51 protein-coding genes (2 of these 51 cut by a window edge) are annotated in these 57,671 nt (G+C 61.5%); 10 read left to right on the forward strand and 41 right to left on the reverse strand.

Annotated features, from left to right (window positions below):
* From RJ527_08000 to RJ527_08130, 27 genes are all read right to left on the reverse strand, one after another.
* On the reverse strand, positions 1-1,462 hold the 5' portion of the coding sequence (locus tag RJ527_08000) for an HAD-IIIC family phosphatase (protein WND77675.1). The gene continues 179 nt to the left of window position 1, outside the view; 1,462 of the gene's 1,641 nt are visible here — the first part of the coding sequence; the start codon lies at positions 1,460-1,462; its stop codon lies off the left edge, out of view.
* The gene (locus RJ527_08005) at positions 1,459-2,568 is read right to left on the reverse strand and encodes an SDR family oxidoreductase (protein WND77676.1); all 1,110 of its coding nucleotides are present in this window, start codon (positions 2,566-2,568) and stop codon (positions 1,459-1,461) included. Before RJ527_08005 ends, RJ527_08000 begins: the two co-directional genes overlap by 4 nt.
* A complete protein-coding gene (locus RJ527_08010; protein WND77677.1) occupies positions 2,565-2,804 on the reverse strand; it encodes an acyl carrier protein in 240 nt (79 codons plus the stop codon). The genes RJ527_08005 and RJ527_08010 overlap by 4 nt, the downstream gene beginning before the upstream one ends.
* Positions 2,805-2,849: 45 nt before the next feature.
* Positions 2,850-3,434: an SIS domain-containing protein gene (locus RJ527_08015; GenBank protein ID WND77678.1), complete on the reverse strand. Its 585-nt coding sequence runs from the start codon at positions 3,432-3,434 to the stop codon at positions 2,850-2,852.
* 18 nt (positions 3,435-3,452) lie between these two features.
* Entirely contained in the window at positions 3,453-5,207 is a 1,755-nt protein-coding gene (locus tag RJ527_08020; protein ID WND77679.1) for an ABC transporter ATP-binding protein, read from the reverse strand.
* Positions 5,204-6,391 (reverse strand): UDP-4-amino-4,6-dideoxy-N-acetyl-beta-L-altrosamine transaminase, encoded by a 1,188-nt coding sequence (gene pseC / locus RJ527_08025; protein WND77680.1) that lies wholly within the window; start codon positions 6,389-6,391, stop codon positions 5,204-5,206. The genes RJ527_08020 and pseC overlap by 4 nt, the downstream gene beginning before the upstream one ends.
* Positions 6,388-7,386 carry a UDP-N-acetylglucosamine 4,6-dehydratase (inverting) gene (gene pseB / locus RJ527_08030; protein WND77681.1) on the reverse strand — a complete coding sequence of 333 codons (999 nt, stop codon included), beginning with the start codon at positions 7,384-7,386 and terminating at the stop codon, positions 6,388-6,390. Before pseB ends, pseC begins: the two co-directional genes overlap by 4 nt.
* 81 nt (positions 7,387-7,467) lie before the next feature.
* The gene (locus RJ527_08035; GenBank protein ID WND77682.1) at positions 7,468-8,691 is read right to left on the reverse strand and encodes a hypothetical protein; all 1,224 of its coding nucleotides are present in this window, start codon (positions 8,689-8,691) and stop codon (positions 7,468-7,470) included.
* Positions 8,692-8,731: 40 nt separating this feature from the next.
* Positions 8,732-9,673, reverse strand: coding sequence for a polysaccharide deacetylase family protein (locus tag RJ527_08040; protein WND77683.1), 942 nt, complete (start codon positions 9,671-9,673; stop codon positions 8,732-8,734).
* Between the two features lie 26 nt (positions 9,674-9,699).
* Positions 9,700-10,857: an N-acetyl sugar amidotransferase gene (locus RJ527_08045; protein WND77684.1), complete on the reverse strand. Its 1,158-nt coding sequence runs from the start codon at positions 10,855-10,857 to the stop codon at positions 9,700-9,702.
* 39 nt (positions 10,858-10,896) lie between these two features.
* Positions 10,897-11,514, reverse strand: a complete 618-nt coding sequence (gene hisH, locus RJ527_08050) for an imidazole glycerol phosphate synthase subunit HisH (GenBank protein ID WND77685.1) — start codon at positions 11,512-11,514, stop codon at positions 10,897-10,899.
* The gene (locus tag RJ527_08055) at positions 11,511-12,269 is read right to left on the reverse strand and encodes an imidazole glycerol phosphate synthase cyclase subunit (GenBank protein WND77686.1); all 759 of its coding nucleotides are present in this window, start codon (positions 12,267-12,269) and stop codon (positions 11,511-11,513) included. Before RJ527_08055 ends, hisH begins: the two co-directional genes overlap by 4 nt.
* 53 nt (positions 12,270-12,322) lie before the next feature.
* Positions 12,323-14,098, reverse strand: coding sequence for an HAD-IIIC family phosphatase (locus RJ527_08060; GenBank protein ID WND77687.1), 1,776 nt, complete (start codon positions 14,096-14,098; stop codon positions 12,323-12,325).
* A gap of 5 nt (positions 14,099-14,103) precedes the next feature.
* Entirely contained in the window at positions 14,104-15,198 is a 1,095-nt protein-coding gene (locus RJ527_08065) for a hypothetical protein (GenBank protein ID WND77688.1), read from the reverse strand.
* Positions 15,177-15,602 carry a MaoC family dehydratase gene (locus RJ527_08070; GenBank protein WND77689.1) on the reverse strand — a complete coding sequence of 142 codons (426 nt, stop codon included), beginning with the start codon at positions 15,600-15,602 and terminating at the stop codon, positions 15,177-15,179. Before RJ527_08070 ends, RJ527_08065 begins: the two co-directional genes overlap by 22 nt.
* A complete protein-coding gene (locus RJ527_08075) occupies positions 15,603-15,863 on the reverse strand; it encodes an acyl carrier protein (protein WND77690.1) in 261 nt (86 codons plus the stop codon).
* A gap of 18 nt (positions 15,864-15,881) precedes the next feature.
* Complete coding sequence (locus RJ527_08080; GenBank protein WND77691.1) at positions 15,882-16,796, reverse strand: methyltransferase domain-containing protein; 915 nt, start codon at positions 16,794-16,796, stop codon at positions 15,882-15,884.
* A gap of 28 nt (positions 16,797-16,824) precedes the next feature.
* The gene (locus tag RJ527_08085) at positions 16,825-17,883 is read right to left on the reverse strand and encodes a nucleotidyltransferase family protein (GenBank protein WND77692.1); all 1,059 of its coding nucleotides are present in this window, start codon (positions 17,881-17,883) and stop codon (positions 16,825-16,827) included.
* Complete coding sequence (locus tag RJ527_08090; protein WND77693.1) at positions 17,880-18,515, reverse strand: acetyltransferase; 636 nt, start codon at positions 18,513-18,515, stop codon at positions 17,880-17,882. The genes RJ527_08085 and RJ527_08090 overlap by 4 nt, the downstream gene beginning before the upstream one ends.
* Positions 18,512-20,761 carry an N-acetylneuraminate synthase gene (gene neuB, locus RJ527_08095; protein ID WND77694.1) on the reverse strand — a complete coding sequence of 750 codons (2,250 nt, stop codon included), beginning with the start codon at positions 20,759-20,761 and terminating at the stop codon, positions 18,512-18,514. The genes RJ527_08090 and neuB overlap by 4 nt, the downstream gene beginning before the upstream one ends.
* A 3-nt stretch (positions 20,762-20,764) precedes the next feature.
* On the reverse strand, positions 20,765-21,982 hold the full coding sequence (locus RJ527_08100; protein WND77695.1) for a LegC family aminotransferase: 1,218 nt from the start codon (positions 21,980-21,982) through the stop codon (positions 20,765-20,767).
* Positions 21,975-22,985, reverse strand: coding sequence for an NAD-dependent 4,6-dehydratase LegB (locus RJ527_08105; GenBank protein WND77696.1), 1,011 nt, complete (start codon positions 22,983-22,985; stop codon positions 21,975-21,977). Before RJ527_08105 ends, RJ527_08100 begins: the two co-directional genes overlap by 8 nt.
* A complete protein-coding gene (locus RJ527_08110; GenBank protein ID WND77697.1) occupies positions 22,982-23,743 on the reverse strand; it encodes an acylneuraminate cytidylyltransferase family protein in 762 nt (253 codons plus the stop codon). Before RJ527_08110 ends, RJ527_08105 begins: the two co-directional genes overlap by 4 nt.
* Positions 23,744-23,823: 80 nt before the next feature.
* Positions 23,824-24,315: a transcription termination/antitermination NusG family protein gene (locus RJ527_08115; GenBank protein WND77698.1), complete on the reverse strand. Its 492-nt coding sequence runs from the start codon at positions 24,313-24,315 to the stop codon at positions 23,824-23,826.
* Complete coding sequence (locus RJ527_08120) at positions 24,312-24,980, reverse strand: winged helix-turn-helix transcriptional regulator (protein ID WND77699.1); 669 nt, start codon at positions 24,978-24,980, stop codon at positions 24,312-24,314. Before RJ527_08120 ends, RJ527_08115 begins: the two co-directional genes overlap by 4 nt.
* A 110-nt stretch (positions 24,981-25,090) precedes the next feature.
* Positions 25,091-26,713, reverse strand: coding sequence for a radical SAM protein (locus RJ527_08125; GenBank protein WND77700.1), 1,623 nt, complete (start codon positions 26,711-26,713; stop codon positions 25,091-25,093).
* Entirely contained in the window at positions 26,674-27,066 is a 393-nt protein-coding gene (locus RJ527_08130; protein ID WND77701.1) for a hypothetical protein, read from the reverse strand. Before RJ527_08130 ends, RJ527_08125 begins: the two co-directional genes overlap by 40 nt.
* A gap of 108 nt (positions 27,067-27,174) precedes the next feature.
* On the opposite strand from RJ527_08130, the gene RJ527_08135 reads away from it, so the two are divergent.
* On the forward strand, positions 27,175-28,266 hold the full coding sequence (locus tag RJ527_08135) for a radical SAM protein (protein WND77702.1): 1,092 nt from the start codon (positions 27,175-27,177) through the stop codon (positions 28,264-28,266).
* Positions 28,263-29,276: a glycosyltransferase gene (locus RJ527_08140; GenBank protein WND77703.1), complete on the forward strand. Its 1,014-nt coding sequence runs from the start codon at positions 28,263-28,265 to the stop codon at positions 29,274-29,276. Before RJ527_08135 ends, RJ527_08140 begins: the two co-directional genes overlap by 4 nt.
* A gap of 20 nt (positions 29,277-29,296) precedes the next feature.
* Here the strand turns inward: RJ527_08140 and RJ527_08145 are convergent, their stop codons facing one another.
* On the reverse strand, positions 29,297-30,160 hold the full coding sequence (locus tag RJ527_08145) for a glycosyltransferase family 2 protein (protein ID WND77704.1): 864 nt from the start codon (positions 30,158-30,160) through the stop codon (positions 29,297-29,299).
* Between the two features lie 48 nt (positions 30,161-30,208).
* Complete coding sequence (gene asnB / locus RJ527_08150) at positions 30,209-32,092, reverse strand: asparagine synthase (glutamine-hydrolyzing) (GenBank protein WND77705.1); 1,884 nt, start codon at positions 32,090-32,092, stop codon at positions 30,209-30,211.
* Between the two features lie 251 nt (positions 32,093-32,343).
* Here asnB and RJ527_08155 point away from each other — a divergent pair, with 251 nt between their 5' ends.
* Both RJ527_08155 and RJ527_08160 read left to right on the forward strand, forming a co-directional pair.
* Positions 32,344-33,903, forward strand: a complete 1,560-nt coding sequence (locus RJ527_08155) for a hypothetical protein (protein WND77706.1) — start codon at positions 32,344-32,346, stop codon at positions 33,901-33,903.
* A gap of 180 nt (positions 33,904-34,083) precedes the next feature.
* On the forward strand, positions 34,084-35,100 hold the full coding sequence (locus tag RJ527_08160; GenBank protein WND77707.1) for a radical SAM protein: 1,017 nt from the start codon (positions 34,084-34,086) through the stop codon (positions 35,098-35,100).
* Here the strand turns inward: RJ527_08160 and RJ527_08165 are convergent.
* Together RJ527_08165 and RJ527_08170 are read right to left on the reverse strand one after the other, a co-directional pair.
* Positions 35,097-36,548, reverse strand: coding sequence for a hypothetical protein (locus RJ527_08165; protein ID WND77708.1), 1,452 nt, complete (start codon positions 36,546-36,548; stop codon positions 35,097-35,099). The genes RJ527_08160 and RJ527_08165 overlap by 4 nt on opposite strands.
* 38 nt (positions 36,549-36,586) lie before the next feature.
* Positions 36,587-37,996 (reverse strand): hypothetical protein, encoded by a 1,410-nt coding sequence (locus RJ527_08170; protein WND77709.1) that lies wholly within the window; start codon positions 37,994-37,996, stop codon positions 36,587-36,589.
* Between the two features lie 162 nt (positions 37,997-38,158).
* Between RJ527_08170 and RJ527_08175 the strand changes: the two genes are divergently transcribed.
* Positions 38,159-39,790 carry a glycosyltransferase family 39 protein gene (locus tag RJ527_08175; protein WND77710.1) on the forward strand — a complete coding sequence of 544 codons (1,632 nt, stop codon included), beginning with the start codon at positions 38,159-38,161 and terminating at the stop codon, positions 39,788-39,790.
* Positions 39,791-39,796: 6 nt separating this feature from the next.
* Here the strand turns inward: RJ527_08175 and RJ527_08180 are convergent, their stop codons facing one another.
* The 3 genes from RJ527_08180 to rsmB form a co-directional block, all read right to left on the reverse strand.
* Complete coding sequence (locus RJ527_08180; protein WND77711.1) at positions 39,797-41,038, reverse strand: O-antigen ligase family protein; 1,242 nt, start codon at positions 41,036-41,038, stop codon at positions 39,797-39,799.
* Positions 41,039-41,139: 101 nt separating this feature from the next.
* Complete coding sequence (locus tag RJ527_08185; protein ID WND77712.1) at positions 41,140-42,726, reverse strand: heparinase II/III family protein; 1,587 nt, start codon at positions 42,724-42,726, stop codon at positions 41,140-41,142.
* Between the two features lie 28 nt (positions 42,727-42,754).
* Positions 42,755-44,047 carry a 16S rRNA (cytosine(967)-C(5))-methyltransferase RsmB gene (rsmB, locus tag RJ527_08190; protein WND77713.1) on the reverse strand — a complete coding sequence of 431 codons (1,293 nt, stop codon included), beginning with the start codon at positions 44,045-44,047 and terminating at the stop codon, positions 42,755-42,757.
* A 90-nt stretch (positions 44,048-44,137) separates the two neighbouring features.
* Between rsmB and RJ527_08195 the strand changes: the two genes are divergently transcribed.
* Together RJ527_08195 and RJ527_08200 are read left to right on the forward strand one after the other, a co-directional pair.
* Positions 44,138-44,371 carry a DUF1674 domain-containing protein gene (locus RJ527_08195; GenBank protein WND77714.1) on the forward strand — a complete coding sequence of 78 codons (234 nt, stop codon included), beginning with the start codon at positions 44,138-44,140 and terminating at the stop codon, positions 44,369-44,371.
* A 150-nt stretch (positions 44,372-44,521) separates the two neighbouring features.
* The gene (locus RJ527_08200; GenBank protein ID WND77715.1) at positions 44,522-45,886 is read left to right on the forward strand and encodes a tetratricopeptide repeat protein; all 1,365 of its coding nucleotides are present in this window, start codon (positions 44,522-44,524) and stop codon (positions 45,884-45,886) included.
* A gap of 56 nt (positions 45,887-45,942) precedes the next feature.
* Here the strand turns inward: RJ527_08200 and RJ527_08205 are convergent, their stop codons facing one another.
* Positions 45,943-46,671 (reverse strand): transporter substrate-binding domain-containing protein, encoded by a 729-nt coding sequence (locus tag RJ527_08205; GenBank protein ID WND77716.1) that lies wholly within the window; start codon positions 46,669-46,671, stop codon positions 45,943-45,945.
* Positions 46,672-46,871: 200 nt separating this feature from the next.
* A complete protein-coding gene (locus tag RJ527_08210; GenBank protein WND77717.1) occupies positions 46,872-47,924 on the reverse strand; it encodes a hypothetical protein in 1,053 nt (350 codons plus the stop codon).
* A gap of 183 nt (positions 47,925-48,107) precedes the next feature.
* Here RJ527_08210 and RJ527_08215 point away from each other — a divergent pair, with 183 nt between their 5' ends.
* The 3 genes from RJ527_08215 to RJ527_08225 all read left to right on the forward strand — a co-directional run bounded on the left by RJ527_08215 (position 48,108) and on the right by RJ527_08225 (position 52,278).
* Entirely contained in the window at positions 48,108-49,520 is a 1,413-nt protein-coding gene (locus tag RJ527_08215) for a short-chain fatty acyl-CoA regulator family protein (protein ID WND77718.1), read from the forward strand.
* Between the two features lie 101 nt (positions 49,521-49,621).
* Positions 49,622-50,077 carry a (2Fe-2S)-binding protein gene (locus RJ527_08220; protein WND77719.1) on the forward strand — a complete coding sequence of 152 codons (456 nt, stop codon included), beginning with the start codon at positions 49,622-49,624 and terminating at the stop codon, positions 50,075-50,077.
* 14 nt (positions 50,078-50,091) lie between these two features.
* Positions 50,092-52,278: a molybdopterin cofactor-binding domain-containing protein gene (locus tag RJ527_08225; GenBank protein WND77720.1), complete on the forward strand. Its 2,187-nt coding sequence runs from the start codon at positions 50,092-50,094 to the stop codon at positions 52,276-52,278.
* 21 nt (positions 52,279-52,299) lie between these two features.
* On the opposite strand, the gene RJ527_08230 is transcribed toward RJ527_08225, so the two are convergent.
* The 5 genes from RJ527_08230 to RJ527_08250 all read right to left on the reverse strand — a co-directional run.
* Positions 52,300-52,809, reverse strand: a complete 510-nt coding sequence (locus tag RJ527_08230) for a gluconokinase (protein ID WND77721.1) — start codon at positions 52,807-52,809, stop codon at positions 52,300-52,302.
* A complete protein-coding gene (locus tag RJ527_08235; protein ID WND77722.1) occupies positions 52,806-54,206 on the reverse strand; it encodes an NAD(P)-binding domain-containing protein in 1,401 nt (466 codons plus the stop codon). The genes RJ527_08230 and RJ527_08235 overlap by 4 nt, the downstream gene beginning before the upstream one ends.
* 29 nt (positions 54,207-54,235) lie before the next feature.
* Complete coding sequence (locus RJ527_08240) at positions 54,236-55,057, reverse strand: SMP-30/gluconolactonase/LRE family protein (GenBank protein WND77723.1); 822 nt, start codon at positions 55,055-55,057, stop codon at positions 54,236-54,238.
* Between the two features lie 172 nt (positions 55,058-55,229).
* Positions 55,230-57,176 (reverse strand): acetate--CoA ligase, encoded by a 1,947-nt coding sequence (gene acs, locus RJ527_08245; GenBank protein WND77724.1) that lies wholly within the window; start codon positions 57,174-57,176, stop codon positions 55,230-55,232.
* Between the two features lie 316 nt (positions 57,177-57,492).
* Positions 57,493-57,671: the 3' portion of a Rieske (2Fe-2S) protein gene (locus tag RJ527_08250; GenBank protein ID WND77725.1), read on the reverse strand. 151 nt of this gene lie beyond the right edge of the window; the window shows 179 of its 330 coding nt (coding positions 152-330); its start codon lies off the right edge, out of view; the stop codon is at positions 57,493-57,495.

Below are 57,671 nucleotides of genomic sequence, written 5' to 3' on the forward strand. Positions count from 1 at the left end.
CGGGAAGGCTGTCGGACAGGGCCAATAGGAACGCGTATTCGACCCGACGCTGGAACACTCGGCAGGACATGACGAATGCCCGAACCTTGGAATGACCGTCAATGAGGAACGAGATAATTTCCCCATGCTCGCCCGAACTGTCAGTCAGCTTGGCAGTGAGCAGTCGTCCGCCTTCGTCCAAAATCCGCGCAATGTCGCTTTCGGCCCATCTCCGACCGTTGAGATTGAATTGGTTGGTCTTGTTGATCAACTGAACCGCACGCGACCATGATGCGGGGGTGCGGGAGTTTATCTCCATCTTCATGTGAAGGCTTCGGAGGAACTCATCTACCGACGTTGCGCTTTTCGCGCGTTCTGCAAGAGATGCTCGATTTCGATAGAACTCTTGCCGCCGTCGGTCTTCCTCGGTCAGGGTGTCGCGATGGAACAGGCCATTCAACCGAGAGAAAAATGCCGGCAGATCCTGGTCATCCGACGGAAACAGGACCGTGCTTACCTCGGGAAGCTCGCTTGCTACTTCCGCAAGTTCGACCGGGTTGTCATCGACAAAGACAAACGATTCCAACCCCAAATTCAAAGCTGCAGAAATTGACCTAACCGCAGCTGATTTGGCGCCATAGCCGGCTTCAATTGCGGCGAAATCGTCGGGATTGAGTTGCATTTCGCTGCGTTCAAGCGGGCTTCGCGCGAGGTCGGGATCATTGCGGCTTGCAACTGCCAGTATGATCCCGTCTTCGGAGAGCCGGCGCAGGAAAGATTGATAAATGAAATGGCGATAGGAACGACCTTCGGGATCGGCGGATACGCCATCCGGTCCATCTTCTCCAACGATCCCGTGCCAAAGGCAATTGTCGAGGTCGGTGACGAGTACCTTTTTTCCACCGCGTTCGGTGACCGCGCGTATCCGATCGAAGATCGCGCTTCCGGTCCGCGCCAGATGCGTGCCAGATATGGGCTCGCCGCTCGTGAGATAGGCGGCCATGGAAAAGAATGACGCGGGAAGAATGACGGCCTGCATGGCATCGGCGGCTACTCGGAGCCCGGAGCTCAGGCGCACCTGATCATGGGTGTTTCGGAAAACAGGCAATACCGGTGCGTCAACATAGACAATCATCTCCTTGCACCGATGCCGCAGCATTTGCATCGTCTGCGCCGCGTTGTCTAGAAGCAGGTCAAGTTCGGCGTCAACTTTGGGCACCCCGCCGCGCCAATCCAAGGCGCCGCACAAATCCCATGGCAGAATGAATGCGATCTCCTCCGTGTCGTCATGAACACTCGCCAAATGCTGATGCAGCGTTCCGTAGGGAATGGTGTCAATGGCAAGATTGACGCCGCTTCTTGCGAAGGCCGCTCGAGTAAAGAGGCAGATAGAATCCAGGGTACAGGATCCGATCATTCGCACCGTTGTCTTTTGTCGGCCGCTCACGGCCCTTAGGGCCTTTTGTGCCTCCAGATAGGTCACGGGATTGTGCATCCACTCATGTCCACGGTGGCGCCGGAAATGAAGCGGTTCGAACTTTCCATGACCCAGGTAATGGCGTCAGCGGCCTCGGCCATCGTCATAAGCCGTCCCCAGGGCGACTTGTCAATCAGGGCGACCTTCGCCGCCGCCGACAGCTGTTCACTCATGCCGCCCGATAGGGTATCGAACGTCACGCAAACGCAACGCCTGTCATGTGCGCTGAGTTCCATGCCGAGAATCTGGGCAAGAGTCGGCAGGCTTGCTTTGCCTAGGGAGTAGACCGGTGCCCGCCACATGTGTCTGCCCCGGTTGCCAACGGTGGATCCGACCAGGGCCAATGTCGCACCTGGGCGGCCTGTGTCTCTGAGAAGCGCAGCCATGCCGATCGCCTGGGCCAAAGGCTCAATCAGACCAGCCGAAAGCGCCTTGGACGAGTCCTCCAGTTCGATCAACGGCCGATTGTCGGGCCACGGCCAGCCGCAATGTACGGCTCCACTCACGCTGTTGGGGCCGAACTCGTTACAAACCTTCGTTCGGGCCTCTTCTGTTTGGATTGCATCGGACCGGGAGAGCGGGATCATCCGCTCGCCGAGCACATCATGCAACGCAGTCCCCAAGGCACCTGACGCACCGGAGACCAGAACGAAACCCTCTTCCGGAATTGCCCGGGTCGAACGCGCCTCTGATCGAGGGCGTACAGCATCTGCCGATGTCGGTTTGGACCCGTTGGAATGATAGCCGAAGGAATACTGTGCCTCGACATGCCGCCGACCGTCAGCTGCGTTGGAGATCTCAACAGAGACATCACCCCCTTGTTCGGTTTGCCGTTCAACCCGGCCCTCGACGCGAAGGGTAAGCGGCGGGACCATTGGAGCAACAAACTTCAAACGCATGCTGTGTAAGAGGCATTCCTTTCCAGGCAAGTGCATGCCCGCCATTCGCGACACCAAGCCTGCGGTGTATGCGCCGTGCAACACCCGATGCCTGTAGGGGGTCGCGGCCGCATAGGTTGGGTCCGTATGCAGTGGATTCCAGTCGCCGGACAGCGCGGCAAAGGAAGTAAGTACATCTTCCTCGACAAAAAGCTCGAAGACGTAGCTTGTCACGTCAGGATCTCGTCGATCAACAGGGCAACGGATTGGTAGGAAGTGAATCGCTCGCGTTGCGCGGTGTTGAGGTCGACGCCGAATTCTGACTCTACAGCGGCGACGAGTGAGACCGTTGCAAGGGAGTCCCACTTGCTACACCCGATTTGACGCAACTGCCCAACGTCCGTATCGTCAGGCTGGTCCAGTACGATCAGGAAGATTTGCTTCAGCTTCTCTTGGGTTTCTGAATTCATGCTATCTGATTCTCGCTTCCACTAAATCCTGGAGCGGGCTCCCCGCTACCATTTCGTGGCCCGAATCTGCAAATCAGGATGTGAGACAAGGCAATGCCAAACCACCGCCTGGAAGGCTTCAGTATGCGGCGTCACAAAGTCGGGATCGATTGTCGGCACAATGACCACCGTGTCTCCGACTTTTGCCGCATGTCCGCCATCGCGGCCGACGACGCCGAAAATTTTGGCGCCAACTGATTTGGCGTCGTCCAGTGCATGCAACAGGTTTACGCTGACGTTCTTTTCTTTGTTTCCACCACCTACGGAAAATACGAAGACCGCATCCTTTGCCGATATGCGGCTAATCTTCAGCCAGGCTGAGAACACCGACTCCCATCCTTCGTCGTTCGTGCGCGCGGTCAGTTCAGAGACGTTGTCGGTCGGCGCGTAGGCCTCGATGCCGCATAGCTTTCTGAAATCGTTGACTGCATGCGAGGCATTTGCCGCGCTGCCGCCGACGCCGAGTACGAACAGACGGCCGCCCTGATTTCGTAGCTGGGCAAGCCCCTTGACCATGTTTTCGATCGCGAGGCAGTCAATTTCATCGGCCAGTTGCTGAACCTGTTTCATGTATTTTTGGGAATGTGCCACCTTGACCCCTTCTATTCCTCAAAGTTTCTGCAATTCAACCAATCGAGCAAAGACACCGCCCTGCTGCATGAGTTGTTGGTAACTTCCTTGTTCGACTATTCTGCCTTGATCCAGGACGACAATGTTGTCGGCCCGGACGATGGTCGATAGCCGATGGGCGATCACCACGAACGTTGTCCGGCCGACGATCTCCTCTATCGCCGACTGAATCAATTTCTCGCTTTTTGTGTCCAGGGAACTGGTTGCTTCGTCCAAGATCAAAAGGGTCGGGTTGCGGACGAGGGCGCGGGCCAAGGAAATCCGTTGCGCCTGTCCGCCGGACAAGCGAAAGCCTTGATCCCCGACGATCGTGTCCAATCCCATTTCCAGTTCGGTGATGAACTCGTCGGCATTCGCGCGCCGGCAGGCTTCCAGAATGTCGGATTCAGTCGCATCTGGCTTCGCCCACGCGATATTCTCCCGAATACTGGCATTGAACAGGGAAGTCCGCTGCGGGACATAACCCACCTTGCGCCGGTATGCGACGGTGTCAATGTTTTGGATCGGTTCGCCGTCGATCAACACTTGTCCACTGGTGGGCTGTCTAAGCCCCATGACGATATCTGCGAGCGTCGACTTTCCGGCACCTGATTCGCCGACAAGCGCGGTCATCCTGCCTGCTGGAATCGTCAGATTGACATCATCTAGGACGCGCGTGTCGAGGTCATAGGAGAACGAGACGTGTTCTAATGAAACGTCGTTCTTGAGGGTGGAAAATGCTTTGCTACCGACATGAACATAAGATGATTCGGCACTTTCCCGGACGCCAATGACCTGTTCATAACTTGGATAAAGAGAAATCAGCTGCGACCGGCTTTGGTTGATATTGGCGACCGTTCCCGCCAGGCGATTGAATGCATAAAGGACCACCGCAATCTCGGCCAAGCTTACGCCAAAGTGTTGTCCGGAGAGGAAGGTAATGAAAACTACGAGAATACCAATTGGGGAATGTAGCGCGTAGACCGCGGATTGCAGAAACTGCAACCCGATCGACGCGGTCCGAAGATGTTCAAAGGCAGTTCTAAGTCGTCCCAACGCCTGATCCATATTGGCGAACCCAATGATCAGACGGGCGTTCTGCAGCATCTCTTGAAGCGCCGTCGCGAAATTGTTGTTCGAGATCGTGGTTTCCCTGCCGCATTCATAAACGCGATGTCGAAACCGCCGAAGCGGGATGAGTAGGGCCACTGCGGAGGCGATAGCGATTGCTGTCACTTGCCAGGAAATGAAAAATGGAATCCACAGTAATACGAAAGTCTGTGCGGCTGGCGCGATGAGTCGCGTCAACGCAGTGAATGCGTCTGTCACGCGTGCGGCTTCCTGGGTCAACGTATTGATAATGTCGCCCTGACGCTGACCTTCGATAAAGCCAATGTTTGAATGCAGAACGCGGTCTGCCGAGCCGAGAATCATATCATCGCGGACAATAAACTGCGCTCGAAGGATCAGATAATTGATGGCCACAAGTAGCAGGCTGTTGGCGATCGTCAAAGTGACAAAGATCGAAAGGTAAACGGTGACGCTGCCGTTCAGGCCGAAAAGCTCGACGAAGGATGCCACATACGGTGAGATGCGGTCGTTGCCCGCGCCTTGCGTCAATAGGCTGACGATTGGCGCAATGGACGCCAAGGTCGCCGTGTCAACGACGACCAAGATCATCGCAAGCATCACATTGCCTATGAAAAGTGTCGGATAGCGTTTGAACAGAGCCAGACCGAACTGGACGACGCTCATGCTAGAATTCCCGAAATCATGTCCACGACATATTCCGTGTCCTCGTCGGTCAAAGACGGGAACAAGGGAATGGAAAGCGTTTGCGAGTAATGATGTTCGGCGTTCGCAAGGCCGCCGTTGGGGATAGGTGCCGAGGCATGAAACGGCTGCCAGTGGACCGGAGTATAGTGGACCTGGGTGCCGATGCCTCCAGCCTTCAAGGCGGCCATGACCTGGGTGCGGGACTTTCCAATGGCGCTGAAGTCGACATGTATTTGGTAGAGATGCAGCCCCGAGCGCGCCCGCTGGTCCGCGCCGGATTGGGGGATCTCCAAGTTTTCTAATCGTGAAAAGCGCTCGTCATAGTAGGCCGCGATCTCGTGTCGTCGCACGATGAATTCGTCGAGCTTGTCGAGCTGCGTAATTCCCAGGGCGGCCTGCATGTCGGTCATGCGGTAGTTGAAGCCGAGTACTTGTTGCTGATAGCGCCACGGCGCGTCTTCCGCGTCGTCGCCGCGTGCTCTGGGGACATTGACGAAGCGCGCAGAGTCCCGTTCGATCCCGTGATTGCGGAACAACCGCAGGCGCCGCGCGAGTTCATCGTCGTTCGTGGTGACCGCGCCGCCCTCGCCCGTGGTCACCGGCTTGACAGGATGGAACGAGAAGACCGCCATGTCGGAATGGGCGCATCCGCCGACCGGGCTGCCGTCCTCGTAGGTGCCGCCTAGGGCATGGCAGGCATCTTCGATCACAATGCGGTCCCCGGCGACCGCCCGCAGTTCCGCCGACGCCGTCGCGAGTCCCGCGAAGTGGACGGGCATCACCGCCTTGACGTCGTCATATAGGGCCGTCAGGCGGCGGACGGTACTCGGTGTCATCGACAGACTGTCCGCATCGACGTCGGTGAGCCGTGCCGCCGCACCGCAGTAAATCGGCGCATTGGCGGTTGCTACGAAGGTTAGGGTTGGAACCAAGGCGGCGTCATCGGGCCCGAGGCCGGCGGCCAGACAGGCGATATGCAGGGCGGCGGTGCCGTTGGCGACGGCGATTGCGTGGCGCGCACCGACCCTCTCTGCCAAGGCCGCCTCGAATCGCTCGACCGCGGGGCCCTGGGTCAGGAAATCGCCCTTCAGGACGCCGACGACGGCGGCGATGTCGGCCTCGTCGACGGTCTGGCGACCGTAACCGAGAAAGCGCCGGGTCACGCGGGGGCGACCTCAGAAATCATGGTGGCCAGGTCGTCGGGAGTCATCCAGCGGTCGTTGTTGTCGCTGGTGTAGGCGAAACCTCTGTCCACCGGCGTGCCTTCACTGCCTTCGTATAGTTTGACCTTATCGGTTTCCCACATGTGGAAACTCGGATGAATGATGTAATAGGTGTCGAACTCGCGCGTCTGGCGGGCTTCGTCGGCGGGAATCATGATTTCATGAAGCTTCTCGCCGGGACGGATGCCGGTGATCTCTTGCTTGCAATCGGGGGCTATGGCCTGGGCCAGATCAATAATCCGCATGGAGGGGATCTTCGGGATGAAGGTTTCGCCGCCGTGCATCCGCCCGAGGCTGTCGATCACGAACTGCACTCCCTGTTCGACGGTCAGCCAGAAGCGGGTCATCTCCGGATCCGTTATCTGTAGCACGCCCGATGCCATCTGCTTGCGGAACACGGGAATGACGCTGCCGCGAGATCCAATCACGTTGCCGTAGCGCACGACCGAGAAGCGGCAGCCTGCCGTTCCCGAAATATGGTTCGCTGCAACGAACAGCTTGTCGGAACACAGCTTGCTGGCACCGTAGAGGTTGATCGGGTTGACGGCCTTGTCCGTCGACAGGGCGATGACCTTCTTCACACCGGCATTGATCGATGCGTTGATCACGTTCTCGGCGCCCATGACGTTGGTCATGATGCACTCGATGGGATTGTACTCGGCGGTGACGACCTGCTTCAGCGCGGCGGCGTGAATGACGATGTCGATGCCGTGCAGCGCGCGCTCGAGACGCTTGACGTCGCGCACGTCACCAATGAAGTAGCGAAGGTTCGGCGCGTTGAGCTCGTTCGCCATTTCGAACTGCTTCAGTTCATCGCGCGAGTAGACGACCAGCCGCTTGACGTTGTGGTTCGCGAGCATGTGCCGCACGAAGGCCTTGCCGAAGGAGCCGGTGCCGCCGGTGATGAGTATGGATTTGCTGTCAAGTGACGTCATGTGGATTCCTGATTCGTTTGAACTTGTCTAACTGCGGCCGGCAGCTGCCTCTGCGGTTTCGTTGCCCAAACACGGGTCGGATCAAGGCTGCCCCGTTTGTGCTTCAAAGCGGTCGATGACGTGGTCCCATACAGATTCCGTACATGCTCCCTCTGCAGCGACGAACAGCCGCATATACCGTTCGTACTTCTTTCGATCGACGAGGGGCACTTGGAAGGGCTTCCCGCCACCGTCTCTATAAGCTTCCATCTCGGTCGCGCCGTTACCGAGCCAGTTGGCGAAAAAATCGACGTATAAGCCGTCACGGCTCTTACGGATATGTTGGTTGGTCAGAAAAATTATTGGTTTGTTGCAGATTACCGCCATCGTCAGTGAGGTGCTGGCGTGGCCGATCACCAGATCGGCATTGCGTATGAGGGCCGCGGTGTTGTGTTTGATGGACTGCCGGTCCATGTAAGCTTCGCGGAAAGCTTCCGGTGTGTATGCGGACTTGGGGTGCAACGCGATGACGACCGGGAGTCCTGTGTCCCGCTCGATCCGGTCGAGCGTCCGCCGAATGTCAGCGTTGATTGCCTCCATCGCCTGCGGCCGCCCGCCTTCGATGGACCAATCGGGATGGTGGCCCATCGCCTCGTCCAGGAACACCGCATAGGGGTTGTTTGGGGTGAGGAATCCGTTAGCAAGCGATCGGGTCACCCAGAACAGTTCGAGGCTCCCGACGTCGATCGTCTCCGCGCGATGGAGCTTGGGGACAAACGGGAAAAAGGGGAGGCTATAGGTCCCGGCGCGCAGGAAAAATTTGGGACCCCGAAGTGCAAGATAGCGCGGGCCGACGGCGCGGTAGACGCGGAGTCTCTCACGGGTGAGGCGTAATGCCTTGATTGCCGCGCGCACACACGTCCGTACGGACTGCCCAACGTCCTTCAGAGAGTCCCAGCGAATCGGGAAGTTAGCCGGCGTTTTCGCGAGCCAAGCGGAAACGTAAGGCAGGTTCCGGGCGTCTAGCGCCTGGAAGATCCAGGCCGTCTCAGGCATGAGCGGCACCAACATCAAGATAAAATCGTCGGGAGCGAGGGTGTCAAGGAAGCTCTCGAGCTCGGCGCGCGATTCGGGAACGATCGCGTCGGGATGATTGCGAAAGTCGCCTTCTTCCGAGATGACGTTCTCGGGTTCGTAGAGGGCGCGCCAGCAACTGACATACCGGCCTTTATACCCTCGCTTCTGGAACGCTTCACCGCCGAAGCGGATGATGTCCCGTTCCGTAACGAGATGCCAACACAGAAGCACGAAATTGCGTTGAGTCATGATGGGTAGGATGACGAGCGTCCGGAGGCGGGTGTCCCCGTCAATTCCCCGAATCCTGAATTGCGTAGGCGTCACCTGCCTTCATCATGTTGAGGATATTCGTATGGTCCGCTCGGGGCACTTGCAATGGCCCGGCTGCCGGCCCGATGGTCATGTTCGAGCAAAATGCGAGTGTGACACCCAAATCCTTCAAAATCCCCAGGGTCTCAACCGAGTAAGAATTATTGGGGTGAGACGCGACCGTTATCGGCGCGTCGCATGCTTGCTCAAGAACGGATTTGTTCTCTTCATACTCCCGGCGCTGATCGTCGATACTCAGGTTAGCGAGCGCCGTGGGATGGTTGTGCGAATGCAGACCGATCACGTGGCCGTCGTCGCTTAGCATTTTTACCGCGTCCGCATCCATCCATAGGTGGCCCAGCAAGGAATGAACGTTGAGGTCGGAGGCGGCGATGAGCGTGTCCATGAAGGCGTAATAGCGTTCTTGTCCGAGTACACGGTCCCGGACATATCGGAACAAGCGGTCAGACCGGGAGTAGAAAGTGTAGATGTCCAGGTAGGTATCCGGATCGAAGCCTTCGATACCTTCCATATAGATGTCAGCGAACTCCGAACGGGAAAGCTCATCGAAGTAATAGTCATAGAACGCTTGCGTCGTAGGGAAGCAGACGGTGCGATAGTGCCGATAGACCTCAAGCCGAAGAGGTTTGCCCTCGAGCGGCAGGGAACAAATGAACCACATCGCCGTCAGCCCCAAGGCGTTCAGAACCGGCAGCGCGATATCATACTGACAGCGCAGGTTGTCGTCGAAGGTAATGCAAAACTCGTCGGCCTGAAGCGTTCCGCGCAGGTACTTCTCCCGCCACTCTCGAGCTCCTAGTAGCCTGTCTCGGCCCACATAGTCGATAATCGCGGCGAATTCCTCCCCGTTGATCGCGCCATCCCCGGCCGCGTGACCGTGACCGTGGAAGTGATGGAACATGAGGCCGTGGGGGAACACCGCTTGAATCAGTCCTGTGTCCAGATGGGATTGCGTAGGACCCAGTCGTTTCCAGACTTGGCCCAGATGTGGTCGGCGCGCCAACAGTCGATGACTTCCCAGAATTCTTCTTCAGTGATCCCGGCGTAGTCGAGGAAGACCTTGAAGTACTTTGCCGGAAACTCTCCATCGAATTTCTTGACAAGGGCGACGCCCTCTTCACGACTGATCTTGCCGTCGCGAATTTCATGGGCGCTATCGGATGTGCATCGGCCGATGCCAAACTTGATGTAGGCCAAGTAATAGTGGAACCCGTCAATCTGATCGTCGAGGCTCGCGTACTTGGAATAGGTTCCTTCGCTGCGTTCCGGGTTAGCGGTAAAGCCCGTGTGCTCTTTGGCGTGGTAATAGGCCTCCTGCGGATCCCAGAACTTATAGTAGCCAAAATACCGCCACTCGGTTCCGTTCTCCATGAGCTGATCATAGCTCGGCCCCTGATAGGCTTGAAGCATCTTCAGTGGGAGGCCGTGGGACTCCCAGAAATCCAGCGGCATCCCGGAGAAGGCGAATTTCATATCATCGGAAAATTCCCTCTTGGAAGTATTCACTTCCTTCATGTCGCCGCCGTACTCCAGTTCACCGTTCTCGCCGTAGAAAATGAGCTGCACGCCATACCGCACGGCCATCTGCCGGGGGAAATTCGTTTGTCCGTAAATGAATGGCTGGAATGGATCGCCCATATGTTTGAAGGCGAGATTCATCAACTTTCGGTTCACCACGCCATTGGCTGTCCCCATTATGTGATCGTAGCCGGATGCGATGAATGCCCTCAGGTTTTTCCAGCCGATATCCGTGTAGATGTTCGGAGACCATGTCACGCAGAGTGGATTCATGTTGTAGACGTGCTTCAGTTGATAGGCGACGTAGCTTCCGTCCTTGCCGCCGCTGCACGGCACGATGACATCATAGGAGCCGTCGGTGCGCCGGTGCTGATCCAACAGGTCGCGAAGCTCCCGATCGCGCTCTTTCCAGTCGATTGTTCGCTTGAAGTCGGCGTAAGTGCAGGCGCTGCAAACACCTTCTTCGTTGAACGTAATGCGCGGCCGTTGGTTCGATACCGTACAGCGTTTGCAGAACCTTATCTCTTGGGGAAGGTTGTACTTCGTCAGGACGTCCTGTTTTTCCATGTTCGACTTCTCTGGTCTGGTTATCGCCGAGGCGGCTGGTCAACTGTTCAAGGTCATGGCAAGCAGATTCAGTCCGGCCGGCCCGCTTTTTTCAGGATGGAATTGAAAGCCCATCACATTGTCTTTCCCGATGATCGAAGGGACGGACTCGCCATTAACGTCGATCGTCCCGAGAACGTGAGCGGGATCGGCGCATCGCACGGCGAACGAATGGACGAAATAAAAATACGGGTCGACACCGAGCTGAGCCAGGGACGCGTATCCGCTTCGCGCATCCACCTTCCGCCAACCGATGTTGGGGATCCGGGTGCCTGCGGCATCGGCGGGATCCTTCAGCCGCCGGACCTCGCCGGGGATCAGATCCAGGCCCTTATGATTCCCGAACTCGAAGCTTTGCGAGGCGAGCATCTGGGCGCCGAGGCAAATGCCGACGACTTGATCGCCCCGCGCGGCAACTTCTTGGAGGGCCGGCCCGAGCGACAGTTCATGGATGCGCTTCATGGCGCCCCCGAATGCGCCAACACCTGGAAGGATGACGCGGGATGATCTTGCGACCGCGTCCGGGTCTTCGGTAAGAAAATAGTCAAAGCCAAGCACTTCGAGCGCGCGGCCGATGCTGAACAGGTTTCCGCGTCCGTAGTCGATCACGCAAATCATGGACGGACGGAGCACCCTTCTTCGCGCAGAGTCTGTTTGATCGTGGCGATGTCGCATTTTCTGTAATGAAGGATCGATGCGCAGGCAAAGGCCCGTACGCCGGTGGCTCTAATCAGATCGACGAAATGGGCTGGCGTTCCCGCACCTCCGCAGGCGATCACCGGAACGGTGGTTGCCGCGGTCACCGCCTTAACGAGATCTAGATCGAAACCCGCCTCGGTTCCTTCCGCATCGACTGACGTGACGAGGATTTCGCCCGCGCCCCTTTCTTCAGCTTCCCGGGCCCATTCGAGGACATCGCGCCCCGTCTTCTCGCGTCCGTTGTCGGTCATCACTTCCCAATGGCCGGGCCCGCGCTTGATGGTCTCGACGGAGAGAACGATGCATTGGCTACCGAAAGTCTGAGCCGCCTCCGTCAAGAATTCGGGGCGATTCGTCGCTGCCGTATTGATCGCGACCTTGTCTGCGCCGCTTCTGAGGACCGCCTTGATGTCGCCCAGAGTTCTGATCCCGCCCCCCACGGTCATCGGCACGAAAATGTCCTGGGCGGCGCTTTGTACGATTGGCAGAATGCTGTTGCGTTCGTACAGAGAGGCGACGACATCCATGAAAAGCAACTCATCGACACCTTCGGTGTAGTACTTGTGGGCGAGTTCACCAGGCCTCCCGACGATCCGCAGGCCCTCGAGGTGAATACCTTTGATGACGTTTTCGCTCTTGATGTCGAGACGCGCGATGACCCGGACCTCAGACATTCGACGCGGTTCCCCTGCGGCCAGTACAGTCATGTGTCAATTTGAGCATTGCGTCACGCCACCTCGACATGTGGTGTGGCCGGGGGTTGTCCCGCCAGGGGAAGGTGGTAAACTCTGCGTCCGTCTGGGCTGGTTTGCGGCCCGCCGAACCCTAGCTTGGAATACAGGTCGGCAACTGGCTGGTTTCGTTTCAGGGGAACGAATACGCCCTTCAGTTCCTTGTATCCATATTCCGCGGCCGAGCGGAAAAGGTGGTTGATAATGCCGTGCTCGACCGTGCGTCCCATGGCGCGGCATGACAGCACCCATGTTTCGATGGCCAGGGCATCGCCTTCCGGCACGCCGAGCACAACGCTGATCAGGCCGTAATCGCCGAACTTGTCGTTAAGTTGATAGGTCCATCCGATCGCGCCGTCCATCGCAAGGATTTTCTCCACCGTGGACGCGCCGTGACGAACGCCTGTCAGGTTAAATTGATTGGTCTTCGCGATCAGGTCAAGGACCCGGTTCATGTTATTGGCATCAATGGCCTGTGGACGCAGTCGCAACCCTAAAGTGTCGTAGAATCCCGACAGGTCGGTTGCCTCCGTCTTTGCGCGAAGACGCTTGCTCTCGGTTCGATAGAACTGTTGACGGTTCTTGTCTTCCTCCGTCGACCCAGGGATCAAGAACCGGCCATCCGCGCAAAGCGCCGGGACAAGGTCGATCATGTCGGCGGGAAAATCGGGCACATGCACGTCAGGCATCATACTTTGGACTTCGGCCCGTTCGACAGGATTGTCGTCAATGAAGGCCGTGCCGGTCGGAGTCAGGTTCAGGTTTGCGAGCGATGCCTGTATGTTCTGCGACTTAGGGTTCCAGTTGATCATCATGTCGGCGAAGTGTTCACGCTGAAGAATCATCTCCGGCCGATTGTCAAAAACGTCCAACGCGTCCTGTAGGTTATTCTTCGACACTGCGACGATAAGTACGCCTTTTTCATGCAGGTCGAGGAGGAAGCGCTGAAGCTTCAGATGAGCAAGGCCTTTGCCTTCCGGGTCCAGGTCCACGCCTTGCCATCCGACCTCACCGACCACGCCGCCCCATAGCGTGTTGTCCAAATCGACGGCAACAAGCCTGACCGGGCGGGAAACGGCGGCTGCAATATGCTGCCCAAGGTAATCAGAAATCCTTGCGGTCTGATCGGGATGGGCGGTCAGCTTCTGCGTCACATAGAGACGCCCGGCGAACCAGTTGTCGGAACCGACCTTCCGAATCAACGGCTCCATATCGACCAGCACGCAGGTGCTGGCGAGGCGCTCTCGAAGCGTGTCGCAGAACTCGCGACGCCACGCGATCGACCATGCTCCGCTGTGTCTCTCTTCCTCGAGGGGCTCAGGCAGCGTAAGGACGATACGCGCTCGAAAAGTCTCGCGCGCCGTCTCGATGACATCTGAAAGCTGCGCTGAAACCTCCGCGGGACGGGTCTCCGTATCCCGCAGCGCGAGAAGCGTCGTGGTCAGGCTGATCAGGATAACATCGGGATGAAAGGCCCGTAGCGCCCCATCCGGATTCAAAAGATCCATTTCGATCTGATTGTATCCACCTTCGAAAATCTCGGCGTGGAATCCGTGTTGTCCCAGGGCCAGCATGAGGCCACCACAGAGGAACTGAGAGGAGTAATTGGCGAGAACCGCGACTTTGATCGGCTTGCCGCATTCTAGCCCCGCGCCGCTCTTGTCGAGGGCGCGCCATTTCCTGACGAGCGCGTTAAGCTTGCTCAGGGGTAGGCTGACGTCGAATGCATCCAGCAACTGCTTGCGGGTGCTTTCTTCCGCTTGATCGGCCATGGAGATCAATTCGGTCGGTCCTGGTCGCCGTCGGCCTTGGTGACGTATACGTCGCCGAGTTGCGTAGGGGCACCGTTCGCCATGCGGCACCAGACTTCTAGGTTCTGGTGATGGTGGGTGCGCTCAAAAGGTGACAAACGTGTCGCAAGGGGCAGGTCTGTCGCGGCGACCATGCCTGTCGCCGTAATGACCGAATGACTGAACGCAGCGGAACTGTAATGATCTGCGAACACGCACCCCGCGCTCTGCAAATGGGTAAGAGTTGCACTCAGCACGGCCAATCCATTCCTCGCCCCCTCTGCATCTTGCGGAAAGAAGAACTCTGTCAGGCGGCCGACGCGATGGCGTACGTCACCTCTGGTCTCTTCGATGCGATAGACGCAGATTGCGGGATGTATGGGGCTGCCGGCGCACTTGATCTCGTACCGGAAGATCGGATGATTGACATATCGCCAATGCAGATAGGCGGCGTCACGGACAGTACCGTAGGCCAGCCCCGGATACGCCGACCAGTCAGGCGCATATCCTTCCGGCAGGCCGTCACTGACATGCGCTTCCGGGCCGGAGGGGGCCGCACAGGAGGGCATGTCTGCGGCGGATACCAGATAGTCGCGCGTCTTGTCGGCGTCGAACACGGCGATGAACCTGGGAATGCGGTCGAAGATGCTGAACTTTAGAATTTTTGCGATCGGAACGTTCATCTTGCCTGCGCCCTGACCCAGGAGAATGTCGTACTTTTCCATGAGCCGGCGCATCATCAGCGCCCCCGCGCCGTGCCGGTGTTCAGGCGTGACCATCCAATTGGCCATCCAAGCGCCGGTAAGCCTGGAATTGGTGTCGCCCCAAAACACGTCCGTCGGCCGATATCCCAAAATGCCGACGAGACGATCTGCGGAATATGTGCAGACGACATGCGCAGTTTCGGGATGCTCTCTGCAACCGAATTGCCACGCGAACAATTGCCGGTCACGCATCACGTACTGAGGTCGGTAGTTGTCCGATAGAAAAGCGTCCATCACAGGCCACTCTGCCATGGGGAAGGTATCGGCAACGCGAACAGCCAGCATGAGAGAAACGGTCAGGACGTCCTGAAACTGCACGTGGTGCGGCCGCTCACGGCGATCTCGCCATCGGACTTGGCGGCTGTCAGCTTGAGGAGCACGGCGCCGACCGCAGGGCTGATCTGATCGACGGTGGCCTCGAAGGTGACGGTCTCACCGACTGGAACAGGTTGGTGATATTTCAGCGACAGGGCATTGATAACAGTATTCGGGCCAGGCAGCCGCTCGCCCAGAAGTCCGGAAAACAGGCTGGCAAGCAGATATCCGTGGACTATGGTGCCGTCGAACCCTTGGCTCTCGGCGAACCCGGCGTCGAAATGAACGGGTGCATGGTCATCCACAAGATCGCCGAACCGCGTAACGACGTCCTTGGAAAAGGTGAACTCGCGCCGTGCCGATTGGCCAACGCTGATATCGTCGAGATTGAGCACTTTCGTGTCCACTTATCCAACGCCTTTCGCTAGGAGGCAATCGACCAGATCGCCGACGTTCGCCATTGCTGCCAGTTCGTCGGTGGTGAATTGAATTCCGAAAGCGCCTTCGAGTTCGACCACGAGGGTAATGTGGTTGAGAGAGTCCCACGCTTCGACCTGGTGGGCGTCGAGCATGCGGCTCAACTCCAGGGTGCTGTCCTCAAGGACTTCTCTGAAAATCGGGGTGATGGCCGCGAAAATTCGCTGTTCGGCCTCAGACACGGATGCCATGGGGTATGCCGCTCCTTCTTACTTCGTCACGATGAACGCCGCGTTGCGCGGAACGCTGTTGGCTGGAGTCTTCGGCTCGTAGGCAGGGTCTTCGATCTCGTCCAGAATCGTGAAACCTGCCTTCAACAACTGGGCCGCCACTTCCCGTCGGTCGTTGTAGAGATAGATGTGATCCGCGTTTGGTGCTGTCAGCGCGGCGGAGATCAATCCAAACCCACCTTTCTGGAGCATCCCCGAGAGCGCGTTGAGGAAAGTTTGCGGATCTTCGAGGTGCTCGAGGACTTCGATATTCACGATGAACGGTGACGGGGGCACGTCAGATGCTTGCGTGATGTCGCCCAGAGTGACGTCGTAGCGGTCGCTGAACCCGAACGACGTCATCGTGTTCTGGGTGAATTTCTTGGAGAACGGGCTCATATCGAACCCTTTCCCCCGCATCCCAGGTTTCAGCGAAAGCATTTCCTTGGAGTAAAAGCCCGTCCCGATTCCGACGTCATAGAACATCTCGCCACCATGCGCGAGAATCCGAGGCGCAAATTTCTCACAAAAAAAGATGTGCTGCCTGTAATGATGTCGCCAAAGAAAATGAGAGAGGAGAATCCCGGGCAAATACAATTCAAGCATGTACTGCTCGTTTTGATAAACCTCCTGGGAGGCCTCCTCGTAGGTTTTTGCAGTATACCGCCGGGTCTTGTCAAAGGCGACCTGAAGCTTCATCGCTTCAAGTGCAAAACGGCCGTATCCCTCCACTGCCTTGTCGAATGCCTCGGGCTCGCGGGAGAAAAATATCGCCATCTCGCTGTCGAAGAAATCGACCCAGTCTTGACCAAACTCGTCGATTTGACGATCGATCGTCCCTTTGAAATAAGGAAAGCGGGAGCCGATGACGGTTCTCAGGCGCGAGACGTAGGACTGATCCGATACTTGGTTCATATCGTTAGGGGCGTGCTTTCATCTGAGTTCACGATTTGCCGGTCTTGGCGGCCTCGCGTTGGGCCCTTTCTAAATCTTCGATACGACCGACGTCCAGCCAATATTCGTGGATCGGAAAAGCGGCGCAGTCGCGGCCGCCGGCCATCCACGATTCGAACAACTGTGGCATGTCGATTGCTCTGCCGCGCGGGATATCCAGGAGCGCGTCAGGCTCCAGAACATAGATGCCCGCGTTCACGAAAAACTTGTGCACGGGTTTCTCGTTAATCGCCTTGATCCGGCCGTTATCGATATCGACAACGCCAAAATCGACGCGGAAGTCATAGGTCCGAACGCCCATGGTTCCGATCACGTCTTGTTCGATGTGGAACTCGAGGGCGCTATTGAAATCGATCTCGGTCACCAGATCGCCGTTCATGACGATCAGCGGCGTGTCGGGCACATCCTTGATCAGGCTTAGTGCACCGGCGGTTCCCATGGGCATGTCCTCTTCGAGGTAGCGGATCACGGACTCCCACTTTCCACCGTCGCCGAAGTGGTTGCGGATCTGTTCGCCCTTGTAGTTGATCGACAGGTAGAAATGCCGGAATCCTTGATTGACGAACTTCTCGACGATGCTCTCAAGGAGCGGTTTGCCGCCGACATCGATTAGGGGTTTCGGCGTGGTCTCGGTCAACGGGTGCAGACGCTTGCCGAGGCCTCCCGCCATCAGGACGACCCAATTGTCCCTCGCCCGCCCGCCTTTCACGAGATCGTCGATGACCACCAGATCAGTCACGCGTTGGCTGTCGTCGACGACTGGAACCTGATGCAGACGGCGTGCAAGCATGGTGGCCTTAAGGTCGTCCTTGTCATAGTTGACGGTGACGCTGAACGGTGCCCCGTTCATGGCGCGCTCGATCGGCTGATCCAGGGTGACGCCCTTGAGGATCGCACGCCGCACGTCGCCGTCTGTTACCGATCCGATCAGGCGCCCGTCGTCATCGAGTACAAGGGCGATCTGCAGAACGCCCCGTTCGATGCTCTCGATCGCGGCGAGGATCGTGTCGTGCGGTCTGACGATGGTGTCCCGCCAATTTCCCATCATTCGATCTCCCGTGCGGGATTGCCTGCAACCGTGCTGCCGCCGGCAACGTTGCGGATCACGACGGCGCCCGCCGCGCATACCGATGTCTCGCCCACGGCGATACCCTGCAATACCGTTGTGCCGACTCCGATATGCGCGCCATCACCCACCGTCACGTCGCCGGACAGTACGGCGCCTGGCGCGATATGGGCATGGTCGCCGACCGTTCCGTCGTGGTCGATCTGCGCGCCGGTGTTGACGATTACGTTCGAGCCCAGCCGGCAGCGGGTCTGGATGATCGCTCCCGCCATGACGACGGTGCCGGCTCCGAGGGTCACATCGCGCGCCACGATAGCCGCCGGGTGGATTACCGTGGCGAAGTCGTAGCCATGTGCCGCGAAGCGGTCAAAAATCTCACGGCGCAATGCCGTGTTCGCTGTGGATCCGATTCCGATCATCAACAAGACGTCCGACGGGGCGTGCGCGAAAACTGCGTCGTCCCCCCCGAACACCGGCGCGTCGAGAACGCACTGACCCTGCCGTGCCGGGTCGGCGTCGGCGAGGCCGACAATCTCCCATCCCGACGCGCGGGCCGCGTCCAACACCACTGCAGCATGGCCGCCGGCGCCGATGATGACGAGAGGACGGGTCACGAAATCATCTCGTCGGCGGCGAAGTCTCGCGCGGCACGGCGACCAATCCAATCGAAGTACTCAAGGGCGGGCACGCCCGTCTCGGGCCGTTTGACTGTCAGGTTCTCGGTGGTGAAGGTCTCGCCCTTGCCGATGGGCCGGGCCGCGACCAGACTTTTCCGCGCTACGGTCTTATTGGCGTTCTCGATTTCTAGGGGTCGCTTGAGGCCGTCACCGATCGCCTGTTCGACCGCGCGGATGGCCGCGGTCATGGCGGCGAAATCAGCGGGCTCCATGGACGCGGCATGATCCGGACCCATCATCGTGCGGTCCAGGGTGAGATGTTTTTCGATCACCCGAGCGCCCCGCGCCACGGCGGCGAGGGCGGCGGCCGGCCCGTCGCTGTGGTCCGAGAATCCGACGGCTAACCCGAACCGAGCAGACAGGGAATCCATGGCCCGAAGGTTAAGGTCGGCCGCTGGCGCTGGATACTCGGTCGTACACTGCAGCAGCGTCACCTTGTCGACCAGCGCTGCCTGCCCGGCCCGGCTGCGGAATGCGCGATCGAAGGCGGCCCGCTCAGGCCGGCCTCCGGGATTGGTGTAACCGAAGGCGAGCACGCCCAGCGCAGCCTCAATCTCGTCCATCCGCGCCATTCCGGTCGACAGGATGGCGCTGCGGCCGCGTTGCGCAACCTCGAGAAGCAGAGGCGCGTTCGTCAGGTCACCTGATCCGATCTTGATGGTTGTCAGAGCAAGACTGTCGGCAAGGAACCGTAGGGATGCCATGTCGAACGGCGTCGATAAGAATGCGATGCCTTTGGCCCGGCAGTGCGCCGCGAGGTCGTGCTGCGCCGCTTCATCCAGCTCCAGCGCGCGTAGCATGTCGCGCTGGCTTCCGTCCGATCCGGTGCGATCCGACTGGTAGGCCGCCTTTGCGGCTTCCGCAGTGACCAGATCGTCGGCCTTGAAGGATTGGAATTTGACCGCGTCGGCACCGGCGGCCGCCGCGGCATCGATCAGGGCCTTCGCCGTATCGGGCGATCCGTTGTGGTTGACGCCGGCTTCGGCAATGACCAGCACGGGCGCTTGCGTGATGGGGACGGCCGGCATGATGTCATGGAACGAATTGCGGTGCAGGCTGGTGAGATCCGTCGCAGCCAGAAGCTCCGCCATCCTTGCGCCGGCATGACCGTCGCCGAACGGATTTTCGTCCGAGAGCCCTTCAGGCTTGCCGAGCGCCAGGGCGCGGGTCAGGGCGGCGTCGATCGCGTCGGCGGCCGCGTCGCAATCGACGACGCTGGCCATGCGCAGGCGTCCCGCTTGACGCGGCCCGATATTGACGGTCGGGGTTCCAATCATCGGCGCTTCGATCACGCCGCTCGACGAGTTGCCGATCACGACGTCGGCGATCTTCATCAGGCTGAGATAGTGATGGCTGCCCAGCGAGACATGCAGCGAGGCTCGCCCACGGCTGCGCTCGACGAATGCCTGGACCGCGCGTGCGACCGCGTCGCGGCCGGGATCCGCGTTGACCCCGGTGAACACGACGGCGGCATCGGACCGCCGCTCCAGGGCCGCGATCAGGGCTTCGACGCCGGCAAGACCGCCGTCACCTGCCATGGTCACGGGATGATAGGTCGCGACCAGCAGGGGCGTGCCGAGCGGCCGTCCCAGGCGCGATTCCAGGGCGGCGCGGTCCAGGAAGGTAAGGGTCCTGAGATTGTCCGCCGCCAGCGCGCCGACCGTGTGGACATGCGCCGGGCACTCACCCATTTGAATTATTCGCTGCCGATAGGGCTCGGCGGCGGCGAAATGCAGTTGCGCCATCTTGGTGACGGCATGACGCAGGGCGTCGTCGAACGCGCCCTCGGTCACCTCGCCGCCGTGGATATGGGCGATCGGTATCCCTGTCAGCGTCGCCGCGGTGGCGGCGGAGAGGATTTCGTAGCGATCGCCGAGAAGGACCAGAGCATCCGCTGCCAGGTCGATGAGACAAGCGGTGAAGGCGGACAGCGCTGCCGCCATCGTGTCGGCGGCCGCTTGCGCGTCGTCGCCCGGTTGCAGAATTTCGATGCGCCGTGCGATCGAAAAGCCGTCGGCCTCGATGGTGTCGGCCGTGCGACCAAACGCGTCGGACAGATGGGTTCCCGTCACGACCAGTTGCAGCGACAGATCGTCGCGGGCCTCGATCGCGCGCAGCAGCGGCACGAGAAGGCCGTACTCGGCCCGTGTCGCCGTCAGTACGCAGATTTTGCGGCGGACCATGACTCAGTCCTTGTCGCCGCGCAGCAGGCGCGGGCCGCTCGGGATGTTGACGATCCGTTCGACGAATGCACGGGCAATCGGCAGGTCGCCCGCGCGGGGCGCGTCCTGATAGGCTGCTGTGTCGGGGATCAAGCGCCAGCAGGGCCGTGTCTGGATGTCTGCGTCGTTGGTCAGGGTGAGAAACCTGTCCCGCGTTGCGGCGTCTTCGAACATCAGCGCGTTGAGCCAGAAGTTGCTGGTGCAGCCGGTAGGTTCGGCGAATAAGGTGACGCCGCCGACTCCGTCAAACAAATACGAATAGCGCGCGGCTAGGTCGCGCTTGCGTGCGACGAAGGTGGGCAGCAGTTCCAATTGCGCGCAGCCCAACGCGGCGTTGATGTTCGGCATGCGGTAGTTGAATCCCACCGCATCGTGATCGAACCACCAGCGGTCGGCAACGCGTGCCGTCGTCGTCAGATGCTTGAGTCGCGCCGCCAGCGCCTCGTCGTTCGTCACGATCATGCCGCCGCCGCCCGTGGTCACCGTCTTGTTGCCGTTGAAGCTGATGACGCCGACCGTGCTCAGGCTGCCACAGCCGCGGTCGCCGCGCCGGCTGCCGAGCGCCTCGGCGGCGTCCTCGACGACAGGCAGAGCGAACTCATCGGCAAGGGCGCACAGCGCCGTCATGTCGGCCGGGTGACCGAACAGGTGGACGGGCAGCAACGCCGCGATGCGTCGTCTGCTCGCCTTGTGCACCACGCCGTCGGGGCCCTGCGTACATTCGTTCCTCAGCAGCCGGGCCAGCGCTTGCGGGTCGAGCCCGCCGGTTTCAGTCTCGATGTCGGCGAACAGGGGGACTGCTCCGCAGTAGCTGATTGCATTGGCGGTGGCGATGAAGGTGAGCGCTGGGCAGACAACCGCGTCGCCGGGTCCGACGCCGACCGCCAGCAGGGCTGCGTGCAGACCCGCTGTTCCGTTGACCACGGCGACGCCGTGCGCGGCGCCGCAGATGTCGGCGGTCAGGCATTCGATGCGTTCCACGTAGGTCCCTGCCGAGGACACCCAGCCGGTGTCCAGACAGTCCTTCACATAAGTCCATTCGTTTCCTTCGAAGGATGGTTCGTGCAGGGCGACGGTGCCATGGCACCCCAGGTCATCCCGCAGGAATGCCGTCAGGCGGCGGGCCGCTTCGGCGGCCGCGGCGCCCGGCCGCGCTGCTGCAGCGAGGGCGCCGTTAGACATTGTATCGGTCGGCCTTATAGCGCGTCAGATGGCCGGACATGCGGAACCATTCGATGGTTTCCGCGATGCCCCGCTTGAAGCCTTCCAAGCCACCGTACTTGGGCGTCCAACCGAGCACCTCGCGCGCCTTGGAGTTGTCGGCCCACAGGCGTTCCACTTCGCTCTTATCCGGACGCAGGCGCTGGTCGTCGGTTTCCGACTCGAGTGCCACGCCGGTGGCTGCGGCAATGACGTCGACCGCGTCGCCGATCGAGATTTCGAAATTGCTACCGATGTTGATCACCTCGCCCACGCCGCGGCCGGTCTCGGCCAGCATCACGAAGGCCCGGACTGTGTCGGCGACAAAAGAGAAGTCCCGCGTCGGATGTAGTGCACCGAGTTGAAGCCGCGTCTGACCGGCGAGGGCTTGAATGATGATCGTCGGCAGGACGGCACGGGCCGACTGCCGAGGCCCGTAGGTGTTGAATGGGCGGATCACCGCGACCGGCGTTTCAAAGGATCGATGGAACGCAAGCGCCATCTGGTCGGCGGCGATCTTCGTCGCCGAATAGGGTGATTGGCCCTGCAGTGGGTGATCCTCGGTGATGGGAACGAACCGGGCCGTCCCGTAGACCTCGCTTGTCGAGGTGTGAACCACGTGGGTCGCCCCCTTGTCGGCGGCGGCCTGCAACACGTTGAGGGTCCCCTGGATGTTGGTCTCCACGTAGGTCGCCGGTGAATGGTAGGAGTAGGGAATGGCGATCAACGCCGCAAGGTGCAGGACAACGTCTCGGCCCTTCATGGCCTCGCGAACCCCGTGGGCGTCGCGCACGTCGCCCGCGAACACGTCGACGCTTTCGCGCACGTCCGAAGCCGCGTGATCAAGCCAGCCCCAAGAGTTAAACGAGTTGTAATAGACGAACGCGCGCACATCGTGCCCACGCCGAACAAGGGCCTCGGTCAGGTGGGAGCCGATGAATCCGTCGGCACCGGTAACCAGAATGCGTTTCGGTGATGAAGTCATGGAATTTTTCTTTTCCGCGCTGCCGCCTGCCTTTCGGCCAACAGGCGGGCCGTCATCAAGTCCAGTTCGGTGTCGATATCGATGGATCGTTCGTCCGGCATTACGCAGGCGACGAGATTTTGGCTGTAGAATGCACGATGCTGGCGGAACCAATCCGTGCGGACGACATAGACCGCGCCGTTCGGCAGGTAGGTGGGCGCGATGTCCTGACGTCGGGTGAGCAGGCCGTCACCGGGAATCACGGGTGTGAGGCGTCCATCTGGTCCCAGGCGGCATGCCCATTCGACGGGCTTTGCGCTTTCGCAGACCGTCACGGCGCAATCTGCGCCGGTGTGGCAGGCTTCAATGCAGGCATCGATGTCCGCGCCCGTGCGCAACGGCGATGTGGCGGGCAGCAAAACGACGTAGTCGAAATTGCCGTCCAAATGGTCCAAGGCATGGATCATCGCGTCGGCGACCGGTGCCGTGTCCGTGGCCAGTTCGCTCGGGCGGCGGAACGGCACGTCGCAGCCTGCATCGTTGGCTGCGGCGATGATGGCGTCGTCGTCGGATGACAGGATGGTGTGGTCAAGATGGACCGACTCCAGTGCCGCCGAGACGCTCCAGGCAACCAGGGGCCGACCGGCCAGATCCGCAACGTTCTTGCCCGGCAGGCCCTTGGAGCCACCGCGGCCGACGATCACGCCGAGACAGGTTTTTCCATCGATCATCTGGGGCGTCTGGTTCGTTGCGGAATGCTGAAGGTTCCGCTCGGACATGCTACCGCAGTCCGGGTGAAGCGGTTCGCCCGGACTGCGGTAATGGTCGGGTGCGGCCAGCGGCTGCGGGGCCGCCGAAATCAGGCCGCCGTGACGGCGTGGCCGGGCAGGTGGGTGCGTACGACGCGGCCCATGAATTCCAGTAGAAGGACGACGCGGTGTTCGTCGTCGACGCATTCGAACAGGCCTTCGATCTCCGCGAACGGGCCGTCCGTGACGCAGATTTTCTGCCCTTTGGTGAAGGGCGGCGGTGCGACTTGGACGATGCCGTCCCGTTCCTGATCGTGGATTGCGTCAATGATCTCGTCTGGGATGGCGATCGGGTCGGGGCCATCACTGAGCAGGTAGCTGACGCCGATGGTGCCGTTGATTGACCGCCAGCGCTGCAGTGCCGGGTTCATGCGCACGAACAGATAACGCGGGAACAGCGGCGTCATGACGTCGTAGACGCGGCGCGCGTGCCGGCAGCGCTTGCGATAGCGCGGCAGGTAGGTGGTGAAGCCCTGCTTGGTTAGGTTCTGGACGGCGACCTGTTCCTTGCCGGCCTGGGTGTAGACGACGTACCACTTCATATGTCGTTCGCTCCCGCGAGAGGTTGTGTCGAGGCGCCCGTGACCCGCATGAACTTCGGCGTCAACACGCGACCTTCCGGCAGCACGGCGGAAAGTCCGTCGAAGACCAGCTGCGGATCGGCCAGATCGGCGATGATCACGGCGTTGGGGCGCCGGGACGACGGGATGTCGTCGAGTTTCTGATAGATCGGCAGGTCGCAAAACAGGGCTTCGTTGCGGCCGGGGTCGAGGATGCCGACGATCGCCACGCCGGTTCCCGCGGCCGCGAGGGTGGCGATCTCGGCGAGGTCCGTGGCGCCGACGACGACCACTCGGTTCCAACCCCGGGTCGCGCAATAGCGGAAGATATCGGCGTACTCCTGGCGCGCCGTGCGGTAGAACTGCAAGGAGTGGCTGAGATACTCGGCGGTCAACCGGCTCTTTTCCGCGAAGCCCTGCGGCGTCAGGTAGTAGGCGTAGCGCCTGGCGGGAACCTGGCGAATCTTCAGCAGGCCCTTCTTCACGCATCGCTTGAGGACGGCATTGGTCAGGCCCAGGGCGACGCCCAGGCGTTCGGCCAGACCGCGTTGCGAGATGGCTTCGTTCTCCGCGACCGCGTCCAGCAGATCCAGGGTCGTCTCCGCCATTTGGCTGCGGTTCTGGGCGTCAAATTTTCCGGTTGCCATGGGCCCCTCTGTTCATTCCTTGAACATACAATGTTCACAACATGAACGTCAAGTCGGCCAACGGTCGGCACGGTAGGCCCGTGCATCGAAAAAGATAATGATTTTAGAGGCTAAGAGGCAGCCGGCGGCCTTGCATTGTGATATGCTTGGCGGAAGATGTTGCCGCTGCGGTGCATGACAAGCGCGCGCAGGGCATTGACGCCTCGAAGATAGCGGTTCACGCCACCGTTCCACATCAGGGCCCGCAGGTTGCTCGCCCACACGCGGGGAGAACTGTAATATTCCATGAACGCCCGCTTGTACCAGTACTGCATACGTTCCTTGCCGATCAGCGGGTTGACGTAGATCGGATCGTCAAAGTCAATCGACAGGAATTCGCTCCAATCTTTGTGCTGCCGAATGCCGCCGTCCTTCTGGCAGGCAGCGTACAAATCGGTCGCCGGATAGGGCACAGGTAGGTAGAAAAGGCTCATCTGCGCGGCGAGTTGTTTCGCGTACTTGATGGTGTTGTGCACCATCTCTTCAGTTTCGCCGGGCAGACACAGGATGTACGAATTGGTCATCGTGATCTTGGCTTTGTGGGTCCATCCGACAGCTTCCGCCTGCCGTTCGGCGGTGATCCCCTTCTTGATGACCTGAAGCGACGATTCATTGGCGGATTCGATACCGTAAAGAATATTCCGGCAGCCCGCCTCGTGCATCAGGGCAAGTAGGTCCGGATCGACGCGATCGGTCCGCGTCGTGCATGACCAAAGGAGGTCGTTGAGGCCCTCTTTGATCATCATCTCGAAAACCTGGGTGATGTACTTGCGGTTGATGGTGAAGGTCGAGTCCTGGAAATAGACGCCGCGCGCGCCTTTTTCGTATTTCAGGATCTTCAGTTCCTCGATCACCCTTTCAGGTGACAGCAGCCGCAACTTCTTGCCCAGCGCCACATGTGCCTCGCAAAAACTGCAAGGATAGGGACAGCCGCGTTGCATGACCACCGGATAATTGGGCAAGCGGATGTACTGCGTCGGATGGGGGACGTACTGTGCCAGATCAAGGTCTCCGAACATTCCGACGGGCAGGTCGTCCAAATCGGGCAAAAGCGTGCGGTCGGGGTTTTTGACGACGGTCTTGGCGTCGGCGCGCCAAGTCAGGCCTTCGATATGCTCGAACGTTGTCATGCCTCGGCACAGGGCATCGATCAGTTCGACGATGGTCCCTTCACCCTCCCGCCGAATGCAGAAATCGCATTCAGGGGATTCCTCCATCGACAAGACGGAGTTTGCGGTGGCGTGAACGCCTCCATACGCGATTACGGCGTCAGGCAGGACCCCGCGGACAAGTCGAGCCGTGTTGAACACGTGGGTCGCCGTTGGTGTGAACAGCGGCATTCCGACAAAATTATACTGCTTGTCGCTCAGCTGCCCGCGCAAGTCGGACTCCGTCATGTCGCCGAACTGGGTGTCGATAAAGTCGACGTCGTGGCCCATGTGGCGCAGCCAACGGTAAATGGAAATCGTCCCCAGTGGGGGCAGATACCCCTGTTCTACCTTGACGCTGCCCCACGCCGCTTCCGGGGGGTAGAAAGGTTCTAACAGGAGGATCTTTGGTGACTGTTTCGGAAACCTCTTGTAACGCGCTACGCGAGACTCATGAAAGGACTGGCCGGAGGGCGCGCCGGTAATTTCTTCGAATGTCGGTATCTTTATAGGGCACGTCGTCGTTTCACTGGAAGGGACGTACATGAAATTTCGTCCTGACGCTGATCTGGTGACAAATAGAGGTGCACTTGTTCCAGGCTAACGGCCGACCCAACATACATTAGCACCTGAAACTTGGGCATAATCATTTTGGCCTGCCTCAACATATGGTTTCTACCTTGATTGTTCAAGGTTGCCGGCGCGTGACCAAAGGTGAAAAATCCCATTGCATTTAGGTCGGCGCGACGCCAGCTATACTCTTGCCACAGGGAGGCGGAGCGGGTCGAGGGCGCCGGACGGTCATATCCAAAGAGGTGAAATCCTTGGCCTTCATTGTGCTCTGTGTTATCAACCCGCCGAGGATCTTGACGTAAACGCGTGCCGACGTCGATGGCCATCCGTTGTCCCCCGATAGTCGAAGAGTGACATGACGTCGACGGCTCTCTTGTGGCGGATACCGGGCTTCCGTTGGGGTGCTCGTTACGGCTCTGGATGCGCGGGGAAACATGTACAAAAGCGCAGCGCTTCTTTCTAACGTCCATTTGACCCGTCGTAATCCGGTCAGCTTGGTGCATTTTGTAACCAATCGCTGCAATGCCCGGTGTTCGTTCTGCTTTATTGACTTCGACGATCCCGAAACGTTCCGGGGAGAATTGACGATTGAAGAGATCGATCAGTTTACGCGAACCCTGGGCCCCAGCCTGCAGAATGTGAACTTGACGGGCGGCGAGCCGTTCGCGCGGAAAGAATTGCTCGAAATCGCCCGGATTTATTTCAGGAACACCGATATTCGTTCGATTTTCATTACGTCGAACGGCAGCCTGCCGGACCGGATGGTGCCTTTCGCGCGGGCATTGTCGGAAGAATTTCCTGATCGGAAAGTCATTTTTTCGTTGTCGATCGATTCCTTTCCTGAGGAACATGACCGGATACGGAAGATCGACGGCTTATTCGATAAGTGCATGGAATCGTATCACGGTTTGGTCGCCCTTGGCGGTGCCGCAATGGTGAATATCGCCATTACGGTTTCCCATGAAAACCATGAGATCGTGATGCCGCTATACGAGTATTTGGTCGAGAAGCGGGCAGTCAAGGCGCTCACGGCAACGATTGTTAGGGACGAAGGCGTGTACCGAATCCCCAGGGATCGGAAAGAATCGATCGCGGATGCGTATGCGAACCTGACAACACGTATTCAGGCGGACCTCCGAAGCGGGTGCCTGGAAGGGTATGATGTCGACACCCTACAAGGGCGGTTGATGAATAAAAAGAATGTAATCGTCAACAAGTTGATCTCGGATACTTATGTTGAGCCTAGATATGTAAGTCCGTGCCACGCGGGTACGTTGTTCGGCGTAATCGAAGCGAACGGGCGAGTGCGGCCTTGCGAAGTGTTGAACGACGACCTCGGAAATCTTCGCGACCACAATTACGATTTTCAGAAGATATGGCAGAGCAGCGACGCAAAGGCGCTGGCGGCTTGGATTAAGAAAAGCAAGTGCAATTGCACATACGAATGCGCCTGGAGTTTTAATGTACTCGGTAACGCCCGCTACCAACCTGCCCTGATCGCGGCGGCCCTGGGTAAGTATTGGTGACCGGGGCGGAGTCTGTGGCAGGTCAGGAGCATCTTAAGGCGACGATCATTGTCCCTTGCGTCGAAGTCGATTCGTTGACGCGGCGATGCGTGCAGACGTGCTCCACCCTTTTTCCGGGAGTGGAAATCATCGTTCTGTCCGATGTCCCCGACACCCAACGTAACGTCGTCGATCTGCCGGGCGTCAAGGTCGAGGTCACAGGCAAGGTGACGATTGCAGCAAAGCGGAACGCGGCTGCCCGGTTGTCGGCCCTCCCGTTCTTAGCGTTGATCGACAGTGACGCTTATCCAGAGAAGGACTGGGCATCAAACGCCGTCGTGCATCTCGAGAGGGATGCGGGCATCTGGGCTGTCGGCGGCCCCAACCTTTCGCCGATGGACAGGCCCCCTGGCGAGCGCTTTGTGGGCGCTGCCCTTAAAAGCCCGCTAGTCAGCGGCAAGTGGACCTATCGAAAAAGGGTAGAGCCCGCGCGCCGCGTGGATGATCTGCCGTCCTGCAATCTCATCGTCCGCCGAGACCGTTATCTGGAACTGGGCGGCATGGACGAGGCGTTGATAACCGGGGAAGACATGGAATTCTGCGCCCGGCTACGGAGTGCGGGGGGAGAAATCCTCTACACGCCGGACGTCCTTGTGTTCCATAAGGCCCGTAATCTGATCAACTTTATCGCCCAACGTCTGACTTATGGAACCAGTGTGCCCAGCCTTGTCCGGCGCCGGCAAAATCTTGATTTCATCTTTTTGTGCTTGCCCGCCGCATTCGTATTGTTCATGGCGACCGGATTTCTTGGCGTATTCTGGCCGGTATACGGGCAGTTCTGGCTCGCCATTATGACGATTTACGCCATTGTCATTCTCGTCGAGGCGATCCGAAATGCCGGAAAGGCCCAGGACATACCGGGAGTGGCCATTGCCCTTTTTCTGGGAAATGTCGTGCCTGGGATCGGCACGCTTTGCCGCTTGATCGGGCTTTTCCGAGACCCGTCCAACATATACCGGAATGACAGATAGCGTAAGGCCGGTGACCGCATTCAAGATTTGGCCATGATCTGGCGCAACAGGTCAGCGAGCAGGCCCAAACCGAAAACAAGTATTCCCGCGATCAGCGCGCCAACCCCCATCATGAAACCGGTTAAAAGCTTGAACGTCACGCCAATGCCGACGCTGACGCCGGCAATTACGAAACAAAAAATGGTCATCAGCGTGAAAATCTTGAGCGGATCGTAATAAAGAATCGCTTGAACGATGTATTGCATCGTGCGTAGGGAATCCCGCCAGAGCCGTACTTTCGTCGTCCCCATCCGCTCATGATAATCAATCGGCAAGTAGTCGACGAATTTGGACGTCATCATGTAGGCCAGCGTCAAAGAAGTCGTGAAGCTGAAGGTGTCACAGAGCTGACCGAAGAACGGCATCGCCGTCTTGCGGGAAAACACCCTTAGCCCGGAATTAATGTCAGGAATACTTCGCCCGGCACACCATTCAACGAGGAAACGAAGCAAGATCCGCATTGGCCACTTGATGGCTGAGCCCCGATAATGTGTCCCGCGCCGCGCGCCGACGACCATGTCGAAGCCCCCGTTGAAATGTTCCAGGAGAGCTGGAATCTCCTCGATCGGGTAGGTGCCGTCCGCGTCGGTAATGACGATGGTGTCATTCGTCGCGTGGGTGATTCCAATTTTAAGCGAGCGACCGTAGCCGACGTTGTGAGGATTTCTGATGACGCGGGCGCCCGCCGAATGTGCAAGGTCTCCGGTTCGGTCGGAGGAACCATCATCGACAACGATTATTTCGATCGGCGCTACGTTCTTGTTCTGCAATGTATCGCGAACACGTCTGACCGTGTCGGCAATAGCGCCTTCCTCATTGAAGGCCGGGATTATGATTGAGACCAAATCGGGCTCCCTTCTTGCCGTGACGATGATGTAGCTTCGGCGTTAGGCCTAAGGATTCGTCACGATTTTCGTCGGTGCCGCAGGCTGCGACGCCGGAAATAGAGTGTCATTTCGGGTTTGATCGAGCCAAATGCTGAAGTTCGTCATGCCCATCAGTTTCAACCCATTGTCCTCTCGCTTGGAATCATGATCGGACCACAGTTTGTCGACGGCACTTGGTTTAAACCAGTCATCGAGAACTCTGTCGCGGGTGGCCTCCTCTGCGAGTCGGCGCAACGGACCTCGCAGCCAGTGCGAAACGGGCGCCCCAAATCCCCTTTTCTTGCGGCGAAGGACCGCGGCTGGTATGCGGCCACGTTGGCTTTTCTTCAGCAGGTATTTCTTCGTCATGTACTTAAGCTTGAGTTCGGTCGGAAGCGAGGCGGCAAACTCGACGACACGATAATCCAACAGCGGCGTGCGCGCTTCCAGTGAATGTGCCATCGTCGTTCTGTCGAGCTTCAAAAGAATATCATCTGCCAGCCATGTTTTGATGTCGACATACATTGCCCGGTCAAGAAGGTCGCAATCCGCGACAGCGGCGGCATGGTTCAGGAACGATCCCAGTCCATCCTCCAAAGTGTCAGGGAGCCGCTCCCGTCGAAGCAGCCTTCTCTTTCCTTCAGGTTCAAATATCGTCCGCCAAAAATAATGTGCCGTATCGGGCTCCAGCGTCACGCCGCGCAGGAACTTCCGGAGCTTGTAGTCGAAGCTTACCTTATTGAAGGAAACGGGAAGATAGCGATCAATAATGCCGGATGCATACTTGATGGCGAAATCCGGAAACTTACCCACGCATGCACGGATGCGGTCGGCTCCATAGGTTTCGTAGCCGCAAAAAAGTTCGTCGCCACCATCTCCAGACAGGGCAACCGTCACCTGCTCGCGTGCAAACTCAGCAAGGCGGTAGGTGGGAAAGAACGAAGAATCCGCAAATGGTGAATCTGCAAAATACACCATACGTGGAAGCATTTCCGCCAGGTCCAAGTCCGCTGTCTGCTCGTGATGAGGGATGTTCAGATGCGCCGCCATGGCGCGCGCATCTTCTGACTCGTCATAGGATTTTTCTTTGAAACCGATACTGAATGCATGAGGGCAATCGTCTAAGCATCTGAGCCGTATCGACGCTGCGATTGCGGCCGAGTCGATTCCGCCGCTGAGAAAAACCCCGACCGGAACATCGCTGACCAACCGGCAGGCCACCGCGTCATCGATGAGTGCCTGCAACTCTTCTGCCGCGTGGTTTTCCGATTTAAAGACCCGCTTATTCCGAAACGCCTGCGCAAGGTTCCAATAAGACACTGGAACAGGCTCGGCTGATCCGTCAGTGAGAATAAAGGTGCCGGGATCCAGGGAATTGACCCCGGAAAAAATAGGGGTCCCGCCCAAGACATAGTTTAAAGACAAATACTGTCCGACGGCGGCTGGATTCAGGTTCAGGGGTATCGAGGGATGGGCGCGAAGAGATTTGATTTCTGAGGCAAACACGATATCGCCGGACGTTGTTCTCGACCAGAACAAGGGCTTTTTCCCGAGGCGATCACGTGCGAGGAAAAGCGTCCTCTCCTGCGAATCCCAGATTGCGAGCGCAAACATCCCATTGAAGCGATTTACGCAGTCGGGGCCCCACACTTTGTAGGCTTCAACAACTACTTCTGTGTCGCTCCGTGTTTTGAAACGGATGCCTTTTGCCTCTAGTTCCCCGCGTAAGGTCTTAAAGTTATAAGTCTCTCCATTGTACACAATCCAATGCCGCCCGGTTGAGTCGGCCATCGGTTGATTGGCTTGAGCGCCGGTGTCAATTACCGCCAGGCGCCGGTGGCCGAGCGCGGCGCCGCCTGATCGGACGACGTTCCCGGCGTCTGGACCACGATGCTTCAAGCGGTCGGTCATCGAGGACACGATCGCGGGGTCGGGAGGACGGCCCCAAGATATCCAGCCGCAAATTCCACACATGGCGCTTTCATACCCTTTGGTTAATTGTGTATAGACTTGTGCCGGTATCTAGCGCTTTTCGCAAGCGCGGGACTACCTTGTCGGCATCGGCCTAATTGATTGGCAAATCAATGGATAACTTGACGCAAACAGCTGCGGAACTGGCGTCTGCCTACAGGCGCCTGGATCAATCCTGGGGAGCCAAGGCCTTGGCCGCTTCGTTGTGTCTGATCGCTCTTGCCCGCATTTTCCACGCACAATCCTTGATGACGTTGAGAAGATGCGGTGATGAGTACGGGTATATCTTCTATCGCTTCGACGACTTGAGATCCGCCCTGTCCGGGATTCGCGCGCCTGGGTTCCCCCTTGTGGTCGAACTCTATGAGGCCGTCTTTCCGCACTTTGGATACTGGCCGACATTTCAAGTCACGCTATGGTCCTTGTCCGTCATTTGGCTGTATTTCAGCCTGACAAATTATGGCCTCCGACCGCTGTACGGCTTTGTCCTCTGCGCGCCAATGTTTTTGTCGGGGCCTGCGATCATGGCTGCGCCTTACTTATGTTCCGATGGGACGGCGGCAACGTTGGCTGTCGCGACGACGGCTGCATTGTTCACGGCTCGACGCCGCGGCGACCCGTTCTCCATTACCGTCATGGGCTTGTTGGCCTTGATGGTCGTGCTCACTAGGCCGTCATTTCTGCCGATCTTGCCTTGTCTCGCAGTCGCTTGGATGGTGATGCGGCCGGCCTCCCTGGACAAAAGGGGAATCGCGGCCGTTTGTATTGCCCTTACGCTGCCCCTCGGCCTGTTCATTGGGGCCAGGTATATGCTGACAGGTCATATCGGATTGTCGGGCATGGGCCAGCTCTTGTTATCCGGTCATGCGACGGCATATCTCAAGAACGACCATCTGCCCGGCTTTGATCCGGAGGTCCGGGCGATTGCGAAGACGATTCTGGACAGACGGGCGCGTCTTCAAGAGCCGTGCAATCTGGCCGCCGACGAGAATATAAAATCGCGTCCGGCAGACGATTGGATGGAGAGCGTCCGCCTGGAGCATTTCTGTTATGGCCCGTGGTACCACACTGCAACCCTGGCGGCGTATGAGTTCGGCACAGGGCTGCTGCCCCGTGCAGACACGGGCGGAATTTACGAGCCGTGGCCGTCTTCCGGATCAAGCGTGCGTCACCCGCCGCCGCCGACTGCAATGATTGGTGATCCAGCGCCGTGGTCTTGGGGTGGAGATAGATGGCTCCATGACAAAATTTTTTCTCCCGAGACCGGCCGGTCAGCGGTGTTCTTTGACCGAATCCTCGGCCGGTACAACAACGCGGTTTTGGCGCATGAACGAGGGCTGTATGTCCGGTGGCTCGCCGGCGAATCAGTGATTGCGGCCGAGGAGACCATGTCCTATCTGCTCAACAACCGCTCATTTCGCTGGGGGGCCGGACTGCTAACGCTGTTGCTGGTGACCGGCGTCGTGGTTTTAGTGGCTTCGCCAAGCCGCATGCCAATATATCGCAGAGCGCTTTTTGGTCCCCTGAACGATGGGGAGCGGGTCATCGTGATTCTCGGCATCGGACTGCCTGCGGCGGTCGTTGGTTTAACGCTCGCGATTGTATACATATATGATCGTTACTTAGACGCGCCCGCTGTCTTTCTTCCCGGTGTTGTATGGCTGATCAATCTTCGTCTGGTCGATGCCCTTGTGTCGGCTGTGCACCCTCAAGCCAGGCCGTCGCGCCACGAGGATTCGGCGATACTTTAAGACGGAGGCGTCCTGAGTTCCGGGCAGGCGTGCTCGACACGCGGATTGTGGAACGTTTCTCCGGTTGTCCGGTGTTGGGGAAATCAGAAATCTCTTGTAGGGTCGTGTGCCGCCCCATATATGCCCATCTCCATTGCTCTGTTCCTGAAAGAATAACGTAGGGGCTGAAGAATTTAAGCCATGTTGAAGCAGCTAGCACGCAAGGTTCTCCCTTACGACACCTATTTGGCCCTATCACGGGCCAAGCATTTCGTGGTGGCGCCGTTCGAGCACGAGCAGCTCATGAAGAAGCGGCGAAACGGCGAACGCTTCCTCTCGACGCGGGTCGATACCGTTACGGCGTGCAACCACCGGTGCCAGTATTGCTATACCCTTGATCTGACAGGGCATCGAACGCAACTGATGTCCCTCGACGACTTCAAGAAGGCGGCGGCAAATTTGTTCCCGTACTCCCATACGGTCGCTCTGTCTTGTGCCTGGGAGCCGACCATGAACAAGAACCTCGCAGAATTCATCCGTGTCGCGGCGAGCTACGACATCCCGTTCCTCCATTTCGTTTCGAACGGCGCTTTCCTGACGGAAGAGATGATGGAAGCGATGGTCGATTGCGGTCTGAACAGAATGGCCGTCTCGATCGATGCCGCGCTCCCGGAGACCTATGAAAAAATTAGGGAAGTCAACGATCTGGCGCGTGTTCTGGAGAACCTTCGCAAGCTGAAGAATTTGAAGGAGGCGCGTGGAGTTTCCAAGCCTCTCGTCAACATCAATTGGACGGCGTTCGAGGAGAACGCCGACGAGGCCGTTATCTTCGCCCGCGAATACGGTGATCTGTTCGACACGTTCTGGTTCTGGCACCTGTTGCCGCGTATGCGGAACACGGTCAATCCGTTCCATCGGATGGACAAGGACCGGTTCTTCGGCGTCGTCCGCCAGCTTCGGGAAATTCTTGGTGATCGGCTGGTTTCGAATGAGTTCAACAATGACCGGTCCAACAAGCCATTAGGGGTGTGCAACCGCTCTCTCGACAACATCCGCGTCGAACCGGATGGAACGGTCGAAGTCACTTGCTCCAAGAATCGGCTGGATGGCAACATCTTAACGGAAGATTTTTTGGAGATTTACGAGCGCAACGAACCTCTGTTCGATGATCTCTATAAGAAAAACACCGACTTCTGCCGCAACGACTGCGGACGCTAGTGTTTCGATTTTGTAACGAATTTCGGCTGTGCGCAGGGCGCGGCGGGCTGTTCGAAAACAATCAGATATGAATCTTCATGTATGCGGACGAGCTCTCTGGCGTGGGTCGACGTGTGGTCCCGCTGCAGGCGGTTATGTTCCAATCCTAGGTGTGCACGCTTACTGACGACGATATAGCGCGCCTTCGCGGCCTGATTGGGATGCGGGTACAAAAGGTACGGCAGATCGCCGAAGTCTTTCATCGCCTGGAAGAACACCGAAGTGCCGCACCGCAGGTCGATCGCGGCGCGTGCCGCGGCAAGGGACGCGGCCGGGACCGAATAGCCGTAGCGTTCGATCAGAACCTTGGACTTTCCCCAGACGTTGATTGGACTGGTAATCGCCAGCGCCGCCAAGTGCACCGCGAACAAGGCTGTCAGCGCCCGGCCCCAGATGCCGGCGGGCAGCCGGCGGCGAATCCAGGCGACGCCGTATGTCGCCGCCAGGGCCCCTGCGAACACCAGGGACATACCGTACCAGTTGACGATCTTCTTGTCGGCGACCAGGAGCACGATCGTTTCCGGCAACACGGTGATCAGCGCGCCGGGGGCGAATATCGCCGGCCATAGACCGAGCAGGTAGGCAGCCCAATCCCTGTCGATGGCCGAGATATTGAACTTGAGGATTTCCGACGTGCCGACCGCGTGCCCGGCCTTGCTGAAGTGGAAATTGTCGACCCCGGCCAGCATCGGGGCCCCCTTGATGCCGATCCAGAAAACCAGGGCCGCGATCAGCAGGGCGGCGAGTGCGCGCCAGCGCCCGTCGAAGTATCCGTTGCCCAGAGTCCAATGGCCGACCACCGCGCCCAAAACATAAAGTGCTGCGTTCTCGCGCACGTTGAGAAAGAACAACAACAGCACGAGGGCCAGTTTCCACCTTCCCATCACAGCCGCCCAGGCGAGGGGTGCACCGAACACGAGCAGCAGGCTGGTGGCGTGGAACCCTTCGATGGAATCCATTACCGCCAGCATCATGTAGGGGCTGAACAGGCAGATGATCACCGTGAACAGGCGGTCGAATGCGCTTAGCCCGAGATGGCGGCCGATTTTGACAAGGAACAGGCAGGCCCAGACCGGTGCCAGAGCCTGGATCACGAGAAGGGAATGGGGGCCGAACAGACGCACGACGGGCCATAGAACGAGGGTCGTCGGCTGCCAATGGTCGAACGCCAGGGACGGCAGGCCACGGCCTGCCGCGTACCGTGCATTGTACAGCCATTTGTCCCAGAAATTGGTGTTGTAGAGGGCGTTGGCGTAATTGTAGAGGTCGTCCGTCGCCAGGCCGTGGTGGGCCAGACGGAATTTGACGATCAGCATGAACACGGCCCATCCCGCCATGATCAGGATGGTGATGCGGCCGACGTGCCGTTCAATCGCGGCGATCGATGTCTGGTCGTTCTGGGCCGCCACGCAGGTCCTCCTTGGCCTGATCCTTTTGGTGACGAGGCCTAGCCTTTGGCCGCCGCATCAAGCGTCAATACGCAAGGCACTCTCGGATTTTCGAAAACCGCTAGATGGGTGTCTTCGTAAATCAGCTTAAGCTCCCCCTTCGTCGCGTTCACCCATTTCGTCAGCCCGGATGGCATGCTGGGCATGGCGACGATGTATTTCGACTGCGCCGCCTGACGGGGATACTGAAGGTAAGGTAGATCCCCGAACCCGTACATGGCCTGCAACTCGACCGCCACCCGGCAGCGGGTGTCGATGGCGGCCCGTGCCTGGGTGCGGGATTCAAGCGGCACGTGGTGACCGATGCGGGTGACCAGCTTGCGCGTCTGGCCCCAGACTTCCTTGGGGCCGGCCACCGCGATGGCGATCATGTGCAGGGTCAGCAGCACCGTCAGCGCCTTGCCCAAACCTTTCCGGTCAGCGTAGGCGCGAACCTTCGGCACTCCCTGGGCGACGGCCAGCGCACCGGCGAACACCAAGGTCATGCCGTACCAATGCGAGGCTTTCTTCTGGGCCAGGATAAGAATGACGGACTCAGGCACGATGGTCAGCAGCGCGCCCGGCGCCGCCAGCCCCGGCCACAGCCAGAGGAACAGGTTGTGCCAGTCCGTGTCCATATTCTTCAGGGCGAGAACGATCCGGCTTGGTGTCGACAGAACTTCATGGGCGTGGTTGGCATGCTCATGGACGACGCCCATCAGCCAGGGTGCGACGATCAACCCGCCGATAAAGGTTATCGCCGCGATCGTCACCGCCGCGGCGAGGCCGCGGCGGGTGGCGAAATAGGGGTTGGTGAAGAGAAGCCAGCCGGCGGCGGCGCCGACGACATAAAGCGCCGCGTTTTCGCGGATGTTGAGGAAGAAGATCAGCAGTACAAAAGCGAGCGGCCAGCGTCCGGTCGCGGCGGCCCAGGCCATCGGGGCGCCGAAATACAGTAACAGACAGGTGCCGTGGAAGCCGTACATGCTGTCCATCACCGCAGCCATCAGGTTCGGATGGAACAGGCAGACGACGGCCACGAACAGGCGTTCGAAGGCCGACAGGCCGAACCGTTCGGCAATCTTCAGAAGGAACACCGCCGCCCAAAGAGGTGCCAGCGCCTGGACCACCAATAGCCCCTCGGCCCCGGCCAGATGGACAACCGGCCAGAGCACCAGCAAGGTCGGCTGCCAATGGTTGAACAGCAGCGACGGAAGGCCGCGCAGTAGTTCATAGCGGGCGGAAAACAGCCATTTATCCTGAAAATTGGTGTTGTAGAGCGCGTTGACGTAATTGAACAGATCGTCCGTCGCCAGCCCGTAATGCAGCAGGCGGAACTTCATGCCGATCATGTAGGCACCCCAACCGGCGAAGATCACGGCGAGGATTATGGGGAGGCGTCGCTCCAGCGTGGTTTCGAACCGCAACACCTGATTTCCCCCGAAATTGGACCGCGACGTTTTGCCCCCGGCGGGCATCTGGCCCGACAGGGCGGAATAGTCGGCAACGGTAGGACTGTCAAGGGGCGGGGCCGGGATGGCAGGGGCGCAATTTGCCGTTGGTTTGTATCGGCCGATCGGTTAACAGGGGCGATGATCACGCGCGGGTTCCCCTTTGTCCTGATCTTGACCATCCTGTGGGCGGTGATGGTTGCGGTTGCGATTGCGGTGCGGCCGCTTTTGCCCGTGGATGAAACCCGCTATCTCGCCGTCGCCTGGGAGATGTGGCAGCGCGGCGATTTCCTGGTCCCTTATCTGAATGGTGAGCCCTACAGCCACAAGCCGCCGCTGCTGTTCTGGGGCATGCATGCCGGTTGGGCCCTGTTCGGGGTCAATGACTGGTGGCCAAGGCTGGTGGCGCCCTTGTTCGGGCTTGCGGCTCTGTTGGGGACCTGGCGGCTGGGGCGTCTGTTGTGGCCGGATCGGGCCGAGGCCGGCGCCGTGGCCGCGGCATTGGCCCTGGGGGCCCTGTTCTGGACCCTGTTCGCCTCCATGACCATGTTCGACATGCTGCATGCCTGTTTTACGGTCGTGGGCATGATCGGTCTGGTTCGGGCCGCCCGTGGGCGGCCAGTGACGGGATTTTCGGTATTCACGCTGGCGATCGGCCTGGGCGTTCTGGGCAAGGGGCCGGCGATTTTGGTCCACCTGCTGCCCGCGGCCTTGGCCGCGCCGCTGTGGGCGCCGGCGCTCGGCTGGTCCGCCGGCTGGCGGCGATGGTATGCCGGCGTCGGGGCGGCCGTGATGGCCGGCGCCGCGATCGGGCTGGCCTGGGCGCTTCCGGCGGCGGCGGCGGGCGGCGACGCCTACCGCGACGCCATTCTGTGGGGCCAGTCGGCCGGGCGGATGGTCGATTCCTTTGCCCATGGCCGCCCGTTCTGGTGGTTCGCGGCGATCCTGCCGGTGATGGTGCTGCCGTGGCTGATCTGGCCGGCCGCGTGGCGCGCCGTCCGCGCCGAACTGCCGGCCATGCGGGCCGACGGCGGCGCGCGCCTGGCCATGATCTGGTTTGCCGCAGCCTTCCTGGTCTTCTCGGCGATCAGCGGCAAGCAGCCGCATTATCTTTTGCCCGAGTTTCCCGCCCTGGCCTTGCTGGCGGCACGGGCCCTCTGCGGTGCATCGGTCGGGGCGGCCGGGTTCTGGCGTCCGATCGACCGGTGGGGCCCGGCGGTATTGTTTCTATTGCTGACGGGCGTGATCGCCGGGGCTTTCCATTTCGACCTGAAGCCGTCCTGGGCGACCTCCGTCGGCGATGCGCAGCTCTGGCCTCTCGCGGTGGTTGCGATAATGGCGGTTGTGTTCCTTGTCCTGACTCGAGGCGGCGCGGCGGCCCGGACCATGGGTGTCGCGGCGTTATCCGTGGCCATGGTTGTCGGCATCCACCTGACCTTGAAGCCGCTGATGATGGAATCGCACGACTTCCGGCCCTTCGCGAAAGCCCTCAAGGCTTACGAAGACAAGGGCCATGACTTTGTCACCTTTGGTAAATACCACGGCCAGTTCCACTTTCTCGGCCGCTTGACGCGCCCGTTCGGGGTTGTCGATGGTCCGGCGGAACTGGAAGACTGGCTGGCGGCGCACCCCAAGGGGATGATTATCGCGCTTCATGAGGACCTGCCGGATGGTGCGCCCCCCGTCGCGCAAACGCGGTTTCGCTCGCGCCTGATCGGGGTCTGGGCGAGCGACCTTTACCCGCCGCGCCGGGAGCGGTTGAAACAGCGTTGACGGATTTCAGGTTCGGGGCCGCGTGCCGGCGCTGGTCATCGCCATCAGCAGAAAATACCCGATCAGCCACCAGGACGACCAGATCGAGAAATTGAACAAAGACGATCCCCAGAAGACGGCGGTCAGGCCGAGCTGGGCCAACGCTGCCGGGTCCGCCCATAAAAGATAGCGGCGAAAGCTGCGGGCGGCTGACCAGGCGATGGCGAAGAGGACCGGGATGAATCCGATCAGCCCGGTTTCCCCCAGAACTTCAAGAATCCAATTGTGCGGATGGGACGGCAGGGCCTCGGCCTGATAACCGGGCAGAATCTCACCGGCGCCTGCGACGCGGTTGATGACATTGATCCCATATCCGGTCCAGGGTGCCTCGGCGATCTTTCCCGCGGTGAAGTGCCATATCTGCTGACGATGGGTATCGACCAGTTGCGGCGGCATCCAGTCCCAAACGGCGGTCGACGACGGCTCGTCCGGCAGTTCATAGACCAGGAACAGAACGGCGGCCGTCGTGGCCACGGCCCAAACCCCCCAGGCGGCAAGCCACTTTCGGTTCTTGCGCGCGGCCACGGCGAAGCTGACCACCAAAAGCATGGTCAGCAGCCCGCCAAGGGCCGATTTGTTGACCGTGGTGATGACGAGGGAAACCAGGAGAAGTGCCGCGCCAAGGGCGGCCCACCGCCAGCCGCCGGTTTCCCGCGCGGCCACCCAGGCCAGGATCGGTGCCGCGCAGGCGCCCAGCGCGGCATAGGCCTTCGGCGCGTGGAAGGCCCAGGTCGATGGCATATGTCCGACCTCGTCGCGGACCCACTTCAGAGATTCCGGGTAACCAAGTTGTGCCAGGATTACGATCCCGGCACCGATAAGGGAGAACAGAACAAGGGTTCGGGTTGTTTGCCGAAGCGCCCGCGCATCCCCGGCCAGGAACGCCCAAAACAGAACGCACCCGCCGATATAGGCGAGCGTCCGCGCCCAGGCTTCGAAAGACCGGAGGGGGTCGAGCGAGCCCGGAATGCTGACCGCCATGGCGGCGAAGGCGACGACGACGGCGATCCCAAAGCGCGATCTTGCGACGCCACCGGCCCGCGCGAAAATGCCGCGGTCCTGCCAGGCGATGATCAGCACGCCAACCAGCGCCGCCGCCGCCAGCCCTTGCAGCACCGCCCGGCCGGAGACCATGGCCGGGACGGTCAGGCCGATCGCGATCGCGGTCGCGTCGCGCAGCCAGGTCGAATTCGCATGATCGTCGGGCATGGTGTTGAAGGGTCCGCTGAATTCCGAGTGGGGGCGGGGGTGTAAGGCCTGACCGCTGATAGCAGAAGGCCCCGCGCCGGTCCACTTGCCAGGACGCGCGGCTAGGTTCCCTCGCGCAGGAACGACCAGCGCACGGCCGTCTCCCGGCCTCGGTGTTCGCCGCGCAGCACGATCTGGCCGCAGCGCCGGGGCCGGGTGGGATCGCCCAGGTAGACGCTTTCCTCCAGCGCGGGCTTGGCGCCGGAACAACGGAACCGCCAACCCTTGCCGCCGGGCAGCTTCAGCAGCACGGCGTTGCCGCCCTCCAGCATCGACGCCCCCGTTTCCGGGTGCAGATGAAAGCGCAGGGTGAAGGCGCCGGCGCCGCCGACCAGGGTGTCCTTGCCCCGGAAATCGTCGCCCGCCCCCGACAGGTACAGGTCGCGGTTATGGACGATGCCGAATGCCCGGCGATAGCCGTCGTGCGCCGACTGGACCAGCGAGCTGCCTTCCCGCTCGTTGCGGCGGAACGCCATGCCGACCTCGGCCGTGCGGGACCCGTCCGTGGGCAGGGCGTCCGTGTCGTTGACGGCAAGCGTCGAATGGGCGGCGGTCGAGCGCAGCACCCGCGCCCATTCCGTGGTTTCGTCGGGATGGGCGCCGCAGTTGACGACCAGGCGATGGCGGCCCGCCGACATTTCGAAACTGAGGGCGCCGGCATGGATCCCGCCGTAACAGCCCGTATCGGCGACCACCGTGGTGGTGCCCGCGTGCAGGCGCTCATACCCCCAATCGGGCAGGCTGGTGGGGGCCGCGCCGCGCATGCCCGCGGCATTCAGGACCGCCGCCACCGCGGGGGCGGCGCCGTTGCCGCCGCCGTTGAAGGCGGCCAGCCCCCCGTCGCCCAGCACCGTCGCCTTGACCGCCGGGGCGACCCGGGCCAGGGCGTCGGTCAGGAAATCCGGTACCGGCCGCCGCCCGGCCTTGAGCGCCCGCGCCGCCGCGACCAGCCGGCCGAGGGCGCGCAGGGCCGTTTCCGGGGCGCGCGCCCGGTGGCCGCCGTCGGCCAGGATGTCGCGGGCGACGGCGGCCCGCAGGCGGTCCAGGCCGGTGTCGAGCAGGGCGTCCAGGCCCGGCAGGCCGACGGCCCCCGCGATCAGGGCGGCCCCGGCCGTGAACGGGCCTTCGTCAAGTCCGGGGTTTTCGTTTCCGGAACGGTTGGGGCGGGCAAGGTGGCGCAACTGGGCCGCCATGGCGGCCGCCATCTCCGCACGCAGGCCGGTGTCGGCCCCTTCCGTTACGAAGTCGATATAATTAAGCCAGGCGAGGACGCGGGCCCCCGTCACGTCGGGCGCCCAGGTCACCGGATCCCAACGGTCGTGATGGCGCAGCCAGTCGCGGATCAGGGCCTGGGCCGCCTCGCGGGCGCCGGGCGCGCTCAGGGCCGCCAGGTCGCGCAGCCAGGAAAACCCGTAAAGCTCGGCCACGGCATGGCGGCTTTTCAGGTCGGCGGCGAAGGGGTAGGGGCCCAAGGTGCGCTTGCGCGCGGCCAGCATCATCTCGCCGTTCAGGATGCCGGCGCCCTGCACCGGGTCGCCGGGCAGGGGATCGGTGGCGATGGCGTGGATTTGGGCTGGCCCGTGGCGGCGCAACATCCTGTTGTAGATGTCGCTGCGGTAAAACACGTCGCGGGCGAACTGGAATACCATCCGCCGATGAATAGCACCGAACGGGGCGCTAGGCGATACGCCGCAGGGCGGCCGCGAAAAACCCGTCCATGCCGCCGATTTCGGCCGCCATGGACGGCAGGGTGCGCAGCCAGCCTTCGGCGGAAATCATCTCGGGTGTGATGCCCGATTCGCCGGCCGCCGCCGGCGCGGTCGCGAAGCCGGGATGCCGCGCCAGGAACGCGCGGATCCGTTCCGGCCCTTCCTCGGGCTGTAGGGAACAGGTCGCGAAAACCAACAGGCCGCCGGGGCGGACCCAATCGGCCGCGCGGGTCAGCAGCCGGTCTTGCAGGTCGGCCAGCTTGGCCGTGTCCTCGGGCCGCTTCAGGTGAGGCAGGTCCGGGTGGCGGCGGATCGTTCCCGTGGCCGAACAAGGGGCGTCCAGCAAAATCGCGTCGAAGGGGGCGGGGGCGGTCCAGGAAAGGGCGTCGGCGGCCACGGTTTCCGCCCCAAGTCCCAGGCGCTCCAGATTGCGGGCGAGGGTTTCCAGGCGTTTTTCCGAACGGTCGAGGGCGGTCACCCGCGCGCCTGCCGCCGCCAGTTGCGCCGTCTTGCCGCCGGGCGCGGCGCAGAGGTCGAGAACGCTCAGGCCCGCGACGTCGCCCAACAGCCGCGCGGGCAGCGCCGCCGCCCGGTCCTGCACCCACCACGCACCCTCGGCGAATCCGGGCAACTCGGGCACGGGGGCCGCTTCGGTCAGGCGCAGGCTGCGGTCCGACAATACCGCGCCGCCCAGCCGTTCGGCCCAGCCCGCGGCATCGTCCTTGACCGTGATGTCGAGGGGGGCCGGGGTCAGGTGGCTTTCCGCGATGGCGCGGCAGGTTTCGGCGCCGTAGGCCGCCTCCCAGGCCCGCCACAGCCAGTCCGGGGTGTTGAGGCGCGCCGCGTCCTGCGCCGCCAGGGCCGCCGCGCCCTCGCGCTGAAGGCGGCGCAGCACCGCGTTGACCAGCTTGGCCAGGCGCCCCTGGCCGCGCGCGCGGGCCAGGTCCACGGCGGTGTCCACGGCGGCATGGTCGGCCGTGCCCGTGAACAGCAGTTGCGCGGCTCCCAGGCGCAGGATGTCCTGGGCCGTGCGGGCATTGGCCGGCAGGGGTTTTTCCAGGCAGGCGGATATCAGGGCGTCGATCTGGCCCAGGCGGCGCAAGGTCGTGGCGACAAGATTATGGGCAAAGCCGCGGCCGCGCGGGTCGAGCGCCGCGAAGGCGCCGCCCGTCATCTGCTGGTCGAGGGCCTGCTTGCGGCGGATCACGCCCTGCAACAGGTCGAGGGCCGCCGCGCGGGCATCCGGGCTGTCATGGTTCATGCCCCGGTCATGCCAGGGTGGCGCGAGGCGGGCAAGGGGTTTCAAGCGTCGGCCTTGGCGGGCGCGCGCGGATTCCGCTAGACTGCGGCCATGACCGACGACAATGACAGCAAGCGCGCGCAGCGCCTGGAACGGGCGCGGGCCTTCCTTGCGGCCGGGCGCACGCAGATCGACCCCCGCCCGCAACCGGCGCCCCAGGCCGCCCCTCAGGCGCCCGTCGCCGAGGGCCCGCCCCAGACGGGCGCGGACGCCGCCAAGGCCGCGCGGCCCGACCCGACCCGCTTCGGCGACTGGGAAAAAAACGGCCGCTGCATCGATTTTTGATCCGCTTCCGAACCGTCCGCGTTCGGGCCCGGTGGCGGGGGCTTGCTCTTGGCGCGCCGGTGGGACATTCTATGCCCTGATCGGGCGAGGACGGAGACGCGGGCGCCGGTGATCGCCGAAAGTCCGCGCCGCAATACAAAGAATTCAGAAATGGGTCTTCTCAAGGCACTGTTCGGGCTGGGCGGGACCAGCGCCAAAAAGAAATCCCGCCGCAAGGGGAAACGGGTCGGCGGCGGCTTCGTGCCGACCGAAATGTCGGGCTCGGCGGCCAGCATCGTGCTGACCGATATCGACGGCGCCGGCGGCGACAAGATCACCGAAAACCTGGCCGACATCTTCGGCGCCATTTCCGACGTCGCCGTCTACCGGCGCACCCAGGCGATCAAACTCAACCCCAAGGCCCCCCTGTTCAACGCCTTGCAGGAAGGGGTCCGCACGGGCGCGGAATGGTTGCGCGAGGAAGAGGCGGATCTGTTGGTCTGGGGCGGCACGGTCGATCTCGGCACGGCGGTCGAACTGCGCTTTCTGCCCGTGGGCGCCGCCGAAGGGGCGGTCAGCACGTTCGGGCCGCTCGACCATCTGACCCTGCCGATCCCCATGCCGCGCGACCTGTACAAGCTGATCCTGGTGTCGGCCATGGGGGCGCTTTTGCCCGTGCACCGGGGGGCGCGCAAGAAACTGGCGGCCGTGCTCGAGGGCGAGATGAAGGATATGGAGAAGGTCTGGGACAGCCCGCCGCATCTGGAGCCGCCGCACCTGGCGTCCTGCCTGACCTGCTACGGCAACGTCTGTCTGTCCCTGTGGCGGGTCGGGGCCAAGAAGTATCTGGCCAAGGGGCTCAAGGCCTATCAGGAAGCGGTCAAGACCATCGACAAGTCGGAAGACCTTTTGCAATGGGCCCTGGCGCAGAACCATTTCGCCGACGGCCTGCAGATGAAATCGACCCAGGACGCGGACCCGGACGCCCTGGCCGCCGCCGCGGCGGCCTACCGCGAGGTCGCCGACGCGCTTGGCCGCGACAACTATCCCAACGAATACGCGCTCGCGCTCATCAACATGGCCATGGTGCTGTACAAGATCGGCAACAAGGAAACCACGCCGGCGCGGCTCAAGGAATCGGCCCAGGCCTTTGAAAGTGCCTTGGCCGCCTTCGACGTGGAATTGAACCCCGGGCGCTGGGCCGAGGCCATGAACGGCTACGGCACGGTCATGCTGGCGCTCGCCGAACGGGCCCAGGGCCCGGAACTGGCGGCCAAGGCGGTCGACGCCTTCAAGCAGGCGCTCGACATCCGCAAGAAGGAACTGGTGCCGTTGTTGTGGGCGCAGACGGCCAACAACCTGGGGGCCGCCTGCTTTGCGCTCGCCAAGCGGCAGCCGTCGCCGCAGCTGGTCGCCGACGCGCAGAAATACTTTTCCGGGGCGTCGGAAATCTACCGCGCCGCCGGCAACCAGAAGCGCGTGATCGTCATCGAAAAGAACCTTCAGCGCGTCAAGCAGATGGCGCGCGGGGCTTAAGGGCCCGGACAGGGCAGGCGCGGCGGGAGGACGAAGCCCCCCGCCTTCATCCCACATCAGTCGTCGGTCGCGACCGCCAGCTTGCCGGTCACGCCGTGCTTGTCGATCAGGTTCTGCACCAGACCGCTTGAAATCGCCTCGGCGATGAAGGCCTGGACCACGGCCTTCAGCGCCGGCTTGCCGTGGCGCGTACCGATGGCCTGCTTGACCGAGGTGTAGCGACCCGGCAGCAGGCGCGTGCCCGGCATGTCCTTGGCGTTGTCGCGCAGCGCCGGGACCAGTCCGGCCAGGGCGTCCAGCTTCTCCCGCTTGAACAGCTCGAAGGCGCCCGGCAGGCCCTGGGCACGGACGAGTTCGGCGTGCTTCAGGGTGCGCGAGAGGTACAGGTCATAGGCGGCCCGTTCCGACACGGCGATCTTCACGCCCGGCGCGTCCACGTCCTCGACCTTCTGAAACGGCGAGGCGTCGGGCACCAGATAGGTCGCCTCGATCTGCACATAGGCGTTGCAGAAATCGATGACCTCGGCCCGCTTGGGCTCGATGGCGATCAGGCCGATGTCCCATTCGCCGCGTTCCGCCGCGTCGGCGACCTCGCCCGGTGTGGCGAAGGTATCGTACTGCACCTGGACGCCCAGCTTTTCGGCGATGCCGGCCGCCATGTCGGGGGCGATGCCTTCCGGGTCGCCGGTGGATTTCTTGCCGGTGACCAGCAGGATGTTGCCCAGGTTGATTCCGACGCGCAGGACCTTGGGGTCCAACAGATCGGCGATGGCGTCTTTCGTCATGTTCCGTCCCTTTAAGTCTTTTGATTTATGGCGATGGGCCCGGCGTCGGCGCCGGGCGGTCCCGGACGATGCGCGATCCGGCCCCGGAAATCAATAAATGCCAAAATCAATGTCGCCGGGTTCGGGCGGATGCAAAAGAAAGGGGCGGAACCCGAAGGTTCCGCCCTGCAAGGTGGAAGGAAACAAATAAGTTGCGGCGCTCAGGCCGATTGCCGCTGATTCCGGGCCAGCCGCGCATCCACCGTGGCGACGATCTCGTCGATGTCCGGGTTGCTCATGCCGAGCGAGCGGCCGATCAGCTGAACCAGTCTGTCGACCCGCTCGATGACCGGCGCGCCGGCGGCCACGGCGCGGGCCACGGACGACGGCTTCAACAGGTTTTCCGCCGCGTTGGCGTATTTCTCGAACGGCACGGCGTCGGCCGGATCGGCGCCCAGATTGCGCGCGATGGCGTCGACGTGCTGGTAGATCATGCGGGATTTGCCCAGGTTTTCGTGCACGGCGTCGCGGATCGGGCGGACGTCGTCCCGCGTCACGCAGCGGTAGTTGCCCGTCAGCAGCATGGACCATTTCGCAAGCGGCACGAAAATCGAGTCGAAGGCCTTGAGCTTGACCGGCACGTCCGAGCGTCCGGCGCGCACGGCGGCGATGTCGGCGTCCAGACGGTCGAGCAGCTTGTTGGCGTCGCGGTCGCCGAAGCGCGCGGCCTTGAAATTGGTCGGCAGGCCGACGTGCAGCACGTTCGCACCTTCTTCCGGCGGGCGGAAGGCCTGGGGGTCGGGGCTGCAAAGCGTCATCAAATCGGGCTCGAAACGGTCCCAGACCCGGGGGTTGGTATAGGCGGTTTCCAGTTTGCCGGCGTCCAGGCTTGGAATGCGCTTGAGGAACGGCAGCGGCGGCATGTTCATGATCGACAGGCACGGGATGCCGGCGTCGGCGATGCGGATCAGGAGCGTGCGCAGGGAATGGGCGGAATACTGCGGTTCCTGCATGGCCAGGCCGACCAGGTCATAGGCCCCGGCGGCGACGTTTTCCGGCGTCTGGGCGTCCAGGCGCCCGGGCAGGTCCTTGGAACGGAAGGTGCGGTGCGCGTCCTCGCCCTTCAGGCGGATGCGCACGTCCGTGCCTTTTTCATTGATCAGCTTGGCCGTTTCCTCGCGGCAGACCAGGGTCACGTTGTGGCCGGCCATCAACAGTTTGGTGCCCAGCAGGGAGCCGTAGGAAGCGCCAAGAATGAGAATGTTATGTGCCATGTGGGGTCTCCTCAGATGTCTTTGCTTTCCACCGTCGCCCCTGCAAGAGGACGATGTCTCGGGCGGGACCCTACGCCTGGTATACCACGGAATCACGTTTTATCGGGTTTATGTGTTATTTGTATTGGCAACATTATTAGTTAAATGTAAATTTGTTAATATCGACCCAAAGGAAACACGGTCATGCGCATGCGCAAAACCCTGGTCGGGCCGCGGCTGCGCCAACTGCGCCGCGAGCACCGCCAGACCCAGGCGGAGATGGCGGCGGCGCTGGGCGTCTCGACCGCCTATGTGAACCTGCTGGAAAACAACCAGCGGTCGCTGTCGGTGACCATGCTGATGTCCCTGTCCGACGCCTACGGCGTCGACTGGCGGGATTTGATCAAGGACGAAGGCTCGACCCTCCTGGCCGACCTGCGCAACATGTTGCAGGACCCGCTGTTCGGCGGCGATCAGCCCGACCTTCAGGAACTGCGCGCCGCCATCGACCACGCGCCCCGGTTGGTCGATCATTTCCTGCATCTCTACCGCAACCACCGCAACGCGCTGGAAAACATGATGCGCCTCGGCAGCGAAGGCATGCCCGCCGACCTGTTGTCCTCGACGCCGGAACGCATCATCCACGATTTCTTCCGCGACCATTCCAACCACTTCCCCGACCTGGAGGCGGCGGCGGAACGCCTGCGCGCCGCCACCCCCTGCGAGGTCGACGACGTCTACATGGTGCTCAAGGGCCGTCTCATGCGGGTGCACGGGATCGAGGTGCGCACCGCCGCCATCGAAGACATGGGTCAGGCGTTGCGCATCCACGACGAGGCGACGTCGATCGTTCATCTGTCGGAAGCCCTGGATCATCAGAACCGGGTGTTTCAGCTGGCCCATGTGCTTTGTCTGGTTGAACTGCCGGGGATTTTGCAAAAACTCACCGCCGGCAGCGCCCTCAGCTCCGAGACCGCCGTGGCGCGTTGCCATGTCGAGCTTGCCAACTATTTCGCCGCCGCCTTCCTCATGCCCTATGGTCCGTTCTTCGAGGCGGCGGAGGAAACCCGCTATGACGTCGACCGCCTGGCCGCCGCCTTCGGCGTGTCGTTCGAACAGGTCTGCCACCGCCTGACCACCCTGCAACGCGACGGCGCCAAGGGAGTGCCGTTCTTTTTCCTGCGCGTCGACAAGGCGGGCAACGTGACCAAGCGGTTCAATTCGACCTCGTTCAACATCGCCGATTACGGCGGCGCCTGTCCGGTGTGGAACATCCATACCTCGTTCCGCACCCCGGGCGTCATCGTGCCGCAGTTCGTGGAACTGCCCGATGGGGAGCGTTTCTTCACCATGTCGCGCACGACGGAGCGCCCCGTGTTCTCGCGCGACACCCAGGACCGGCGCCTGGCCCTGTCGCTCGGCTGCGAGCTGAAACACGCCCACCGCCTGGCCTATGCCGCCCCCTTCAACTTCCGGGATGACGAGCTGTTCGCGCCCATCGGCATCAACTGCCACCTCTGTCCGCGCAAGAACTGCTCGCAGCGCGCCCATCAGCCGCTGTTGATGGACCTGCCCATCGACACCAACCGCCGCGGCAACACGCGCTACGAAAGCTGACCGCCGGTCACCTGTGGCGTCATCACAATGTGATTAGACATTTCGCCCGGGCGGACGGAACATCAGGGCAATCTCATTCTCGAATTGCGGAGGATCGTCCCATGGCGACCATCAACGTCAACGGCAAGACCGTCACGGTCGACGCCGACGGCGCCACGCCCCTGTTGTGGGTGCTGCGCGAATACCTGGACCTGACCGGCGCGAAATACGGCTGCGGCATCGCCGCCTGCGGTGCGTGCACCGTGCATGTGAACGGCGAGGCCGTGCGGTCCTGCGCCCTGCCGCTGGAAGCCGTCGCCGCGACGGACAAGATCGTCACCATCGAGGGCCTGTCGCCCGACGGCGGCCATCCGGTGCAGAAGGCCTGGTTGGACTTGGACGTGCCGCAATGCGGCTACTGTCAGACCGGCATGATCATGGCGGCGGCGGCCTTGCTGGCCAAGAACCCGAAACCCACGGACGCCGACATCGACGCGGAAATCTCCAACATCTGCCGCTGCGGCACCTATCAGCGCGTGCGCGCCGGCATCCATCAGGCCGCCGGCCGGAAAGCCTAGGGGGAGGCACGGACATGACGACATCGACGAACCTTTCCCGCCGCACCTTCCTGGCGGGCGCCGGGGCCGCCGGCCTGGTCCTGGGCTTCCGCGTGCCGATCCGCACGGGCGGCGGCGCGGCGCTGGCCGGGGCCGGACAGAGCGACGAAATCACCGCCTGGGTGGTGGTCAAGCCCGACGAGACCGTGGTCATCCGCATCGCGCGCTCGGAAATGGGGCAGGGCACCCTGACCGGCCTGGCCCAACTGGTGGCCGAGGAACTGGATTGCGACTGGGCCCGCGTCACCACGGAATATCCGACGCCGGGCACCAACCTGGCCCGCGGCAAGATCTGGAAAAGCTTCTCAACGGGCGGCAGCCGGGGCATTCGCGGTTCCCACGATTACGTGCGCGAGGGCGGGGCGGCCGCGCGCCAGATGCTGGTCTCCGCCGCCGCCCAGGCCTGGGGCGTCGCACCCGGGGACTGCACGACGGCCAGGGGCGTCATCACCCACGGCGCGAGCGGGAGGACGACGACCTATGGTGCGGTCGCCGAGGCCGCCGCGAAACTGCCCGTGCCGCAGACGGTCGCGCTCAAGGACCCCAAGGACTGGACCATCGCGGGCAAGCCGCTGAAGCGCCTGGACACCGCCGACAAGCTGACCGGCAAGCAGATCTACGGCACCGATCTGAAACTGCCCGGCATGCTCAACGCCGCGATCCGCCAATACCCCCTGTTCGGGGCCAAGCTGACATCCTTCGACGCGTCCAAGGTCATGGGCATGCCGGGGGTCAGGAAGGTGGTGGCCGTCGGCGACGACGCCGTCGCGGTGATCGCCGACAAATGGTGGCAGGCCAAGACGGCGATCGACGCCCTGCCCATCACCTGGGACGAAGGTCCCCACGCCAAGGTCGACAGCGCCGACATCCGGGCCATGGTGGCCGAGGGCCTGGATGCCAAGGACGCTTTCGTCGCCAACAAGGTGGGGGATGCCGACCGCGCCATCGCCGGGTCGGTCAAGCAGGTGCAGGCGACCTATTCCTATCCGTTCCAGCATCACGCGACCATGGAGCCCATGAACGCCACCGCCAAATGGACGGCGGAGCGCTGCGAGGTCTGGTGCCCGACCCAGAACGGGGAATCGGCGCTCGACGTCACGGCCGAGGCGGCGGGCCTGCCGGCGGATAAATGCGACGTGCACAAGCTTCTGTTGGGTGGCGGCTTCGGGCGGCGGGGCGCCGGTCCGGTGCACGACTATGTGCGCCAGGCGGTCCTCATCGCCAGGCAGATGCCGGGCACGCCGGTGAAACTTTTGTGGACCCGGGAAGAGGACATGACCCACGGCGCCTACCATCCGGTCACGCAATGCCGCCTGACGGCGGGGCTCGACGACCAGGGTGAAATCACCGGCCTGCGCGTGCGCATCTCGGGCCAATCCATCCTGGCCGGCATCATGCCGGGCCGGCTCAAAGGCGGGATGGATCCGGTCACCTTCCAGTGCTTCGCACCCAAGGGCGACCATGCCATCAGCTACGGCTTCCCCAATCTGCTGGTCGACCACGCCATGCGCAATCCGCACCTGCGGCCCGGGTTCTGGCGCGGCGTCAACGCCAACCAGAACGTCATCTACCTGGAAAGCTTCATGGACGAACTGGCCCATATCGCGGGCCAGGACCCGCTCGCGTTCCGGCTCAAATACATGAAGGACCATCCGAAAAGTCAGGCGGTCCTGAAGGCCGTCGCGGAAAAGGCGGGCTGGGGCACGCCGGCGGCCAAGGGCGTGTTCCGCGGTCTCGCCCATTGCACGGCCTTCGCCAGCCATGTCGCCGCCTGCGCCGAGGTCTCGGTCTCGGCCGACGGCACGGTGAAGATCCACCGCATCGTCGCGGCCACGGATTCCGGCCATGCCGTCAACCCGCAGCAGATCGCGGCCCAGGTCGAAGGCTCCTTCGTCTATGGGCTCTCGGCCATGCTGATGGGCGAATGCACGGTGAAGGACGGCCGGGTGGAGCAGCGGAACTTCGACACCTACGAGGTCATGCGCATGAAGGACATGCCCAAGGTCGAGGCCCTGGTCATGCCGTCGGGCGGGTTCTGGGGCGGGGTCGGGGAGCCGACCATCGCCGTCGCGGCCCCGGCCGTGCTCAACGCCATCTTCGCCGCAACGGGCAAACGTATCCGCGATTTCCCGCTGAAGCACGCGGGCCTGCGCATGGCGTAGGGCCACGTGCCGAACTGGCGATCAGTCCGTTGTTGCCGAGGGACCATACAGGGAAATCAAGATGTCCCGGACCAGGGTTTCGGGCGGCTGTTCGGCGTTCAGCGTTAACGCGTCGTGTGGTTCTTCCAAGGCCGCGAACTGGCTGTCTAGAAGACTTGCCGGCATGAAATGCCCGCGCCGCGCTTCTAGGCGCCGTGCGATGAGATGCCGATCCCCCTTCAAGTAGACCAGCGAGAATGGTGCAGGGCCAAGTGCCTCGCGATAGGCGCGCTTAAGCGCCGAACATGCCACGATCATGGGATCTGCTGGTGGTTGGGCGAGCAGCAGTTCCGAGATCGATGCAAGCCACTGCTTTCGGTCATCGTCGGATAGAGGTGAGCCTGCCGCCATCTTGGCGATGTTGCCTGGCGGATGCAGATCGTCGGCATCCACGAACCGGCCGCCCAGTTCGCTCGCCAGCAGACGTCCTATTGTCGTCTTTCCGGCTCCGGACACGCCCATCACGACAATACGGCCATTGGGGGGCTTCAAGGTTCTGTTCCCTGCCATGGTCCATGACCTTCACTGCCGTCCAGCCGACGAAAACCATGTGCTCCGAACCTGTCCCGTAGAACCTGAATGAACCTGGTCGACAGGGGCCGGTCGCCAAACCCGTCCAGATAGGTGAGACTGGCGTTCAGGCTTGGTAAAGGCAAACCCGCCGTGATTCCGATCACGTTGAGACGGCGCAGTGCTTCCAGCCCTTGCGCGGCGACGGATTCCAGGTGCTCGATTCGTGGGTTGCCGGCCAGGGGAGGATGATTGTTCAACGTGGTCGCCAACGCCTCGGTCATACGGCCCTGAAGAATGCTTCCGGCCCGCCAGACCCGGGCAATTCGGCAAAGTGACAGGGGCGCGCCAAATCGATTTCCGGTCTCCGACAGCAGTGCGAATCCCTGTTGGAAGGATGCGGCGGAGGCCGCACTGATCGCAGGAGCGACCAGTGCGCTAACTTCAGCCGCTTCCGGAAACGCATCCGTCGCAGGTGTCTGTTTCGGCGCGGTGCGGCGACGGAACGCCGCGTTGGCCGAAAAGGCCCTGAACCCGACCGCCGCCGCGATCGAGGGGACAGCGACACCCGCCTCAGACGCGGCGGTCACCGACCACGCGCCGGTACCGTTCTGCACCGCCCGGTCGTCAACCGAATCGATCAAAAGCCCGTCTCCATGCGGGTCCGGACAGGCCGCAGATTCGGCTGCAATCTGCGTGAGGAAGCCACCTGCAGGCGTCTCATTCAACTCCGCGAATATCTCGCCGGCTCGCGCGCCGGGCAGCCCGCATGCCGAGGTTAGCAGGAGATGGACATCGGCGAGCGCCTGCATTACGGCGTATTCTATACCGTTGTGCACCAGCTTTACGAAATGGCCGGCAGCCCCGGTGCCGAAATGATCGGCGCATGGTTCATCGTCGAACCGCGCCGAAACCCGCTCCAGAAGCGGCCTTACGCGATCCCATGCCTCAAAGGGGCCTCCCGCCATGATGGCGGGTCCGGACCGTGCTCCGGAAGGCCCGCCGGAAACTCCGATGTTCATGAGCGTTAAGTTCCGCTCGCTCAACTGACGCTGCCTTCGCTCGGTGTCCTGGGGATGAGAGTTGCCGGCGTCGATGACGACGTCGCGCGGCGAAAGATGAGGGGTCAGCGCCGCCAGGCAGGAATCGACGGCGGGGCCGCTACGGACCATCAATAGAATTATTCTGCCGGGCTGCAGGCTGTGCACAAGGTCATGCGCGTCATCCGCCAGCGCGATGCCGAGCGCCGATACTTGGGATAGGCTGCGAATTTGGGCGGAAGGCTCCCATGCGCAGACGTGGACGCCTTGAGATTTCATATTGGCGGCCAAACCCCGACCCATGGGGCCCAATCCGATTAGTCCGATTTCGTCATGCATGATGGTCTCTGCCTATTTCGGACGCGATCCTAACCGTTGAACCGATAACCGGGAAGGCCGGCTACGCCGGGCGTCGATCGGAAAAGCGAACCTGAAAGCGGAGCCTGGGCGAGCGCCTCGGCATTGAGGCCGATGCGTGCCGACGTGATGTAAAGATCTCGAAAGTCGGGACCGCCAAAGGCACAACGAGTCGGTCTCGGTACCGGCATGTGAAGGACCCGGTCAATGACGCCGTCGGGTAGGAATCGGGTGACTCGCCAGCCGTCCCAATGGGCGACCCACAGGCCGCCACTCGCATCTACGGTTAGGCCGTCAGGAAAGCCATCATCTTTGGAAAACGTCGCGAACCGTTTGGGATTGGTCGCGCTTCCTGTCGTCACATTGTAGTCGAACGCCAAGATCGCGCGTCCGAAGCTGTCGGAAAAGTAAAGCCGATCCCCGGCGGGGCTGAACGCTGGACCATTGCAAACCACGAAACCGCCAAACAAACGCCGTATCCCGCCGCCGGGTTCCAACGCGTAGACGTGGCCGGTGGCCTCGACCTCACCGTCATCCATGGAACCAGCAATGAACCGGCCGGCGGGGTCACAGGTACCGTCGTTGAAGCGATTTTCCGGAAGATGGCGTTCCGGGTCGCCGATCAAAGTGAGCCTGCCGGTATCGGGGTCGAGATAGGTGAATCCGGTGCTGCATGCGGCCACGAGGCTGCCGTCGCCGCGCAGCGCGATGGCGCCGACCTCTGTCGGAAGATCAACAGACCGGCGATGGTCGGTGGCAGGCGAGAAGAAGTGAAGTTTGCGGCCCTTGATGTCCAGCCAGATCAGGTGGAGACGGCGTTCGTCCCAAATCACCCCTTCGCCAAGCTCTGCTTGCCCTTCCCAGACAGGAACTACCACGGATTGTGACCAGTGCTTCGATCGTTACTCGGACGCAGTGACTCACAACGGAAACCCCGGCGGACCGGTACGGTCCAGCCGGGAATTCGGCCCCGTCGATTGACTGTCCCAAAACCAAGAAACGAGATCAGTGGATCCGGTTCTGGCGGTTGTTGACCAGATCATCGACCACGGCCGGATCGGCCAGGGTCGAGGTGTCGCCCAGGTTGGAGAAATCGTCCTCGCCGATCTTGCGCAGGATACGCCGCATGATCTTGCCCGACCGGGTCTTGGGCAGACCGGGCGCCCATTGCAGCCAGTCGGGGCTGGCGATGGGGCCGATTTCCTTGCGCACCCACTGTACCAGTTCCTTCTTCAGCTCGTCCGACGGCGCCTCGCCGGCGTTGAGCGTGACATAGGCGTAAATGCCCTGGCCCTTGATGTCGTGGGGTGCGCCGACCACGGCGGCCTCGGCGACCTTGGGATGGGCGACCAGCGCACTCTCGACCTCGGCCGTGCCCATGCGGTGGCCCGACACGTTGATGACGTCGTCGACGCGGCCGGTGATCCAGTAGTAGCCGTCGGCGTCGCGGCGGCAGCCGTCGCCGGTGAAGTACTTGCCCTTGTAGGTGGCGAAGTAGGTGTCTTCGAACCGCTTGTGGTCGCCGTAGACGCTGCGCATCTGGCCGGGCCAGCTGTCGATGATGCAGAGGTTGCCCTCGGTCGCCCCCTCCAGCGGATTGCCGTCGGCGTCGACGATCTGCGGCTGGATGCCGAAGAAGGGTCGGGTCGCCGATCCCGGCTTCAGCGCCGTGGCGCCGGGCAGCGGCGTGATCAGGATGCCGCCGGTTTCGGTCTGCCACCAGGTGTCGACGATGGGGCAGCGGCCATCGCCGACCACGTTGTAGTACCACATCCAGGCTTCCGGGTTGATCGGCTCGCCGACGCTGCCCAGGATGCGCAGCGACTTGCGCGAGGTCTTCTTGACCGGGCCGTCGCCGTCACGCATCAGGGCGCGGATCGCCGTGGGTGCTGTGTAGAAAATGTTGACCTTGTGCTTGTCGCAGACTTCCCAGAAGCGCGACATGGAGGGATAGTTGGGCACGCCTTCGAACATCAAAGTGGTCGCCCCGTTGGCGAGCGGGCCGTAGACGATGTAGCTGTGGCCCGTGACCCAGCCCACGTCGGCCGTGCACCAGTAGATTTCCCCGTCGTGATAATCGAACACGTACTGATGGGTCATGGAGGCGTAGACCATGTAGCCGCCCGTGGTGTGCAGCACACCCTTGGGCTTGCCGGTCGAGCCCGAGGTATAGAGGATGAACATCGGGTCTTCCGCGTTCATTTCCTCAGGTGCGCAATCGGCGGAGGCGGCGGCGGTCGCCTCCTCGTACCACACGTCGCGGCCCTCGACCCAGTTGATGTCGGCGCCCGTGCGCTTGACCACGAAGACCGTGTTCACATGGCCGCATTTTTCGATGGCGGCGTCCGTGTTGACCTTGAGCGGAATGGGACGGCCGCCGCGGATGCCTTCGTCGGCGGTGATGACGCAGGTCGATTTGCAGTCCTCGATCCGCCCCGCCAGCGCGTCCGGCGAAAACCCGCCGAACACGATGGAATGAATGGCGCCGATGCGCGTGCAGGCCAGCATGGCATAGGCCGCTTCCGGCACCATGGGCATGTAGATGGTGACCACGTCGCCCTTCTTGATGCCCCGCGCCTTCATGGCGTTGGCCAGGCGGCAGACGTGTTCGTGCAGTTCCTTATAGGTGATCTTGGCGTCGTCCTTGGGATCGTCGCCTTCCCAGATGATCGCGACCTGGTCGCCGCGCTTGGCCAGATGGCGGTCGATGCAATTGACCGAGGCGTTCAGGCTGCCGTCCTCGTACCACTTGATGGACACGTTGCCGTAGTCGTAGCTGACGTTCTTGACCTTGGTGTAGGGCTTCATCCAGTCGAGGCGCTTGCCCTGCTCGCCCCAGAAGGCGGCCGGGTCGTCGACGGATTTCTTGTACATTTCCAGATACTGGTCGTTGGTGCAGAGCGACGCCTTGGCGATGGCGTCGGGCACCGGAAACAGATGTTCTTCAGACATGACGGTAGAAACCTCCCAATATTGCGCGCGGCAAGCGCCGCTTTTTGGCGCGGGGCTGGTCTGCGTCCCGCCCGATCTTGTTCCCTGCGTCAGCCGGCGGTCTCCGAACCTGGTCGCGCCGGCCGTGCCGTGTGCCGTTTCCCCGATGCCGGGGCCACTCCCCCCGGGTTTCCCCTGCGGTCTCGGATGGTATGGCGAAATCTCGCCCGAGAACAAGGCATAGCGCCCCGGGAATCGGCTGGGCGATTCGTTGGATAGGGAAAAATTAGGGATCGCGCAAGTGCGTGTCGGAAATTTTTCTTTATTTACAAAGACGTCAATCGATATTGAAAATATTTACAACGCCGTTTGCGACGCGTGTGTCGATCGGCGTCAGGCCGCGCCCGACGCAGGGCCCGGCGACGCAATGGCCGTCCTCGATGCGGAACAGGGCGCCGTGGGTGGCGCAGAGGATGTATTCTCCGTCCCGGGTCAGGAACCGCCCCGGCCACATGT

The organism is Thalassospiraceae bacterium LMO-SO8, from assembly GCA_031655335.1.
Lineage (GTDB): Bacteria > Pseudomonadota > Alphaproteobacteria > Rhodospirillales > Casp-alpha2 > UBA1479.

What these genes read in the sequence shown, in the direction of transcription:
- RJ527_08010 (WND77677.1), bottom strand. Translation starts at nt 2,804, where the DNA reads ATGAATTCAGAAACCCAAGAGAAGCTGAAGCAAATCTTCCTGATCGTA.
- RJ527_08020 (WND77679.1), bottom strand. Translation starts at nt 5,207, where the DNA reads ATGAGCGTCGTCCAGTTCGGTCTGGCTCTGTTCAAACGCTATCCGACA.
- pseB (WND77681.1), bottom strand. Translation starts at nt 7,386, where the DNA reads ATGACGTCACTTGACAGCAAATCCATACTCATCACCGGCGGCACCGGC.
- RJ527_08035 (WND77682.1), bottom strand. Translation starts at nt 8,691, where the DNA reads ATGACTCAACGCAATTTCGTGCTTCTGTGTTGGCATCTCGTTACGGAA.
- RJ527_08040 (WND77683.1), bottom strand. Translation starts at nt 9,673, where the DNA reads ATGTTCCATCACTTCCACGGTCACGGTCACGCGGCCGGGGATGGCGCG.
- RJ527_08045 (WND77684.1), bottom strand. Translation starts at nt 10,857, where the DNA reads ATGGAAAAACAGGACGTCCTGACGAAGTACAACCTTCCCCAAGAGATA.
- hisH (WND77685.1), bottom strand. Translation starts at nt 11,514, where the DNA reads ATGATTTGCGTGATCGACTACGGACGCGGAAACCTGTTCAGCATCGGC.
- RJ527_08055 (WND77686.1), bottom strand. Translation starts at nt 12,269, where the DNA reads ATGTCTGAGGTCCGGGTCATCGCGCGTCTCGACATCAAGAGCGAAAAC.
- RJ527_08060 (WND77687.1), bottom strand. Translation starts at nt 14,098, where the DNA reads ATGGCCGATCAAGCGGAAGAAAGCACCCGCAAGCAGTTGCTGGATGCA.
- RJ527_08075 (WND77690.1), bottom strand. Translation starts at nt 15,863, where the DNA reads ATGGCATCCGTGTCTGAGGCCGAACAGCGAATTTTCGCGGCCATCACC.
- RJ527_08080 (WND77691.1), bottom strand. Translation starts at nt 16,796, where the DNA reads ATGAACCAAGTATCGGATCAGTCCTACGTCTCGCGCCTGAGAACCGTC.
- RJ527_08085 (WND77692.1), bottom strand. Translation starts at nt 17,883, where the DNA reads ATGATGGGAAATTGGCGGGACACCATCGTCAGACCGCACGACACGATC.
- neuB (WND77694.1), bottom strand. Translation starts at nt 20,761, where the DNA reads ATGGTCCGCCGCAAAATCTGCGTACTGACGGCGACACGGGCCGAGTAC.
- RJ527_08100 (WND77695.1), bottom strand. Translation starts at nt 21,982, where the DNA reads ATGTCTAACGGCGCCCTCGCTGCAGCAGCGCGGCCGGGCGCCGCGGCC.
- RJ527_08105 (WND77696.1), bottom strand. Translation starts at nt 22,985, where the DNA reads ATGACTTCATCACCGAAACGCATTCTGGTTACCGGTGCCGACGGATTC.
- RJ527_08110 (WND77697.1), bottom strand. Translation starts at nt 23,743, where the DNA reads ATGTCCGAGCGGAACCTTCAGCATTCCGCAACGAACCAGACGCCCCAG.
- RJ527_08115 (WND77698.1), bottom strand. Translation starts at nt 24,315, where the DNA reads ATGAAGTGGTACGTCGTCTACACCCAGGCCGGCAAGGAACAGGTCGCC.
- RJ527_08120 (WND77699.1), bottom strand. Translation starts at nt 24,980, where the DNA reads ATGGCAACCGGAAAATTTGACGCCCAGAACCGCAGCCAAATGGCGGAG.
- RJ527_08125 (WND77700.1), bottom strand. Translation starts at nt 26,713, where the DNA reads ATGTACGTCCCTTCCAGTGAAACGACGACGTGCCCTATAAAGATACCG.
- RJ527_08130 (WND77701.1), bottom strand. Translation starts at nt 27,066, where the DNA reads ATGGCCATCGACGTCGGCACGCGTTTACGTCAAGATCCTCGGCGGGTT.
- RJ527_08135 (WND77702.1), top strand. Translation starts at nt 27,175, where the DNA reads ATGTACAAAAGCGCAGCGCTTCTTTCTAACGTCCATTTGACCCGTCGT.
- asnB (WND77705.1), bottom strand. Translation starts at nt 32,092, where the DNA reads ATGACCGACCGCTTGAAGCATCGTGGTCCAGACGCCGGGAACGTCGTC.
- RJ527_08160 (WND77707.1), top strand. Translation starts at nt 34,084, where the DNA reads ATGTTGAAGCAGCTAGCACGCAAGGTTCTCCCTTACGACACCTATTTG.
- RJ527_08175 (WND77710.1), top strand. Translation starts at nt 38,159, where the DNA reads ATGATCACGCGCGGGTTCCCCTTTGTCCTGATCTTGACCATCCTGTGG.
- RJ527_08180 (WND77711.1), bottom strand. Translation starts at nt 41,038, where the DNA reads ATGCCCGACGATCATGCGAATTCGACCTGGCTGCGCGACGCGACCGCG.
- RJ527_08185 (WND77712.1), bottom strand. Translation starts at nt 42,726, where the DNA reads ATGGTATTCCAGTTCGCCCGCGACGTGTTTTACCGCAGCGACATCTAC.
- rsmB (WND77713.1), bottom strand. Translation starts at nt 44,047, where the DNA reads ATGAACCATGACAGCCCGGATGCCCGCGCGGCGGCCCTCGACCTGTTG.
- RJ527_08195 (WND77714.1), top strand. Translation starts at nt 44,138, where the DNA reads ATGACCGACGACAATGACAGCAAGCGCGCGCAGCGCCTGGAACGGGCG.
- RJ527_08200 (WND77715.1), top strand. Translation starts at nt 44,522, where the DNA reads ATGGGTCTTCTCAAGGCACTGTTCGGGCTGGGCGGGACCAGCGCCAAA.
- RJ527_08205 (WND77716.1), bottom strand. Translation starts at nt 46,671, where the DNA reads ATGACGAAAGACGCCATCGCCGATCTGTTGGACCCCAAGGTCCTGCGC.
- RJ527_08210 (WND77717.1), bottom strand. Translation starts at nt 47,924, where the DNA reads ATGGCACATAACATTCTCATTCTTGGCGCTTCCTACGGCTCCCTGCTG.
- RJ527_08215 (WND77718.1), top strand. Translation starts at nt 48,108, where the DNA reads ATGCGCATGCGCAAAACCCTGGTCGGGCCGCGGCTGCGCCAACTGCGC.
- RJ527_08220 (WND77719.1), top strand. Translation starts at nt 49,622, where the DNA reads ATGGCGACCATCAACGTCAACGGCAAGACCGTCACGGTCGACGCCGAC.
- RJ527_08225 (WND77720.1), top strand. Translation starts at nt 50,092, where the DNA reads ATGACGACATCGACGAACCTTTCCCGCCGCACCTTCCTGGCGGGCGCC.
- RJ527_08235 (WND77722.1), bottom strand. Translation starts at nt 54,206, where the DNA reads ATGCATGACGAAATCGGACTAATCGGATTGGGCCCCATGGGTCGGGGT.
- acs (WND77724.1), bottom strand. Translation starts at nt 57,176, where the DNA reads ATGTCTGAAGAACATCTGTTTCCGGTGCCCGACGCCATCGCCAAGGCG.